The organism is Thioalkalivibrio sp. AKL12 (assembly GCF_000377925.1).
Classification (GTDB): Bacteria; Pseudomonadota; Gammaproteobacteria; order Ectothiorhodospirales; family Ectothiorhodospiraceae; genus Thioalkalivibrio; species Thioalkalivibrio versutus.
Genome location: NZ_KB898896.1, coordinates 132,982 through 175,505 on the forward strand (window position 1 = coordinate 132,982; position 42,524 = coordinate 175,505).

General features: G+C 62.8%; 37 protein-coding genes, 2 pseudogenes and 1 riboswitch (1 of these 40 running past the window's edge). Of the genes and pseudogenes, 13 read left to right on the plus strand and 26 right to left on the minus strand.

Going from position 1 to position 42,524, the window contains the following annotated elements; genetic code table 11:
• The 7 genes from atzF to D579_RS0108300 all read right to left on the minus strand — a co-directional run.
• Nucleotides 1–409, minus strand: partial view of an allophanate hydrolase gene (gene atzF / locus D579_RS0108270; protein ID WP_018951680.1) — the beginning only. It extends 1,391 nt beyond the left edge of the window; 409 of the gene's 1,800 nt are visible here — the first part of the coding sequence; its start codon is at nt 407–409; its stop codon lies off the left edge, out of view.
• A gap of 95 nt (nt 410–504) precedes the next feature.
• Nucleotides 505–4,095, minus strand: a complete 3,591-nt coding sequence (uca, locus tag D579_RS0108275; protein WP_018951681.1) for an urea carboxylase — start codon at nt 4,093–4,095, stop codon at nt 505–507.
• Nucleotides 4,096–4,233: 138 nt separating this feature from the next.
• On the minus strand, nt 4,234–4,884 hold the full coding sequence (locus D579_RS0108280) for an urea amidolyase associated protein UAAP2 (protein ID WP_018951682.1): 651 nt from the start codon (nt 4,882–4,884) through the stop codon (nt 4,234–4,236).
• Nucleotides 4,881–5,627, minus strand: coding sequence for an urea amidolyase associated protein UAAP1 (locus D579_RS0108285; protein WP_018951683.1), 747 nt, complete (start codon nt 5,625–5,627; stop codon nt 4,881–4,883). Before D579_RS0108285 ends, D579_RS0108280 begins: the two co-directional genes overlap by 4 nt.
• 13 nt (nt 5,628–5,640) lie before the next feature.
• Complete coding sequence (locus D579_RS0108290) at nt 5,641–6,441, minus strand: ABC transporter ATP-binding protein (protein WP_018951684.1); 801 nt, start codon at nt 6,439–6,441, stop codon at nt 5,641–5,643.
• The gene (locus tag D579_RS0108295) at nt 6,438–7,226 is read right to left on the minus strand and encodes an ABC transporter permease (RefSeq protein ID WP_231376850.1); all 789 of its coding nucleotides are present in this window, start codon (nt 7,224–7,226) and stop codon (nt 6,438–6,440) included. Before D579_RS0108295 ends, D579_RS0108290 begins: the two co-directional genes overlap by 4 nt.
• 99 nt (nt 7,227–7,325) lie before the next feature.
• Entirely contained in the window at nt 7,326–8,417 is a 1,092-nt protein-coding gene (locus D579_RS0108300; RefSeq protein WP_018951686.1) for a putative urea ABC transporter substrate-binding protein, read from the minus strand.
• A 52-nt stretch (nt 8,418–8,469) separates the two neighbouring features.
• Nucleotides 8,470–8,573: riboswitch (guanidine-I (ykkC/yxkD leader) on the minus strand.
• Between the two features lie 510 nt (nt 8,574–9,083).
• On the opposite strand from D579_RS0108300, the gene amt reads away from it, so the two are divergent.
• Nucleotides 9,084–12,485 (plus strand): ammonium transporter, encoded by a 3,402-nt coding sequence (gene amt, locus D579_RS0108305; protein WP_018951687.1) that lies wholly within the window; start codon nt 9,084–9,086, stop codon nt 12,483–12,485.
• A 66-nt stretch (nt 12,486–12,551) separates the two neighbouring features.
• On the opposite strand, the gene yjjJ is transcribed toward amt, so the two are convergent.
• On the minus strand, nt 12,552–13,946 hold the full coding sequence (gene yjjJ, locus D579_RS14215; protein WP_018951688.1) for a type II toxin-antitoxin system HipA family toxin YjjJ: 1,395 nt from the start codon (nt 13,944–13,946) through the stop codon (nt 12,552–12,554).
• Nucleotides 13,947–14,168: 222 nt separating this feature from the next.
• On the opposite strand from yjjJ, the gene D579_RS0108315 reads away from it, so the two are divergent.
• Nucleotides 14,169–14,930, plus strand: a complete 762-nt coding sequence (locus tag D579_RS0108315) for a SprT-like domain-containing protein (RefSeq protein WP_018951689.1) — start codon at nt 14,169–14,171, stop codon at nt 14,928–14,930.
• A gap of 16 nt (nt 14,931–14,946) precedes the next feature.
• Here the strand turns inward: D579_RS0108315 and D579_RS0108320 are convergent, their stop codons facing one another.
• Together D579_RS0108320 and D579_RS0108325 are read right to left on the minus strand one after the other, a co-directional pair.
• Nucleotides 14,947–18,213: a helicase-related protein gene (locus D579_RS0108320; RefSeq protein ID WP_026289474.1), complete on the minus strand. Its 3,267-nt coding sequence runs from the start codon at nt 18,211–18,213 to the stop codon at nt 14,947–14,949.
• A 275-nt stretch (nt 18,214–18,488) separates the two neighbouring features.
• Nucleotides 18,489–19,649, minus strand: coding sequence for a Fic family protein (locus D579_RS0108325; RefSeq protein ID WP_018951691.1), 1,161 nt, complete (start codon nt 19,647–19,649; stop codon nt 18,489–18,491).
• Between the two features lie 138 nt (nt 19,650–19,787).
• On the opposite strand from D579_RS0108325, the pseudogene D579_RS15315 reads away from it, so the two are divergent.
• A pseudogene (locus D579_RS15315) lies at nt 19,788–20,288 on the plus strand (sprT domain-containing protein); the annotation flags it as partial.
• A 59-nt stretch (nt 20,289–20,347) separates the two neighbouring features.
• On the opposite strand, the gene D579_RS15320 reads toward D579_RS15315, so the two are convergent.
• The 8 genes and pseudogenes from D579_RS15320 to D579_RS0108360 form a co-directional block, all read right to left on the minus strand.
• Nucleotides 20,348–20,704 carry a hypothetical protein gene (locus D579_RS15320; protein ID WP_018951692.1) on the minus strand — a complete coding sequence of 119 codons (357 nt, stop codon included), beginning with the start codon at nt 20,702–20,704 and terminating at the stop codon, nt 20,348–20,350.
• A 150-nt stretch (nt 20,705–20,854) separates the two neighbouring features.
• Nucleotides 20,855–21,010, minus strand: a pseudogene (locus tag D579_RS15455) (DUF4124 domain-containing protein); the annotation flags it as partial.
• Between the two features lie 185 nt (nt 21,011–21,195).
• Entirely contained in the window at nt 21,196–21,897 is a 702-nt protein-coding gene (locus tag D579_RS0108335; protein WP_018951693.1) for a YajG family lipoprotein, read from the minus strand.
• A gap of 61 nt (nt 21,898–21,958) precedes the next feature.
• Nucleotides 21,959–22,525 carry a hypothetical protein gene (locus tag D579_RS15460; protein WP_026289475.1) on the minus strand — a complete coding sequence of 189 codons (567 nt, stop codon included), beginning with the start codon at nt 22,523–22,525 and terminating at the stop codon, nt 21,959–21,961.
• A complete protein-coding gene (locus D579_RS0108345) occupies nt 22,522–23,553 on the minus strand; it encodes a YafY family protein (RefSeq protein ID WP_018951695.1) in 1,032 nt (343 codons plus the stop codon). Before D579_RS0108345 ends, D579_RS15460 begins: the two co-directional genes overlap by 4 nt.
• A 163-nt stretch (nt 23,554–23,716) precedes the next feature.
• Nucleotides 23,717–24,343, minus strand: coding sequence for an outer membrane protein (locus D579_RS0108350; protein WP_018951696.1), 627 nt, complete (start codon nt 24,341–24,343; stop codon nt 23,717–23,719).
• Nucleotides 24,344–24,473: 130 nt separating this feature from the next.
• Nucleotides 24,474–25,100, minus strand: a complete 627-nt coding sequence (locus D579_RS0108355) for a hypothetical protein (RefSeq protein ID WP_018951697.1) — start codon at nt 25,098–25,100, stop codon at nt 24,474–24,476.
• Nucleotides 25,101–25,251: 151 nt separating this feature from the next.
• Entirely contained in the window at nt 25,252–25,530 is a 279-nt protein-coding gene (locus D579_RS0108360; protein ID WP_026289476.1) for a hypothetical protein, read from the minus strand.
• Nucleotides 25,531–25,798: 268 nt separating this feature from the next.
• On the opposite strand from D579_RS0108360, the gene D579_RS0108365 reads away from it, so the two are divergent.
• Nucleotides 25,799–26,764: a sensor domain-containing diguanylate cyclase gene (locus tag D579_RS0108365; protein ID WP_018951699.1), complete on the plus strand. Its 966-nt coding sequence runs from the start codon at nt 25,799–25,801 to the stop codon at nt 26,762–26,764.
• 400 nt (nt 26,765–27,164) lie between these two features.
• On the opposite strand, the gene D579_RS15325 is transcribed toward D579_RS0108365, so the two are convergent.
• Nucleotides 27,165–27,410 (minus strand): hypothetical protein, encoded by a 246-nt coding sequence (locus tag D579_RS15325; protein ID WP_369791811.1) that lies wholly within the window; start codon nt 27,408–27,410, stop codon nt 27,165–27,167.
• A 238-nt stretch (nt 27,411–27,648) separates the two neighbouring features.
• Between D579_RS15325 and D579_RS0108370 the strand changes: the two genes are divergently transcribed.
• Entirely contained in the window at nt 27,649–27,885 is a 237-nt protein-coding gene (locus D579_RS0108370) for a type II toxin-antitoxin system HicB family antitoxin (RefSeq protein WP_018951700.1), read from the plus strand.
• Nucleotides 27,886–27,900: 15 nt separating this feature from the next.
• On the opposite strand, the gene D579_RS0108375 is transcribed toward D579_RS0108370, so the two are convergent.
• The 3 genes from D579_RS0108375 to D579_RS0108385 are packed head-to-tail and all read right to left on the minus strand — an operon-like array spanning nt 27,901 to nt 29,861.
• The gene (locus D579_RS0108375; protein WP_018951701.1) at nt 27,901–28,296 is read right to left on the minus strand and encodes a hypothetical protein; all 396 of its coding nucleotides are present in this window, start codon (nt 28,294–28,296) and stop codon (nt 27,901–27,903) included.
• Complete coding sequence (locus D579_RS0108380) at nt 28,293–28,889, minus strand: cyclin-dependent kinase inhibitor 3 family protein (RefSeq protein WP_018951702.1); 597 nt, start codon at nt 28,887–28,889, stop codon at nt 28,293–28,295. Before D579_RS0108380 ends, D579_RS0108375 begins: the two co-directional genes overlap by 4 nt.
• On the minus strand, nt 28,890–29,861 hold the full coding sequence (locus D579_RS0108385; protein ID WP_018951703.1) for an ADP-ribosylglycohydrolase family protein: 972 nt from the start codon (nt 29,859–29,861) through the stop codon (nt 28,890–28,892).
• Nucleotides 29,862–30,180: 319 nt separating this feature from the next.
• Between D579_RS0108385 and D579_RS15230 the strand changes: the two genes are divergently transcribed.
• The 3 genes from D579_RS15230 (at nt 30,181) to D579_RS0108400 (ending at nt 32,134) form a co-directional block, all read left to right on the plus strand.
• Complete coding sequence (locus tag D579_RS15230; protein WP_196800939.1) at nt 30,181–30,336, plus strand: hypothetical protein; 156 nt, start codon at nt 30,181–30,183, stop codon at nt 30,334–30,336.
• A 77-nt stretch (nt 30,337–30,413) separates the two neighbouring features.
• A complete protein-coding gene (locus D579_RS0108395) occupies nt 30,414–31,409 on the plus strand; it encodes a hypothetical protein (RefSeq protein ID WP_018951705.1) in 996 nt (331 codons plus the stop codon).
• Nucleotides 31,406–32,134 carry a DUF3320 domain-containing protein gene (locus D579_RS0108400; RefSeq protein ID WP_018951706.1) on the plus strand — a complete coding sequence of 243 codons (729 nt, stop codon included), beginning with the start codon at nt 31,406–31,408 and terminating at the stop codon, nt 32,132–32,134. The genes D579_RS0108395 and D579_RS0108400 overlap by 4 nt, the downstream gene beginning before the upstream one ends.
• 266 nt (nt 32,135–32,400) lie before the next feature.
• Here the strand turns inward: D579_RS0108400 and D579_RS0108405 are convergent, their stop codons facing one another.
• Both D579_RS0108405 and D579_RS0108410 read right to left on the minus strand, forming a co-directional pair.
• Complete coding sequence (locus D579_RS0108405; RefSeq protein WP_018158495.1) at nt 32,401–32,655, minus strand: type II toxin-antitoxin system RelE/ParE family toxin; 255 nt, start codon at nt 32,653–32,655, stop codon at nt 32,401–32,403.
• A 26-nt stretch (nt 32,656–32,681) separates the two neighbouring features.
• Complete coding sequence (locus tag D579_RS0108410; protein WP_019564015.1) at nt 32,682–32,954, minus strand: CopG family ribbon-helix-helix protein; 273 nt, start codon at nt 32,952–32,954, stop codon at nt 32,682–32,684.
• Between the two features lie 182 nt (nt 32,955–33,136).
• On the opposite strand from D579_RS0108410, the gene D579_RS0108415 reads away from it, so the two are divergent.
• Nucleotides 33,137–33,451, plus strand: a complete 315-nt coding sequence (locus D579_RS0108415; RefSeq protein ID WP_018951707.1) for a helix-turn-helix transcriptional regulator — start codon at nt 33,137–33,139, stop codon at nt 33,449–33,451.
• A gap of 109 nt (nt 33,452–33,560) precedes the next feature.
• On the plus strand, nt 33,561–34,577 hold the full coding sequence (locus D579_RS0108420) for an IS3 family transposase (protein ID WP_026289477.1): 1,017 nt from the start codon (nt 33,561–33,563) through the stop codon (nt 34,575–34,577).
• A gap of 18 nt (nt 34,578–34,595) precedes the next feature.
• Here D579_RS0108420 and D579_RS0108425 read toward each other — a convergent pair whose 3' ends face one another.
• Entirely contained in the window at nt 34,596–35,123 is a 528-nt protein-coding gene (locus D579_RS0108425) for a transposase (RefSeq protein ID WP_018951709.1), read from the minus strand.
• A gap of 907 nt (nt 35,124–36,030) precedes the next feature.
• Between D579_RS0108425 and D579_RS0108435 the strand changes: the two genes are divergently transcribed.
• The 3 genes from D579_RS0108435 to D579_RS0108445 all read left to right on the plus strand — a co-directional run bounded on the left by D579_RS0108435 (nt 36,031) and on the right by D579_RS0108445 (nt 42,301).
• Nucleotides 36,031–38,520, plus strand: coding sequence for a site-specific integrase (locus D579_RS0108435; RefSeq protein WP_231376851.1), 2,490 nt, complete (start codon nt 36,031–36,033; stop codon nt 38,518–38,520).
• Nucleotides 38,517–41,771 carry a hypothetical protein gene (locus D579_RS0108440; protein ID WP_018951712.1) on the plus strand — a complete coding sequence of 1,085 codons (3,255 nt, stop codon included), beginning with the start codon at nt 38,517–38,519 and terminating at the stop codon, nt 41,769–41,771. The genes D579_RS0108435 and D579_RS0108440 overlap by 4 nt, the downstream gene beginning before the upstream one ends.
• A 110-nt stretch (nt 41,772–41,881) precedes the next feature.
• Entirely contained in the window at nt 41,882–42,301 is a 420-nt protein-coding gene (locus D579_RS0108445) for a hypothetical protein (protein WP_018951713.1), read from the plus strand.
• On the opposite strand, the gene D579_RS14760 is transcribed toward D579_RS0108445, so the two are convergent.
• Nucleotides 42,250–42,524: IS3 family transposase (locus tag D579_RS14760; protein WP_018952287.1), on the minus strand; the 275-nt coding region annotated here is incomplete at its 5' end. The genes D579_RS0108445 and D579_RS14760 overlap by 52 nt on opposite strands.

A 42,524-nucleotide genomic window follows, 5' to 3' on the forward strand; every position in this document is an offset into this window, starting at 1 on the left:
AAGCGTTTCCGCAAGCGCCGTGGGGCGAACGAGTGCCAACCAGCCCGGTCGCAAACTGATCCAGATTGGTCTTACCCACCGGAACCGCTCCGGCATCAATCAGACATTGCACGACAAAAGCCGATTCTTCCGGTACATAACTGTAATCGGGACAGCCAGCGGTCGTAGGGATGCCGGCCAAGTCGATGTTGTCCTTGATCGCAAACGGAACCCCGTACAAGGGGCGACTCCCCGGGTCCACGCCGTCCAGGCGCGCCAAATAGGGCTCGACTTGTTCATCGTCGAGCACCGTAATCCAAATGTTGCGGTCGTCCCCGCTACGGACCGCGGCCATGGTGTCCGCAATATGTCTGCGCAGACTCCGGCGACCGCCCCGGTAGTCGTCCAGAAGCTCTGTGAGAGTTGGCATTTTGATACCTCTTGGTCGTTACCTTTCGAGATGGAGTTGATTGGGCTGGAAGACGGAGGGCTCGGCAAAGGAGCGCTCCTGCTGGAGGGTCGCCATCACCCGTCCGGCGCAAGCACCACCAAGAGCTGCCCCGGGCGGACCTGTTCGCTTTCCTGGCACAACACTTGGCGAATGGTCCCGGCCACCTCGGCCACCATGGGGATTTCCATCTTCATAGACTCGAGCACCAGGAGCGTCTGCCCCTCTTCCACCCAATCACCGACCTTCACATCCAGCGCCCAGACGCTGCCGTGGATATGACTTTCGACCGCGTGCTCGCCCTCTTCCAGTTCCACCACATTCGATTCGGCGACCGGCTCGGCGTCGGCCTCGTAGTGGGCTTGCCCGGTCTCGATCCAGCGTTGACGCTCGGCCTCGAATGCGGCCTGCTGGCGGGTCTTGAACGTGTCGATGCTTTCGCGGTTTGACGCAATGAAATCGTTGTACCGGCTGAGGGAAAACGTGGTTTCCTCAATGTCGATGCGAAGGCCGCCTTTCGGGAAAGCGTCGCGCATGGCCAGCAGTTCCTGCTCGCTGACCTCGTAGAAGCGAATCTGATCGAAAAAGCGCAGCAACCAGGGCTGCTGGAATTCCGGCGTAACCTTGTAGCGGTTCCAGATCTGTAACGTGCGCCCCACGAACTGGTAGCCACCCGGGCCTTCCATACCGTAGATGCACATATAGGAACCGCCGATGCCCACCGCGTTCTCCGGCGTCCAGGTCCGTGCGGGGTTATACTTGGTCGTCACCAGCCGGTGGCGTGGGTCCACCGGAGTCGCCAGTGGTGCCGACAGATAGACGTCCCCCAGCCCCATTACCAGATACGAGGCGTCGTACACGATCCGTTTGACCTCGGCTTCGCTTGCAAGGCCATTGATCCGACGAATGAACTCGATATTTCGCGGGCACCATGGCGCATCGCTCCGAACCGACTGCATGTACTTGCGCGTCGCCAACTGCGTCTGGCTGTCATCCCAGGCCAACGGCAGGTGCACGATTCGGGACGGCAACTCAGCCTCGGACAGGTCCTTGAGTTCGCGCTCGGCCTGCTCCAGCAGCTGCATAAGGCGATCCAGCGGCAACTGCGAGGGCTCATAGTGGATCTGCAGGCTGCGCACGCCCGGCGTCATTTCGGTGATGCCCGTGATCGACTGCTCGGTCAGCCATTCCAGCAAAGCCTGGACACGGAAACGAAGGTTGAGATCCAGCTCGATCGGACCGTATTCCACCAGCAGGTACTTGTCCCCGGCAGGGCGGTAGGTCACCCCCAACGGGTGGCCGCCACCGCTTTCCTCCTTGAGGATCGGCGTCGTGATGTGGCCCACTGGTTCGATACGGCTCTCTACGGGCCGCAAAGTCCGTATGACGGCCTCCTGGTTGGACTCGAGACGATTCGCATCGGCCAGCGAGACGGGAACAAAACGCACCGTATCGCCAGGCCGGACCTGACCGATCTTCCAAAGGTCAGCAGCGACGATCGTTGCGGGACACACAAATCCGCCCAGGCTCGGGCCATCCGGGCCAAGGATTACCGGCATATCGCCGGTAAAGTCGATGGTGCCGATCGCGTATGCATTGTCGTGGATGTTGGAGGGATGGAGACCCGCTTCTCCACCGTCCTCCCGAGCCCACTGAGGTTTGGGCCCCACCAGACGCACGCCGGTTCGACTGGAGTTGTAGTGGATCTCCCAGTCGGTACCGAAAAAAGCCTCGATATCCTCCGGGGTGAAGAAGTCCGGGGCGCCATGGGGGCCGTAAATCGTCCGGATCACCCAGTGGTGCCCATATTCGGGAATGATTTCCGCCCCAAGCGTAGAGGGCCTCTCGCCCCCAGTCCGTCCGATGTGCAGTACATCGCCAGCCTGCAAAGCACGCGCGCCGTGTCCGCCCATCTGCCCCAGCGTGAACGTCGCGCGGCTTCCCATATGCAACGGGACATCAATACCGCCGGCAACGAGCAAATAGGCCCGAGTCCCCGCCTGCTGTACCGAGCCGAGCTTAAGGGTCTGCCCCGCCCTGACCGCGATGGGCTTCCAGAACACGGCTTGCTCACCATCGATGCGAGCCTGCATGGCGGCACCGGTCAGGGCAATAACAGCGTCGGTGTTGAAACGCAGGGTCGGACCGGTCACGGTCAACTCCAGGCCGGCGACCTCCTCATTGTTACCGACGATCCGGTTACCGAGACGGAAGGCAAGGCTATCCATCGGCCCCGAGGGCGGGACACCAATATCCCAGTAGCCAACCCGACCGGGCCAGTCCTGAACTGTAGTCTGGGTACCCGCTCCCAATACATCGATGGTGGGCGCGTCATAGGCGAAACCATTGAGATATTGCGTCGTCACTTCGCCGCGCACGAAAGCTTTGTCCGCCACGATCTGACGCAGGTAATGCAGATTGGTCTCCAGCCCGTGCAATTCGGTAGCGGCGAGGGCCACCCGCATGGCATCCATCGCGGTCGGCCGATCCTCCGCGTAAACGATCAGCTTCGCAATCATCGGGTCGTACCAGGGCGAGATCTCGCTGCCCGGCTCGACCCACGTTTCGACCCGCACGCTGTCCGGGAAACGCGCCTCGGTGAGCAGGCCTGTGGCAGGTTGGAAGTTCTTGCCAGGATCCTCCGCGTAGATTCGGACTTGGATCGAATGACCGCTTGGCCCATCCGGCCGAAGGGCCTCGATCGATGGCAGATCCCCGGCGGCGCTACGCACCATCCACTCCACCAGGTCGATCCCGGTTACCTCTTCCGTGACACCGTGCTCGACCTGGAGGCGCGTATTCACCTCGAGGAAATAGAACGCACCGGTGTCCGCATCGAGGATGTACTCCACCGTTCCCGCCGAGCGATAGTTCACGCCGCGACCCAGCGTTTCGGCTGCCTCCAGCAATGCCGCGCGGACCTCTTGGTCAATATTCGGCGCGGGGGTCTCTTCGACAACCTTCTGGTTACGGCGCTGCAGGGAGCAATCACGTTCGCCAAGAGCGATCACCGCCCCTTTTCCGTCACCGAAGAGCTGGACTTCGATGTGACGCGCATGCTGCACAAACTTCTCCAGAAAGATCCCGCTGTTGGAAAAGTTGTTCTGCGAAAGGCGTCGGACCGAGTCATAAACCTGCCGGAGTGCCACTTCATCCGTACATAACTGCATACCGATGCCGCCGCCGCCGGCAGTGCTTTTGAGCATGACGGGGTAGCCAATGCGCCGCGCCTCGTCCACGGCCTCTTCCTCGGTCTCCAGCAGGCCCGTTCCGGGGAGCATCGGCACACCGTTCTCCTCCGCCAGGCGACGCGCCGTGTGCTTGAGACCGAAGTCGCGCATTTGCTGCCCGGTGGGACCGATAAAGGCAATTCCCTGCGCCTCGCACGCCTCGGCAAAGTCCGCATTCTCGGAGAGAAAGCCGTAGCCGGGGTGGATGGCCTCGGCCCCGGTCTGCCTTGCGGCCTCCAGGATCCGTTCGGCATCAAGGTACGAAGCGCTGGCGGCGGCCGCGCCGATGTGAACGGCCTCGTCGGCATGACGCACATGCAAAGAATGACGGTCGGCGTCACTGTAGACCGCGACGGAGCGCACGCCGAGCCGTTTCAACGTGCGGATGATGCGGCAGGCAATCGCGCCGCGATTGGCGATCAGGACCTTACTGAACATGGCGTTCCGGTTCCCTGTCGGGCGGGTCGTCCCGCAGTCACTTCGCCGATGGCCAGGGTCGTCCCCGGCGGCGGATCTCTTGGTCAGACTTTTGGCATCAGTCGGGCCGGACGCCATTACGCGCGGCCTCGGCTCTGCTCACTCCCAGATCAGCATCTCGATCGGAGTCGGGTTGTAGGCATTGCAGGGATTGTTGAGCTGGGGGCAGTTGGATACCAGGACAATCACATCCATCTCGGCACGCATCTCCACATATTTGCCTGGCGACGAGATCCCGTCCTCGAAACTCAATCCACCCTCGGGGGTCAGCGGCACATTCATGAAGAAATTGATGTTGTGGACAATGTCGCGCTTGGTGAGTCCGTATCGACTGTCCTGGATCGCTCGGAGGAAACTGTCACGACAGGAATGCATGGGCTTTTTGTCCAGTGCATAGCGCATCTGGTTGGATTCCGCCGAGCAGGCGCCGCCGAGCGTATCGTGGCGTCCACACGTGTCGGCGGTAATGGTGAGCATCACGTTGCCCTCGTTGGAGCGCAGCTCCGACCCGGTCGTCAGATAGACATTGCTCTGATTACGCACGGTCTCGATTGCGCTGTATTTCTCGGCCTGCGGATTCGCGAGACTGTAGAAGATCGTGTCTGCGGCCTGATTTCCCTCCAGGTCCAGGATGCGCAGGGTCTGCCCCTTCTTCAGCTCGCCCAGCCACGGCTCGCCCGCCGGCACCACCTGACGCAATACCGCGTCGTCCGGGTTGAAGTGACTCTCAACCAGATTCTTGCCACTCATGTCGAATACTCCTGGCAGTTAGCGATGAGCGTGTTGGCGTAGGCACGGGCATTCTCCGGCCGGTAATGGATGCAGTAATCGTCGTCGCGCACCGGTTCGCTCCGGTAGACAAGGAGATCCACGGTACCTGGCGCATAGTGATCGCCCGGCGCCATCGGGTGCGGGGCGGTATTAAAAACCACGAGCGTATCCATCTCGGCGCGCAGATCGACGGCATCGCCCGCCTGGCTATGGTCGGGCACATACGTCATGCGGCCATCCGTGTCGGCGTAAACCTTGCTGAAGAAGTTGACATTGGGCACCAGATCCCGCTTGCCGAGCCCCCACTTGCCAAGCTCGATCAGAAACAGCTCGCGACCGTCGCGAAAAAACGCGTTGTGGTGTTCCTGATAGGACGCCTCACCGTACTGGCGCCGAATCATCTCGGCATCGGTCACACCACCAATCGTGTCGTGCCACCCCACGGTATCGCCGACGATCGAAAGCATTACCCGACCCATGTCGGAATAGAGCATGTTGCCGCGCGTCAAACGCGACGTGTGCTGCCCCTTGAGAGTATCCGCCATGTTGTACCGCTCGAGCGGATTGGCCGGGTTGAACAAAAGCATGGATACATTGGCACCTCCGTCACGATCGATCATGCGCAAGGTGAAACCGCGCTTCAGGACCATGGACCAGTACCGCCCACCGGGAACGGTGTCCCGAAGGACGACCCGCTGCTCGGCTACGGGTGTCGCAATCATGTCAATTCCTCCTTCATTCAAGTGGGGCCTCGATTTCCACCGCCGCATCTCCCGGCCCGACGGACTCGCGGATTTCCCGCCAGGTCTCTTCGTTGGTGTGTCCAAGCGGAATGTCGTAAGTAATCCTGGCGCCGTAGGCGTGCGGCGCCTGAGGGTCGTAGCGCACCTTGTCGAACACCAGAAGCCGGGTACCAAGATCAAAGCCTTCCTTGAGGTCATGGGTGGTCATGAAGATCGTGATACCCGTGCGGCGCCAGAGATCCAGGATCAGGGCGTGCATATCCTTGCGGATACCCGGATCCAGCGCGCCAAAGGGTTCGTCCAGCAATAGGACTCGCGGGTCCTTCATCAATGCCTGGGCGATCGCGAGGCGCTGCTGCATACCTCCCGAGAGTTCGCTTGGGTACTTGTCCGCGGCATGCCCCAAGCCGACGCTTTCTAGCATGCCCATGGCCCGTTCACGCGCCGTTCGACGTTTCCTGCCGAAGAGATGCCCGATCCACGGGGACCGCTCGAATGCCTCCCCGAGCATGACGTTGCCCAGCGCCGACAAATGCGGGAAAACCGAGTACTTCTGAAACACGACGCCACGGTCGGGCCCAGGCTCGTCGGGCATGGGCCTGCCATCCAGCAGCAGTTCTCCGCGCGTGGGCCGCACTTCGCCCAGCAGCATCCGCAGGAAAGTCGTCTTGCCACACCCCGAAGACCCCACGATGGTCACGAACTCGCCGGTCTGCACCTGCAGGTCCACGTTCTCGAGCACCACGTCCTGGCCGTACTCTTTCCAGACCTTCTTCGCCTCAACCGCCGTCATTTGGTGCTCCGGTTCCCGTACCAGGGGAAGAAAAAGGCGTTGGCCTTGCGCAGGGCGAAATCGAACAGGAACGCCAGTAGCGTGATCCAGACCACATACGGGAGGATGGTGGCCATGTCGAGATAACGCCGGACGAGAAAGATCCGGTAGCCGAGCCCTTCCGTGGCCGCGATGGCCTCGGATGCAATCAGGAACAGCCAGGCCGCCCCCAGCGCCAGCCGAGTTGCGTCGAGCAACCGGGGCATAACCTGCGGCAAGACCACTCGCAGCAGGATCTGCCAGGTGGATGCCCCCAGTGTTTGGGCCTTCACCAGCTGTTCTGGGGGCAGCTCTTCAACACGTTGCTGAATATCCCGGGCGATAAACGGAGCAATGCCAAAAATAATCAGCATCACCTTGGCCAGTTCTCCCACACCAAAGGCGATAAACAGGATGGGGAGCACCGCCAGCGGCGGAACCATGGAGAGCGCCGCAACAAAGCCGGCCAGTGTTCGGTTTACGTAGGGGATCAGCCCGGTAACCGTACCGATCACCAGCCCAAGCGATGCGCTGATCAGCACACCAAGGCCCAATCGGGTCAGGCTCGCCGCGGTGTCGGCCCAGAACACGAATTCCCCGGTTCGCCGACTCGGCTCCATGGCAAGGCGCTGTAGGGTCTCGGCCATGGATACGAGCGACGGAAGGATGGGATCGTTTGGATTGTCCGCCAGACGCGACGCGGAGGCGATCACATAGACCACAAGCGCCACCGCGAACGGGAGTAGCGCAAGGCCGGCGGCAAGCAACCGCCCGGGGCGCCGATTCAGGACACGGGGCATGCAGGGACTCCGGATGGCTTGGCGGAAAGGGGCGCCCGCCCGAGACGGGCGCCACGTGCAACCCGGTTACAGTTCGCCGTCCGCAGCCATTTGCATGTACTCGGCCGTGAAGCGGAACTTCACGTTGTCCTCGCTACCGAGCACGAAACCATCCGGGAACTCGATACCGATGAAGTCCGGGCTCGGGGCCGACTCGCCCAGCAGTCCGTGCTCAAAGGCGAACTCGCGCACGCTGTTCATGGTGTCGCGAGGCTGATCGCTTTCGACAAACGTCACAGCCTCGGCCGGGTCGACGAAGAAGCGAGTGAGCTCGAGTTGCGCCTCGTATCCTTCAAGGTCCGTACCCGCCGCATCGGCCATATCGGCCCGCGCCTGCATGGCCATGTCGTCACCGCCGAACATGGTCTCGAGGATCTCGTACCAGGCGCCGGTCAAGGCTTTTCCGAGCGCAGGATTCGCCTCGAGCACCTCCGTCTTGACCACCATCAGGTCCATGATTTCGCCGGGAATCCCGGACGAGTCAAATACCACATGAGCATTGGCCATGCCCCGCAGTTCGTTGAGCTGCGGGTTCCACGTCGTAACCGCCTGCACGTCATCGCTGGCAAACGCCGCCACAATATCTGCGTCCGAGGTGTTGACGACCTGGATGTCACGCTCAGTCATTTCGACTGACTCCAGCGCGCGCGCCAGAAGGTAATGGGAGACGGACAACTCGACCAGATGCACGCGCTGACCCCGAATGTCCCTGAGGTCATCCGTACCCTTGAGCACGACACCGTCGTTGCCATCGGAAAAATCTCCGATCACCAGCGCAGTGGTATCAACCCCGCCCGCGGCCGGGATGGCGAGGGCGTCCATGTTGGTAATGGTGACGCCATCAAAACCGCCACCCGTATAGAGATTAATCGATTCGATGTAGTCGTTGATCTGCACGACATCGATCTCGATATCGTACTTGTCCGCCCATTTGTCGATGATGCCTTCGGCCTCGCCCCATCCCCAGGGCATCCACCCCACGTAAATGCTCCAGGCGATACGGAAGCTGTCGCGCTCCTGCGCGGCAACCTGGCCGGGGACAAACAGGGAGACGGATAGGACGGTCGCGCACAAAAGCGCGAGGACCTTGTTCGAGGTGCGGGTTTGACGCTGACTCATGACTCTCTCCTATGAGGCTACCGATGGACACAGGCACAGGAGTTCGCAAACAACCTCCCGGGCTTTTGTCCCGCCGTGTAACCCCCCTTCAGGAGAGGTCGGTTGCTCTCGGACCAGACGTTCGCACCGCGAACCGGAACCCTAGCAACCCATTGAAACCAGATTTTTCAGACGCTGCTCGGCCTCAAACTTCTACACGTTGAACGACCCGAAGCTCCCGCCTGTGCCCCCACACTCTTGCAAGCCGCATACCAACCACCGGGTAGCCCCGCATGGAGCCCCGGGAAGTAAAGTACCGACCAAATCCAAATGTGGCGCGCCGCACACTTGCGGTGCATAGCGCCCAAGAACGGCCCGATAGTGGTGCGCGCCGCACCACTGGGGAGCAGCGTCTTGAGCGTCCAGCCCATAAGCCGGAGCCGCCCGTGTTGCGCGCAGCCGAGGGAAGCCCGCGAGGCATCCAGTCACTAGAGCGCACGCACCCAACAGGTCCAGGAACTCAAGGGCCTTTTCAGGCGAAACGTTTCAGTTGGTGTCGAACTTGCTCGCAATTGGTCAAGCCGCCGTCCATCAAAGGGCGCGCGTCCGTAAAGCCCATCGCATCCTCGGCATGGTAATTGCCCCCAATGGATTACGCCGAAACGGGACGGAACAAGGACGCACTGCATGCAATTGACGGACGTCGACGTGGTCTGGGTACTGGTCAGTGCCACGCTCGTACTGCTGATGCAGGCCGCGTTTCTGTCGCTGGAAACCGGTCTTACTCGACACAAGAACGCCATCAACGTCGCGATGAAGAACGCGGCAGACCTCATGATCACCTTGTTGGCGTTCTGGGCGGTTGGGTTCGGACTGATGTTCGGACCAAGCTTTATGGGACTCGTCGGTACCGGACCCTGGCTACCGGATCTGGCCGATCTTGCCGCAGAGGACACGGCTTTCTTTGTCTTCCAGGCAATGTTCGCTGCCACCGCTGCGACCATCGTGTCCGGGGCGGTTTCCGAACGCATGTCGTATGTCAGCTATGGCCTGGTCACACTGGCTGTAGTCGTGGTGATCTATCCCCTGACCGGCCATTGGGCCTGGGGCGGGGTGCTCGCATCCGGTGATGGCTGGCTGGCCGCACTGGGCTTCGTCGACTTCGCCGGCGCGACGGTCGTGCACAGCGTGGGAGGCTGGGTCGCGCTCGCGGCGATTCTGGTGGTCGGGCCACGCATCGGCCGGTTCACCGAAGACGGGGTACAGCGGATCCCCGCCAGCAATCTGCCGCTAGCGGTCCTGGGTGGGCTGTTCTTCCTGATCGGCTGGGTTGGCTTTAATGGGGGCAGCGAGCTCGGCCTCACCGAGCGGGTGCCCGCGATTATTGGAAATACCTTCCTGGCTGCCGCAGCGGGGGCCGTGACGGCCTACCTGCTGGGCCGGCGAATCCGGGGTGGCCATGTCGACAACCTCCTGCTGCCGCTGAACGGTCTGATTGCCGGACTGGTGGCCATCACCGCCGGGGCGCATGCGGTTTCCACCGGTATCGCGGTATTAATCGGCGCCATCGGTGCGGCGGTCATGCTGATCGTTGACTTGTGGATGATCCGGCGCCGGTTGGACGACAGTGTCGGCGCCGTACCGGTCCATCTGGCCGCCGGCATCTGGGGCACGCTCGCGACCGGCATGTTCGGGCAGTTGGATCAGCTGGGCACGGGCCTGGGGCGACTCGAACAGGTCGGTGTGCAAGCACTCGGGATCGTCGTCATCGGCGCGACGGCTTTCATCCTCGCCTGGCTGATGCTTCGCGGAATCGACCGTTGGCACCCGCTACGCGTAAGCGCGGAAGACGAGACAGCGGGACTCAACGTGAGTGAGCACGGTGCCCGCACAGATCTGCTCGACCTCCTCACCGCGATGGAGCGACAGGCCAGCGACACGGATCTCTCCCGACGGGTACCGGTCGAACCGTTTACCGAAGTCGGTCAGATCGCGCGTCGTTACAACGAGGTCATGGCGGCGCTGGAGCGCGCGGTGAACCGGACCCGGACCATGTTCCGGGACATGACCGAGGGCATCGTTACGTTCGACACAGCCGGCCAAGTGATCAGCTTGAACCCTGGAGCGGAAAAACTGCTCGCCACCGACGAGAAGGGCGTGAGTGGCCGGCCGCTGAACGAGTTGTTTCAACCGCTTCTTGGCGACCATACCGCTCGCGGCATCGCGAAACGGTTGCAGTCGGGCGCAATACAGGAAGTGGTTGGAGAGATCGGAGGACAGAAGCGACACCTGGAACTGCACGCTTCACAGAGCGACAGCCATGACCAGACCTTCTTTACCGCCGTGGTGCGGGACATCACGGAACGCCGTCAGGTACAGGATCAACTCGATCGCGAACGGGAACTGGCGCAGGTGACGCTGGAGTCGATTGTGGACGCCGTTATTGCCACCGACGCAGCGGGCCGGGTGCGTTTCATCAATTCCAGTGCCTCTCATCTGAGTCGCCAGCCAGCGATCGAAGCAGAGGGTCTCGCGCTGTGTGACCTGTTTCGGTTTGAGGACGTCTCCAGCAAGCAGGACTGTGGTGCAATGATCCGGTCGCTCTTGAGCGAAGGGCACGTACTCAACAGCACGACCACCTGGAGCCTAACCACGGCATCCGGTGAAACAAGGATCGTGGAATACACCGCGGCACCAATCTTCGACCGGGATCGCGAGATGGTCGGCAGCATTCTGGTATTGCACGACGTCACCGAAGCCCGCGCCATGCAACGCCAGCTTTCCCATCAGGCCACCCATGATGCCCTCACCGGGCTGTTCAACCGAAGGGAATTCGAAACACGACTGGCGGAGACGCTCACCGGCTCACGTGATCAGAATCGACGGCATGTGCTTTTCTATATCGACCTGGATCAATTCAAGGTCGTCAACGATACCTGCGGGCACCTTGCGGGCGACGAACTGTTGCGTCAAATCAGCCAGGTCATCGGGAATTGTCTGCGTGAGTCCGATATCTTTGCGCGACTCGGCGGTGACGAGTTCGGCGTGATCCTGCTTGACTGCCCGGTGAGCGCGGGTCAGGACGTGGCCGAAAAGATTCGCGAACAGGTTTATCGCTTTCGTTTCCCCTGGAAGGGGCGCCATTTTGCCCTGGGCAGCAGCATCGGCATGGTACCTCTCGAAGCGGGATGTAGCGATTTGGCCGGGGTATTGGGACAGGCGGATGCGGCCTGCTACGTCGCCAAGGAGCACGGGCGCAACCGAGTACACCTGTTCGAGCCGGACGACCAGGAACTGGCCGAACGTCAGGGGCAGATGCAGTGGGCATCACGCATCCGCAGTGCGCTGGACCGCGACCGGCTGAGACTCTATTACCAACCCATCGTACCTGCCACGCAGCCCGATACGCCTGCCGGCCATCATGAGATCCTCGTGCGTCTCCTCGACGACGAGGACAACCTTGTCCCACCCAGCGCATTCATCCCGGCCGCAGAGCGCTACGGGCTGATGCTGGAAGTCGACCGGTGGGTGGTGCGCAATACGCTTGCCTGGATGGGCGACATGGAGCGTGCGGATCCCGACCACGCCACGGTCTGCGCGATCAACCTCTCGGGCGCCAGTCTTGGCGACGCCGCCCTGCTAGCCGAGATTCAAGCACTGCTGGATCAGCATCAGGTGCCCGGCAAATCGGTCTGCTTCGAGATTACCGAGACCAGCGCGATCAGCAACTTTGATGTAGCCCTGCACTTCATCGAGACGCTCTCCACCACCGGCTGTCGCTTTTCGCTGGACGACTTCGGCTCGGGGCTGTCGTCGTTTGGCTACCTGCGCAACCTGCCGGTGCAGTTCGTCAAGATCGACGGGGCGTTCATACGCGAGATTGCGAACAACCCGACCGACGAGGCTATGGTTCGGTCCATTCACTCCATCGCTCACACCATGGGCCTTCAGACCATCGCTGAATTCGTCGAGGATGCCAGTTCCATCGAACGGCTTGCCGCGATCGGAATCGACTTTGTGCAGGGCTACTACATCGCTCGCCCGCGCCCACTGGAACAATTTGGCGGCGTGAAGTGCATGCCTCGGTGATGACGAGCTCGGCATACGCACGACGGTTCAGAAACCAACGCGCAATTGGCGCTGCACGACGGGCGATCAGGGTGCGACGAGCGCCAGGCGTCTCTGAAGCTCGGTAGCGTTATCGGATGCAATCCTGCGAAACGTGGAACTGATGCGGGTGTCATCCGCCACGGTTTGCCAGTAAGCGATGGCGGTGTGGCAAGCGGTGACCCACACGCCTTGTTCACGGGGCAATGGCATGGCTGGATCGAATGTCACTCGTGGGAGTTCGCCACCCGGGAGCGGCGCGTACGCCATCGGGAGCATGTCGTAGACCGGGCACAGGAGGTGCCGGCCTTCCTCCGGGCGAAAGGCGAGATTGCCCAGATGCATGTCGCTATTGGAGATCAGGCGGCCGAACCAGGTGATGTAACGGATAGCCGGGACGGCCTCGGGTGCCAGCAGGCGCTTGTTGGCGAGTCCTTCGGCTAGGGTGTCCCATGCCGTGGGTGTATGGCCGAGCAAGGCCGCGTTCACGGTCTCCAGCGTCACCACCGGGCTGCGGCCGAACATGCCGTGGCGATCGAAGCGCTCGACTTCCAGAAATGTTCGGCCCTGATGCTGAAGGATGCGGCCCGGAGGGGTTTGCACGCCGGGGAGCGCGGAGGCCGCGTGGAGTGCCAAGCACTCCGCCACCAGCAGATCGGACCAGCGCTGCACGGTCGCGGAATCATCGGCCCCCGAGAACTTGACGATGACATGCGGCGTGCTGCTGTCCCGCAGATCCCGTAGGGCGGTGAACTTCGGGAATTCACCCGCAGCGCTAGAGCCCGCGAGCCCCAGCGAGATGGCCTCTTCCGCCGCCTTCACGTACATACGTTCGACATCGTCCGCCTTGAGGATCGCAGGGGGATCCACGCGGGCCTTTTGCCAGCCCTGGAATGCGGCATCGCCGACGATCAGGTTGCCCGGGAGATCCGACCCCACGCGACTCAGAACCCACAGGATATCGTCGTCACTCCAGGTATCGGGATGGGGCGACACCGCAAGGGTGTCCCGGAAGCGATATGCCAGCTGGCGTCCGAGATAGCCCTGGGGGCGCATGTCGTACAGAGGGTATGGCAGCCCGTCCCACCACCCATCGGGGATCTGGTCGTCATCCTCCAGAGGCCAACCCGAACCACCGAAGTCGGCATGGCAGCCCTGCGGCTGGATGGGCGAGAGCTCCGTGAGTTCGTGCGGCTGGCCGGTCTCGTCAATCGCACGGATGGGGAGGGGCGAGAAATCGCCTCGCAGGGCTCGGCGCAGAGCGTAGCGAGTGCGCCGAGCCCTGCCGGCCGCAAGGACGGGCTCAGTCGTCTCCTGCAGCAGGCGGTGCAGGGTGGGAACCGACAGGCCCAATTCGCGGGCAAGATCAGCCGCGCGCGCCGGGGCGAATTTCGCAAGCGCCAAGCCGAGCTGCTGGTGCGCCGCTTGTCGCTTGCTCCTCATCCGAACCCGCCCAATTGAAATGATTATTGAGAAGATATTAACCCATTAAGGGTTTGATATATATAGCTTCAAATGCCCGCCGAAGCATGTACTGAAACAATCCCATGGCCGAAGCGAGCCCTGGCCAGGAGGGGTCCCGACCTGCCGCGTTTGTGACAGGATTTGTGACAAAGGCGGGGCGATACAATCCCGGGGCTCCAGACTCGACCTCGGAAACACACCATGACCGACTGCCCCACCCTGTCGATGTACTCCGCCCTGCAGCAGGCCTTCGATCACTTCAACGAACGGCTGTTCGACAACGAACTGCCGCCCTGCCTGATCACGCTACGAAGCTCCCGCCGGCAACGGGGCTACCACCACGCCGAGCGCTTCATCTCCGGCGACGGCACGATCATCCACGAGCTGGGTGTTCATCCGGGGTACTTCACCCTGAATCCACTGGAAGTTGCGCTCTCCACCCTGGTACACGAGATGGTGCACCACTGGCAGGAATGCTTTGGCCGACCGAGCCGCTCGAACCACCACAACCGGGAGTGGGTCGGCAAGATGGAAGCGATCGGTCTGGTGCCGAGCGATACCGGCCTGCCGGATGGCAAACAGACCGGACGCCGGGTCACGCACTACATACAGCCGGACGGGCCCTTCGCCCGAGCCTGCTCGGACCTGCTGGCCACCGGGTTCGAACTGCCCTGGTTCGACCGGCATGCCCCCACCGATCCGGAATCGGTTGCCCGAGTGCAGGAGACCCTAGCCGAACAGGGCCTGGCTGTGGCCAGCGCCCCCGTGCCGGCCGAAACGATCCCCCTGCCCGACAATGCCGAAAAACCCGCGGTGTTCGCGCCACCCGCGCCGCGCCCGGATCCCCGTGTCCGCATGAACTGCCCGAGCTGCGACGCGCGGGTCTGGGCGCGACCGGAAACCGAGGTCGTCTGTGGCTCCTGCATGGAGCCCATGAGCCATGCCTCCGAAGACGCAGGGTGACCCTGCCAACATCAGATCAACGATCGGGCATACCGAGAATGGCCGCGACCACCCGCTCCTCCGCAGAGCTTTGAAGCGGGAGGCTGGCAAACGCCTCCAGTACCTCGGGGCCAAGCTCCGACTCCGCCTCAATGAGTTCCTTGCGCAGATCCCGCAGGCGAAGGAACCCCCGGCGCTGCTGGGTCAGGCGGCGATACCAGTAAGGACGGATGAGCTCCAGCCAGCGATTGGCAAGCACCTCCCAATCAGGTTCTCCGCCCGTCAGCGTTTCCGGCTTGCGCTCCAGTAGATTGCGCAGAGCGAGATAGGCGTCAAGGCGCGCTTGCTCCCTCTGGCGGGCCGCCTCCTCGCAAAATCCATTGAGGACCTTGGTCATCTCTCGCAGGGCGCGTTGTTTGCGCAGTGGTAACTGCGCCCGTTCGGCCTCCGGGAGGCGCTCGGAAAAATGCGCCAGCCATCTTGCGGCTGGCTCGTCCATTTCACCATTGGGCGGATCCGGCGCCAGTCGCTCGCGCAGCGCCGCGGCCACCTTGTCCAATGAGGTCGCTGCCTCGGCATCCAGGCCCGAGAAGAAAAACCAGCGCGGCGCCCGGTCCGCACTGCCGGCCAGACAGAAGAAGGCCCAGACGGCGTCGCTGGCCACCACGCTGACCCTTGAGAGCACCCGCACGGACCGCTCCCGGTAATACTCGTAAATATCCGGTTCGACCAGGGCACCCGAACCTTCCACCAGCCCGCGCACCGCGGCAAACGCATCATGCGGTTCCGCTTCCTCGATCGAACGCGCCGTACGCTCGTATTCGCGGATCAGGGTGTCGGCATCAACGCTTTCCCGGGACTGCTGCTGCAGGTCTTCCGGCAAGGGGAGATTGGTCCCGAGGAGTTCGGTCACCGCGCCGACTCGATCCAGGAATCGAGCATCGGCATTGAGGGCGAACTCCTCGGCATCCCGGGGCCACCAGACTTCGACCTCGGCATGGGGGCTGTCGAGACGATCGACGCGTCCAGTTCGCTGTTCGGCCACGCGTATCACCGAGGGCATGTCGAGATGAACCAGCGCTGAGGCCGCCTGCAGGTTCACCCCTTCGGACAGGCTGTCCGAACACAGCGCCACACCGGTCTGTTCGTCGCCACCCGGCCGAAACGCACGGAGTACCGCCTGGCGGCTTCGCTCATCGCTGCCCGTAGCCTGCCAGATCTCGACGCCCGGCAGCCGCTCTTCGAGCTGGACGCTCAAGGCCGCAATGGTGATCAGACGGCTGTCGAAGGCCAGTACACGCTCGTGGCTCGCCGCCAGTTGCGCCAGATGGGCCACCTTGGCACGTTCTCGCGCCGGGCTCATGGCCCGCACTCCTTCCAGCACCTGCGAGAGGATCCGGTGGTCGTGCGCGTGAGCCGATTCCCAGGCATCGACATCGGTGAGCCACGCGGGCAAGGGCACGCCCAGCCGATTCTCGGGAACACGGCCGGGCTGATTCAGCTTGCCCAGCACATCTCCTGTATCGGCGGACTTGGCGTAATGCTCCAACCCGAACTCGGCCCGCGCCACCGCCGTTCCGCACAGGTGCTCGACCAATGCCGCACGCGAAGATCGCAGGGCCGCCATGACCCGGTAGCGGACCAGCTTGTGAGCCCCGAGCAGCAGGTTGTCGCGATACTGGTCCTCGGTGAGTCCCTGCTGCCTTTGTACAGCGCTCAGTTCCAGGACCGCCGGAACCTGGACCACGCCGAAGAGCTGATCGAGAAGCTCCCGGATCCGACCGGCGCGTTCACGGTCGGCAGCCGGTTCGTTCAGCGAATAGCTGTACGAGCGGTGCTCCGGATAGCGGCAGGGCCGGCCCGTGTGATCCCGATAGGCCCCGGGCGCGCGATCAATCAGCGCATTGAACATGCGCTTGGTACGGCGAATGGTGAATGTACGGATCTCATCGCGCAGCTGGGCGGCCTCGTCCTCGCCCAGACCGTGCCAGCGACCGGGACGATTGACCCGTTCCAGGGCCTTCAGCGTGCTCGGCTGCAGGTTGTCGGCACCGAGCAGATCCGCGATCCGGACGAGGTCATCGACATTCCGATTGATCGGTGTGGCGGTGAAGAGCAGAACGTCATCGGCAAGGTGATTGGTAAACAGCCGCCGTGTCCTGCGCGAGCGGCGATTGTGGAAATTGTGGCACTCGTCCACGGCCAGCAGTCGCGCCCGCCTCAGAGCATCATCCAGCTGCCACGCCTTGCGGCTCCCGTGACTGAGCAGGCCAACCGAAAAGACATCCAGCGCGGTGTCGGCCCGGGATGCCTCCCGCTCCCACTCCTCCACGACGGTCGAGGGTGCAATCATGACCGAGCGGGGCATCCCGCCCGCCCCCTGGATTCGCGCCTGCTGCGCCCGCAGAAGATGCGCACCCATACGCGTCTTGCCCGACCCCGTCGCATCCGCAATCAGCACCGCCCCCTGACGGTCCAGCAGATAGAGCGCCTGTGCGATCCCCTGACGCTGGGCCGGCCACAACGCGCGAAAGGCCTCCCGGTCGACCTGCTGCAGAAAGCCCTTCGCCCAGTCACCTTCCAGGAGCTCCCCGCAAGCGCGGGCCAGCGCATCGCGCCACCCGACGACATGCAGCAGACGCTCGAGCAACGCCAGCAACGCATCGGTGTAGTCCTCTCCAAGCGACCAGAACTGTTCGGCCAGCGCCGCGGCCTCGCGGTAACGCCTCGGTTCACCCGTTGCAGTGAACCGCGCGTTCGCCTCGTGCTGACGTTCCAGCCCGTTCCGGCTGAAGTTGCTCGAGCCCAGCGTTACCGCCCCCGCCCCGAGATAGATCTTGGCGTGCAGCGGCCGCTGCGTGTCGGGCCAGTACCGCGCCTCGACGGCGCCCTCGCGGAGTCGCTCCCGAAAATGGATCAGCCGGGCCGACAGGCGCAGGGCGATTCCTCGATCCAGCCAGTACTGCTCGACTTCCTCGGGGAAACTCGGCGCCTTCAGACTGCGGGGACCGCCCTCCCCCACATTCGGCTCGTTACCAAAGAGAATGCGAAGGGGCCGAACCTCCCCCAGATCACTCTCCAGACGAACGAGCTCTTCAAGCGCCCCGTAGCCCGTCACCACCAACGGCGAGTCCGCAGATACAAGGTCCGCAATCACCCGCTCGCGCACCGTCCGCCCGTCGACGTTCAGCGGGAAACGATCCGGCGGTGGCCAAACACCCTGCCCCTCGCGCGACTCTTCAGGAAAGTCGCTAAAGAGATCAGCGGTGCGCGCCGTATCTGGGAGGGGATCTTCTTGACTCATGAGGCCACCCGTCGACCCAAAACAGGAATTCGACCGACACAGTGCCGGATCCGCGGATGGGAAGGCCACACGCAATGCTTCCCTCCCGCCCATTCGGTCAATGTAGACGCCCACCGAATTCGGGAAGCACACAGATCACTGTGAGGAATCGAATGCCGGTCCAAGATTGGGCGCTACACCCGGAAACCTCCAGTGATGCGTGGACCTAATCCGGGGAAATGGACAGTCGGTAACGTTTCTTAATGAGGCAACACGGCCGGCCAGAGTACTTGTCGTTAGATATCGGTTCCTTGCCGCAGGTGAGCAAGGTAGTCCTCGAACAGGACGGTCCTGTTTTTCTTGCGCTCGTCGAGCGCGTGTACGATTTCCGCCGCCTCAAGGACACGCATGGCCTTGGCCGCCGCAGGCCGCGAGCAGTCGAGGAGCTCCATGGCCCGGTTCACCGTGAGAATGGGGTGGTCTGGAAGAAGTTCGAACAGACGGAGGCTCAACACGGTCGCGTCGTCGCGGGCGAGGAGCCGATTTCGGTTCTCGCCAATGATGACGTGAAGCCGGCGCGCGGTGGCGACGGCCTCGTCAGCGACCTCCGCCACGCCCTCCAAGAAGAACGACAGCCATCCCTCCCAGTCGCCCTCGTCACGTATCGCTCTGAGCCGCCGGTAGTATTCCTGACGCTGCCTTTTGAGGAATAGGCTCAGATAGAGAAGAGGCCGGGTAAGTAGATCCCAGTGCCGCAGTAGTAGCGTGATGAGCAGGCGTCCGATGCGGCCGTTGCCGTCGAGGTACGGATGCAGCGTCTCGAGCTGCGCATGGAGGAGTCCTACCCGGATGAGTGGCGGAAGCTCACTCTCGTCGTGGATTGCCCGTTCGAACTCGCTGAGGAGCGCGCCGAGTCGATGCGGGGGTGGAGGCACGAACGCAGCGTTGCCCGGGCGTGTCCCGCCGATCCAGTTCTGCGAGCGCCGTACTTCGCCCGGCTGTTTCTGCGCGCCGCGCGCACCACTAAGGAGCCGTGCGTGCGCCTGCGATAGGAGGCGCATCGAGAGGGGCAGGCCGTCTGCTCGCCCGACCTCGTCCCAGGTGAAGTTGAGCGCACCGACGTAACCGCAGACCTCCTCAACGTCTGCGTCGGCCGGCGCCTCCCCGGAGGCCTCGACCTCGAGCAGATCCATCAGCGTTGCCTGCGTCCCTTCGATCTGCGCCGAGAGCACCGCTTCCTTACGAACGAACGCGTATACGAACCACTCGACCGACGGGATCAGGTCGCCCGCCAATTCGAGCAACCGCAGACTCTCGTTCGCCCGGCCGAGCAGCGAACTGAGCTCGCCGCCGAGGTCAAGTGGGGGATCCTTGGGCGGCAGCGGATGGGGAATGAAGGCCTCGACTGACTCCCCGGCCACGGTGCTGCGCTCAAAGGTGCCGGTTACGCGTTTCATGGGCCCTCAAAAATAAGCGATCGCTTCCTCTGAAAGGGACACGCTAAACGATCGATTATTTTTGGTCAACGCGATGTCGACTTCCCCGGATTAGGTGTGGGGTAACGGATGATTCTATACCGCACGAGAAGGCGACAGCATCACTGGCAGGAGTGCTTCGGCCGACCGAGCCGCTCGAACCACCACAATCGGGAGTGGGTCGGCAGGATAGAAGCGATCGGTCTGGTGCCGAGCGATACCGGCCTGCCGGATGGCAAGCAGACTGGACGCCGGGTCACGCACTACATCCAGCCCGATGGTCCGTTCGCTCGAGCCTGTTCGGACCTGTTGGCCACCGGGTTCGGACTCCCCTGGTTCGACCGGCATGCCCCCACCGATCCGGAATCGCTTTCCCAAGTGCAGGAGACGCTGGCCCACCAGGGTCTGGCCGTCGCCAGCGCCCCCGCGCCGGCCGAGACGATCGCGATCCCCGGCGATGCCGAAAAACCGACGGTGTTCGCGCCGCCCGCGCCACGCCCGGATCCCCGCGTACGCCTGAACTGCCCGACCTGCGAGGCGCGGGTCTGGGCACGACCGGAAACCGAGGTCGTCTGTGGGTCCTGCATGGAGCCCATGAGCCATCTCTCCGAATGCACAGGGTGCCCCCGCCGACGCCGGATCAACCGCCGGGCATGCCTAGAATCGCCACGGCGACACGATCACTCACACTCGAGATCCACAATTTCGAAATCACTCTGGCCGAAACAGACGCTGCCCGATTGGATCTCACCAAAATGGATGCGACCCGGCGTAGTTACTCGAGCGCGCTCCCCCTCTCGCCTCGCACCATTCGAAAAAACCGCGACGAAATTCGACGCCAACTCGCGCATGTATCGGCTGTTATTGATCCGGCCACCGTGACCTTTTATGAGAAACTGAACGTTCACACATCGATTTTTTCTCACCTGACCTCCGCTCACGGTTCCGGAAACGAAACCGCCGGGATCCACGGTGCCATCCACGAATCCGCCGACTACCGTCTCCCGCTCAAACGTCGAATAATGATGGATCTCCATTGATGAGCACTCGTGCTCCATCGTGGGTCCCGTTGGGACGCGCTGAGTCACCGCCTGGCGCTTCCGCTCTTCCAGCCTTTGGCGCGACTCTCGCTCAGCCCGAAAGCGTCGATCACCGGATCCGTCGAGCACATTTGCGTCTGGATTCAGCCGGAGCGTCCCGCTAGGCGTCCCTGCGCAAGGCCTATCGGACAACGTTGTACCGCCATCTGGATCGGTGCAACGGTAAACATCGCGCGCTTCGGCCGTAGATACGATCATCAACAACAAGATGACCGCGGGAACGAGCTTCGAAATTCCGTTCATATCACCACCTTGATCCGCTCAGCACGCCACAGGACCAGAAACATTTGGCTAGAGGCCGAAGCCGCGCGAGCTCCCCGCCCACCCCATCCATTACCCCCCCCCGATGAAATGCAGACTCGATACTCTCGAAGAGGAACGAGAAAATCGGGCAGGTCCGAGAAACCGACCCGATTTGCAACCGCCCATTAGTCCACCAGATGCAGTACGCGCTCGCGGTACTCGTCTTCCGTCATCACACCGCGGTCTCGAAGTCGTCGGAGGGCTTCGATATCCGCTTCCAACTCGCTGGATGGTTGAGCTTCGGCGGGGCCGTGGGCGATGGCCTGGTGCAGACGCTCGTCGTCCAGGGCCTCGTCGATCGTCTCCCACAGGGTCCGCGTCAGGATCTCTTCCAGCTTCTCGATGGATGCGAAGACACCGCCCCCGGCACCGCCCTCGACGTTGCTCGAGCGAACCGAATTCTCGTAGGCGATCGCGCGCGAGCCCGGTTCGATCAGGGCAACATCCAGTCTCGAATGCGCCTCGCGCCGCATCACCTGGTTCGAATCCAGTTGCTCGATATCAACCTCGAGAATGAAATCCCCCTCGCCTTCCTGCGCCAGCATGCCGCGCTGTTCCAGCCCCGTGATGAACTGTTCGCGGACCACCTCGGATACCGGCTCCTCGGTTTCGAGCGTCTGCAAGGGATTCCCGAAACCGCCCCGAATGGCCCCCAGCCAGTTCGACCCGTGCTGGCGACTGTCGGTCACAGCCCCCATCTCCACATTTGCCTCGCCGGCCACGGCCGCCTCGCGGCTCGAGGCCGGATCCAGCGTGACCGGTGTGGTCGTACACCCGGCCAGAAACAGCCCGCCCAACACAAACCCTGCCAGTCGTCCGATGATCACCCTGTCTCCTTTTCAAATTGCGCGGGCCACGCCCGCGGGTCGGCGGATGCATCGCGCCGGATCAAAGAGGCGCGCTGGCTCCACGATGGATTTCGATCGCCGCGTCTTCGCGGAAAAGATCATGGCCGCGTTCGCAACAAGCGCGTGTGGTCGAGAGGGTGAAAGCGCCATCCTGGGTTCTCCCCTCTTCCTCCACCCACGGGGACGCCACGAACGCCTGGCACTGCACACAACGAAGGTCTCCCGCGATCGCTGCCAGGATCTCCCTGTAGCGGCCCTGCACCTCGGCTCGAAACACCTCCGGAAGATCCGTGGTGGCATCGCCCTGATCATCCGCGGCCTGGAGCCACAGGTGGAAAGCCCGGCGGACCCCGTCCGGCCTTGCGGCGACCACGGGCTTTGTACGTGACTGAATCCAGTCCGCCAGGTCACGCGCAGGCACGATCCATTCACAGCCTGTGGTCGTCCGGTCGTGCTGCGGCCACAGGAGCCGTACGCGAGGGCCACAGCGCGGAAGCTCCAGCAGGAGCTTGCCGACGGTCCATGCTTGGACGTCCGCTTGCGAGGCGAGGCGGCGGCGACCGGAGAGTCCCAACCATCCATCCCGCAAAGCACGAAGGCCCTTCACGCACGCGCCTCCGATCGGTAGGCGACCCGGGCCGATTCCAGCTCCTGGGCAATCGCATCGCGTAGCGCCTTGGGCCCAATCACCTCTACGCCTGCACCCAACCCCAGCAGCCACCACTTGAGGCGAGCGGTATCCCGCACGGTCGCGGTTACTCTGGATGTGCCATCGACCTGCGCCTCGATCGTCTGATCGTCCGACAAACGCGCCTCGTGGAGGTGGTAGGCCAAGTCGCCATTCACTCGAATGTCGAGCTGAATGCGCTCGCCCTCGGGGTAATCGAAGGCGCCATCCCGGATGAGCTGGTCCAGGTCGAACCCATCGACGGGATCGCCGGCGTGGCGGTCCGTCAGCGTAGCCGCCTCGATGCGGTGGGCTGCCAAGTGAAGGACATCCTGATGGGGTTCGATGGTCGCGAGCAGGTAGGTGACCGGCTCGCGGAACACGAGGGCCAGCGGGTGGATCCGGTGATCCTTTACGCGGCCACGCGAGCGGGAGCGGTAGGTAATATCCAGGCAGCGGCGCTCCAGCAGTCCCTGCTGAAGGACCGAGAAAACGCCCTTGGGCATTTCGGGAGGATCCAGCGGCGGACCGTTCGAGAGGATACGGATCCGCTCGGGCCACAGGCTTAGACCGGAGTCCTGCCCGGCGGCATCCAGCACGTCGCGCGCTCGCGCGATCTGCGGCTTCAGGCGCTCGCGTGCCGATGGCGGCAGCAGCCGCGCGGCATGGGCATCCAGGATTTGCAGCGTCAGGGCCGTCTCCGGGTCGAGCGCGGGGACATCCTGGAGCGGCGCCTCGGACAGCCAGTACCACCCGTACGGGCGATCACGTTCATCGCGGCCCAGCGGAAGGAAGCCGGACAACGCCTCCAGGTCCCGCTCGATAGTGCGCAGCGTGGTGGAGAGTCCGCGGGCCTGCAGGTGTTCGACCAAAGCCGGCGCACTCACCCGGCGGGGCTGCCTCGGGATCATTCCCAGCAGCAGCATCCGACGCTGCAGCGTGGCACGCATTCCGTTGCCCTGACTCATCTCCGGCTCCCTGTTCATCCGGCGTAGGCTCCAGCCCCCCTGTTCAGACTGACAGGCGGCCTGCCCCAACGCAAAACCGGGAGATGACGACGACGCCACCTCCCGGGATCGGATACCGCTCGGCACGGTCATCCCACAAGCGCACGAGACGCGATTCGATCCGTCAGAACCGGTAGCCAAGCCCGAACTGCACTCGGGTCGCACCGGGGTCGATCTCCAGGTCGCCATACGACTCGCTGCTGTAGGCGGTGTAGGACACCTCGCCCCGCATGAACCATCCGGTATCGCGCTGCACTTCCACGCCCGCCCCAATCCTCGGACCGTTGATGCGGTCGGTATCAGAGCCGTTCACGAAACCCGGACCGCGCACGCTGCTGCGGACTTCCGTTTGCTGGTAGCCCAAAAGCCCGTAGACGAGCACGTTGTCGCTCACCAGCCCGCCGATACGTCCGGTGACTCCGTAGCTGTGACGGGCCTCGACACCCGCAGTGCCTTCGCCGTCGATCGACACCGTAGCATCCGCATCCTCGATCTGGGCGTCGATCTCCACGCCACCGTAAACACCGCCGCTGGAGACGCCACCGTACCCCGCAAACAGGCCCCCAACGGCCCCGGTTCCGCTGAGACCGGACAGGCTGCCCAGCCCGCTCACCGAGGCATCGATGTCGTAGGACGCCCCGCCCACCTGACCGCCAATGTAGCCACCGTCAAAACCGGAGGCCTGAGCGGCCGTGGCGCCGAGGCCCAGAATGGCGATGAGGCCGCCGGTCGTGATGATCCGTTTCTGCATGTCGATCTCCTTAGTCTGGATGAATCACCCGTATGCGGGCGGGATTCAGAGACTGAAGGAGAAAGGCGACCATCCCTGACGCCTGGAAATAAAGCCCTGACATCGGACTACGAACCGCACGCGAATGCCGCTATTCCCCAAAGAGGCAAATCTTCATCGGTTCTCCATCTGTTATCGACAGCGGTGCGGCCAGAACGAGGTCGGATCCTTCGGAAAGGTTTCGGGTTACGGATTGCGCAACCCTATCCACCGTTGCCGGTGTCATGGTGGCATCGACCGGAAGCACCACCAGAGCCGCAGACACCGAACCATGCCGGCTCACATCTATCGCCAAATTACCTCCTACGGCATCCATGTCGCTCTGCGCTCTGGGTGGCGGATACTCGGCCAGCACACCCAACCCGCCACGCGCCGGAAGCACCGCGCACAGATCGGCAGCGTCGATACCCATCATCCCCGGAGTGAGCGCACGCTGAAGAAGTTCGGCTACCGCTGAGGAGTACGCGCGCGGAAACCGTATGCGCTTGGCACTCTGCTCATGCCCGTCCACTAGGATCTCGGCGACTGAGCCATCCTTGTCGTCTTCCATGTGGAGGCTCAATGCGGCACTCGTTTCACGTCCCATCACGCCCAGCCCGTCTGGCAGGTTGCCGGGATAGCCCTCGAGGATCGCGAATGGCCCGCCTCCCGGTTGCCGGACCCATAGCGTCCAACCACCATCGCCGTGCTCCACAACCCGGCTCTCGAAATCTTTCATGCAACTCCCCTCGCGGCCATTGATGCCAACCGCCCAAAATCCCTATGAGGACGAACTTCGCGGTGGACAGACAGCCGCTCGCGCAGGAGACCACCCCCATCCGCAATGAGGGCCCTGCGTAGTTGAAGGAATGATCTGCAGGACGTCCCATTCAGTCGATCTGCCGCAGGATCCGGCGGTCCGTATCCCGTATACGCGTGGGCGCCAAACCCGGTCCCTCTTCAACAATGGCCCGGATGCGGCCGTCCGGGGCCCGGATGTAGGTGGGTCCGAATCGCTTCTCATCGATGTATCCGGTGATGCGCCCGTCGGCGTCGCGGATCATGGGCTTTCCAACATGACGAGCGTCGCCCCCAGACGGCGGCACCGTGGCGCAGCCAACAAGCGTGATCGCTATCAGGACAACCAGGCTCGTTCGAATGGTGTTCATGGCAAAACGCTCCGGCATCGAGGTCCACGTATCGCCACATTCTCATGCCGAGGCGTCGATTGGTGTCGCTTAACCGGGGCGGAGTGAAGATCGACGGAACAGAGACTGTCCACATTGAATCGTGTCTGCCTGGGCTCGGGGTCTTAGCGGGGAGTTTTCGCGCCTCAAACGTCGGTTCCTGTCGCCCCGGTGCCGTACCCTAATCGCATACAATATTAGTTTCTGCTAATGTTTCCGGTTTTTGGACTTTCCGCGGAGCCCCATCGCCATGGAACGCACCCCCTCGACCGTCCCGCGAGCGGACTATGACGCCGTATGTGCAGAGCGGGACCAGCTCCTTACGCTGCTGCATGCGCTGCCGGATATCTCGTTCGTGCTGGACGAGCACGGCCTCTACGTCCAGGTGATCGGCGGGGCCAACGAGGCACTGTACGTCAGAGGGCAGAGCCTCATTGGGCACACCCTGCATGACGCCCTCCCGGAGCCACTGGCGGACCAATGCCTGAAGTTGGTGCGCACCGCGATCGAGTCCGGTGAACTGCAGACGATCGAATATTGCCTACGAGCGGCGGATGTCTCACTACTGCCTGAAGACGCCCGGCGCGGGGAGGATGCGTTTGCGGAACAGTGGTTCGAGGGTCGAATCCTCTCGTTACGCAGCTATGAGCATTCCGCCCGCGTCGCACTGTGGGTCGCCGTCAACATCACCCCCCGTAAACAGCTTGAGCACTACTGGCAGGAGGTGGCCCACACCGATTCCCTGACCGGGGTGTCCAACCGGCAGCGGCTGTTCGAACGGGCGCACACGGAGGTCGAGCGCGCGCATCGTCATCGGCACCCGCTGTCCCTGCTGGAGTTGGATTTCGACCATTTCAAGCGACTCAACGACCGCCATGGCCATGCAGCGGGCGACGAGGCTCTCCGCCGCATCACCCAGGCCTGTCGAGAAATCCTGCGCGACTCTGACCTGATGGCACGCATTGGGGGCGAGGAGTTCGCGATCCTGTTGCCGGAGACGGATGCCCATGGGGCCGTCGACCTGGCCACGCGAATCCTCAATACAGTGCGGGAGGTGCGACTGCCCGATTTCGCGCCCGAGGTCCGTCCGACCGTCTCGATCGGCTGCGCGACCCTGCGTGACGACGATTCCTTCGATCAACTGATGCGACGGGCGGACGAGGCCCTGTACAAGGCCAAGGCTAATGGCCGCGATCAGGCCTGTCCGTACCCGTAATCGGGAACCGCGACACGACGAACCGGAAAAGCCCGCGGTATTCGTCCCGCCCGAGCCACGGCTCGACCCCGGGTCCGCCTAACATGCCCGAGCCGCGGCGCCCGGGTATGGACGCGGCCCGCCACCGACGGGCTCGCCGGCGTCAATCCGCCGGGCAGTGCGTTCAGAAATGCCGGCCTTGGCGGCCGCCGCCGTCTGCGTTGTGCCTTTGGATCGCTGTGTCATGAAGACTCTGACCTGTTGCTCGGTGACCGCCATCCCCGCCCCTTGTGGGTCGCTTGGAAGAGCAGTCCAGCTTAGTGGCAACCGGCCAAAGTAGTTGTCGTCGACCGGCCAGAGTAATTGTCGTTAGATAGACCGTCGTTCGTGGGTTCAGGCATTTGCCACCTGCCCACCCTAATCAGTCGATCTGGCGCAGGATTCGACTATCCGTTCCGCCAATATACGTAGGTGCCGAGCCCGGTCCCTCTTCGACCGCCCCCAGGAACCGCCTGTCGGGGGCACGAATGCACGTCGGCCCGAACCGCTTCCGGTCGACGTATCCCGTAATCCGGCCATCCGGTTCACGGATCAGGGGCTGGCCCACGCGGTGGCTATTGCCCGTGGGGAGCGTCGGAGTCGTGCAGCCTGCAAGCAAGGCCAGCACAAGCTGGGGCAATAGCCCAGGCTAGGCGCTTCATCTTCATTGGCGTCGTGCTCCGACTGAATGCGTTCCCAGCATCTCACCCCAGTGCGTCGTTTTCTGTCGCCCAGGTTTTGTATCGTGTCGTATCGGGTGGAACGGAATTCTCCCCCCGGGCCCGCGACCGCCCTTCAAAATCGGCCTCGTGGGTCACTGGAAAGACCGCCTTATCGACGGTTGACGCAAGACCAGGAGCATCGCCATGAACGCACAGCATTACCCCGTCCGCATCGAGCGCGACGCCGCTGGACGGTACCTCGCCACCTGCCGTGACGTACCGGAGGCGCTCACCGACGGCGCTGAACGTGATGAAGCCAAGACCGAGATGGCCGATGCGCTGATGGTTGCGCTGGAAGGCTACCGGCTCGATGGCCGCCCGCTGCCCCCGGCTTCGCGCCCGGAACCGGGCGAAGTGCTGATCCGCGTGAGGGCGGATTGATTGCCCGCGCCCGGCCTAGTCGCGGATGGCCGTGATGATACCGTCCTCGACCCATACGAACGCCGCGCCGTGTCCCTGCCGATACTCCCATCGCTCTTCGGCACCGCGAACGGTCGTTAGCCGCCGCACCCTTCGTGGCGTACCACAAAGTTCGGCGAGATCCGACGCCTTGTTCCCAGGCTCAAAGGTTCGGGAGGGACGAAAGCAGGCGGCAAAGCGCTGCTGCTCGGCGCGCCGTTGTTCTCGCTCGTCCTGGTTCGGAAAGTCGCGGCGCTTGGCGTCACCGGTACAGGGGGCATCGGCGTACTCGACCCCCTGCGAGGTTTCGCACTTGAAGTAGCCGTCGGCGGGCGCGGGTGAGCCGGCCACCCACAGTGCACACCCGAGACAAACCACCCACGCACGGCTCATCCACCAAGCTCCCCTGGGAGTGTCTCGTTGAACCCGCTCGCGCACTGCCCCACCGCTACCCGTTCAAGATAGCGCTCCTGCGCATGGGACTCGATGGCACCCGGTCGCGCCTGGCGGACCTGTTCGATGGCAGCCACGGGCGGTATGCCCCGATCAATCAGGAGCCGGGCCGCCACGGTGCCGGCCCGGCCCAGACCGCCTTTGCAATGCACCACCACGCGCCCTCCCACATACAGCGAGCGGTGGATTTCCAGCGCCAGGGCCTGCCACCGATCATCCCACCCCGCATCGGGAGCAGCCATGTCGGGGATGGGAAGGTGGTACCAGGTCAGCCCGGCGTCGCTGACACAATCGCCCAATCCCGGAACACTCAACTCGACCAATTCGTCGATTGTGGTGAGGGTCACCACGGCAGCCGCACCCCAGGTCTTTATCCGCGTCACATCGGCCTGAAGATCCCGGGCCCAGGGGCCGGTCATCGCCTGCATTTGTTGCTTGCCGGGGCAGAAGGTGACGCCGATGACGCCACCCTCCGTGAGCGGGATCTCGGCTATTTGCAGCGGATGGCTAGCACTGGTCCGTTGGGTGGTCATTCAGAGGCGCTCCGTAGATCGGGCATCGCTCACCCCCGCAGGGGCCACATCCGCGAGCTGTAACAATGCATCTCCGAGTTCGGCCAGACGATCGTGCTGGCTGAGCCGCGCGCGCCATTCCTCGGGGATGCCCGCCTCCCCGTAGAAGACCCCGGCCAATTGCCCAAAGATCGCCGCAGTGGTGTCGGCGTCTTCACCCAGGTTGGCGGCCATCAGAGCCCCTTCCCGAAAATCATGGCTTCGTTCAAAGGCCCATAGTGCGGCCTCAAGGCTGTCGGCCACGTAGCCCGTGCCGCGGATGCGGGGTGGATCGTTCTGCCGGAATGCCCCCTGCGCAATCGCCTCGATCCGAGGCGCCAGCGCATCCTGCGCTTCGAACCCGGGCAGCTCACACCAGGGACGTTCCAGGATCTCTTTTCGGCTCGCTCCATCGAGAGCAGCCAGCGTATAGGCCGTCCACAAACGACAGGCATCCAGGCACTCACGTGCACCATGCGTCGTTCTCGAACTCGCCTGCGCCGCAACGTGTGCCTGAACCGGTGTGTGCCGATACGCCAGGGGGATCGGAACCAGCCGCATCAGGGATCCATTGCCGGCTGATTGCGGATCGTCTGACCCACTCATCGGATCACCGGAATCCTCATAGCGATGGAGTGCCGCGCGCACCGTGTTCCCGATATCGAAACACCGCCCCGTACTGCTCGCGTACCCCTCCCGCCACCACCGCACGTACCGATCCATCTGGTCGTGTGCATCGAACCCGTGGCAGTGGACCAGGCTCTCGGCCAGGCAGACCGCCATCGAGGTATCGTCCGTCCATTGCCCCGGCTGCAGACCAAACGGTCCACCTCCGACCATATCGGTAATGGGTGTGAAACGGCCGGGACGCTGGAACTCCAGGGTGGTTCCCAATGCGTCGCCGCATGCCAGTCCCAGCATGGCGCCCCGGTAGCGGTCTTCGAGTGTTGGCATGCCCCGCCTTCTTTTTGTTGGCCTGATGAAACCCGGACGATACGCTCACGTGATTGCGGCCGGTCAACGGCGTCTTCGCTTCGTTGATAGCACACGCAGGCGTCATCCCCTGACGCGTCACCGTGCACTCGACCATGTCAGGATCGTGGTCCGGCCACCGGTCATCACTGCGGCGCAATCTGGCGTCCCATGACCCTCAAGGTCAAAGGCGCCCCCAATCGCCACATCCAACGACCGGCCGTTAGCATGCATGCCATGGGGTGAAGAACGCCCCCAAATACGAAACGCCACCGCCACGAATCAAAGCATGGAGCACAACATGGACGATGAAGAGCAGGAGCGGGACAAGGAGCTGGAAGAGCAGGAACGCCAACAGCGCCTGGAGAATATGCAGCGGCGCAGCGACGGCCAGATGGGCGTCGGGTTCGATGTGCTGTATGAACCGAACGAAGGCGAAAAGAAGGACGGCGAGTGAAATCCGAATGCAGGGCTGAGCGCTTGAGGCATGCAAGCCTGCATGGTTTCCAGGCCCCGAGCTGACGGGAGCCGACCATGACGATGCTCAAGGTTGGCGAAAAGGACCGCGATGGCCGGCAGAAGCGCATCGAGCACACCGGGCGCTATCTGCGGGCCAGTCGTACCGGCGGGCTGTCGCTTCGCGCGCAGACGCGGGCCGCCGGCATCAACCTGACCGGCAACACCAACCACGGCGTACGGGTGTCCACCCGCCTGGCGAAAAACACCCAGGTCGCTTTCCAGAACGGTCGCTTCATCCTGCGCGGACGCTATGGCTCGGATGCGGCCAAGTTCAACCTGTCGAAATCGGGTGTCACCGTGTCCACCAAAACCCCGATCGGCTCGTTCAACTGGATCCGACCCGGGCGCTCGTCAGCCAAGATCGCGGGGGTTCAACTGCGGGGGCACAACGCAGCCGCCATCCAGGGGATCTTCGCGCTCTTCGCCAGCGTTTACTGGCTCTTCGGTGGGGTACTGCGACTCTTCGCGGGGCTTATCGGCGGGATCGGGCGGCTCGCCACCGCGGCCCAGGCCCGACGTCAGCTTGCAGAGGAGGAAGCGGCACGCCCTCAGTTTCAGTTGGACACGGTCCGGACACTGGGCGAGCAGGCTCTGACCGAGCACGGGGTCGACCCTTCGACCTGGTCCGGCCGGGATCAGCTCGCGGCCCTCGCCTTTGCGTTCCTGGCCCTAGGCCGCGGGGCGGCAACGTTGCCACAGCGCTCTACCAAAAATAGCTCGACTCCAGCGGCTGAGGCGGCCTTGTTCGAGGACATGCATACCGTCGCCGAGCACTGGCGCATCTGGGTGGGGACCCTGCCGTCGGAAGACATCGAACCGGCCATGGGGATCGTGACGATCCTGGCCCGGAGCCTCGGGCAGACGGCCGATTCGGAGTGGCGCGGCGAGGTCCTGCTGGCCCTGGATGACGCCTGCCTGCGCGATGGGCCCAAGACTCTGCTGCAGGAAGCAATGATCGACCTCACCGCCGAGGCCATGGGCGTGGAGCTTGTCCTGGAGGGCGAGCGATGAGCGAAACAGACCATGGTGCCCTGGATGCCCTGGCCCGGGTGCACCAGCATTTCATCCAGACCCCAGGCCCGAATGAGACCTGCGCGGCGTGGCGTTCGTATTGTCGCGACCATGGTTGCGAATGGGTGACGACGTGGGACACGCAGCCCTACCGGGAAACCGAGACGAATGATCTTGCTCTATCGGAGCACGACCGGTTCGACGACATCCCCCAGGAGGCACTCGATCGGGCTCTATTGCAGATCGTCGACACCGAAGGGCCGGTTCACCTCGTCATCCTCACCCGGCGACTGCTGGAGGCGGCAGGGTTTTCCCGGGCCGGCTCGCGAATCCAGGCGCGCATCCATGAGCGTCGCGCGGCCCTGGGTGCGCAGGGCTTGATCCGCCTGAAGGGTGAATTCTCCGGCCGTGACGAACAATTCGCGGTGCCCTGCCTGCGGGACTGGAGCAATCTCCCGGATGCGCTGCGCCAGCTCGACCACGTCCCCGATACCGAACTGAAGCTATCGCTGGTTCGCACGGTGGCCGAAGCCGGCACACTCGACCGCGATACGGCCATGAACGACGCCCTCCACCGGATGGGGTTCATCCGCCTGACGGACAACGCGCGGGAACGGCTTCAGGCACCGCTGGAACGGGCACTTCAGGAAGGATTGCTGGTTCAGGGAAAAGAGGGGTTGGAGCCCGGCCGAAAAGCCTTTGAGAGGCCTCGACCAACTCCCTGATCAAGGTGCTGTGCGGGGCAGAGGAAGAGGTTCGTAACGATGGGTTGCCACCGCGCTCCGGCCGGGTGCTGGAGGCGGTGCTGTACCGCGGCGCGCTACCACGCGGGGATGTGGCTGGATTGCTGGATCTCAGCGAGCGCCAGGCGCGTCGCATCACGTCGGCTCTGCTGTCGCAGGGGGTGGTGGAATCTCCCAGCTCCCGAGCGCGTTCGCAGGCCGCCCCGTACACGCCGCGCGGCGCAAGCTGTTAAAGTTCAGGGTCCACATCAGTAGCCCGCCTCTTTCTGGTGTCGGAAGGCCAGGACATACACCACGTCGTCGGCCGGGTCGTGACGGTAGAGGGCTACAAATCCGGAGTCGCCGAAGGCAATCAACAGCTCGCGCAGGTCGGGTATTTCAGGGTCCGGCCGGCCAATATCGGGTGCCGTTTCCAGCAGCAGGAATTGCCGCTCGATCGCCTGGCCCGCGCGCCTGGCGGCATCCGGGGCTTTGGTGGCAAGAAAGCCCCGGCATCGTTCCAATCCTTCTGCTGCGCCTGCGGTGACGATTACTCGTGGCACTCGGGCACGGCCTTTTCATCATCAGTGCCCCAGGTGTTCAACCAGGCGCGCGCTTCCTGTCCGGTCAGGTGCTGGCCGGTTTCCCGATAGGCCGACCAGGACGCCAGGGCTTCCTGCCTGAAGCTCTCGCGGGCTTCCTCGCGCTCGACGTATTGCCGGATGGCTTCGAGCATGATCCAGTGAGGCGTGCGTCGGCGTTGACCGGCAAGGTGCTGGACGCGACCTTTCAACGTGTCATCAATCTTCAGTGACGTTGCCATAGCGGGCCTCTTATTACTAAGTAATACCTTGTAATATTCTATCCCTTCTTCCCCTCTGCATCCACCCCCGATCGTTCGAGCCCGCCAAAGATATCCAGAGACGCCCGAGGCTATAATGCGTATTAACTTTTACCTAATTTCCATTTAATGCGCCTTATTCTCCCCATTACCGGAATGCACACATGAAGTTTCGCCCCCTCCCGCCCCTCGAGAACGCAATGAAGAGAGCGGGCGAAAACATCGAAATTGGCCGCAAGCGGCGCCAATGGACCGAAGCGATGATGGCAGAGCGTATTGGTGTCAGCCGGCAGACGTATTCGAAGATTGAGGCGGGTGACCCGACGGTGAGCTGGGGCGCCGTGGCAACCGCTCTGTTTGTGCTGGGAATGACCGATCAGATCGAAAACCTTGGTGCGCCCGAGAAAGATCCCACCGGACTCCGGCTCAGCGAAGATCATCTCCCTAAACGGGTCCGCAGGCCACGCAGGCGAGATTGAGTCATGACGGAACATGCGCGCGGAATCGAAGTCTGGGTCAATCGCATGGGTACAGACACCCGCGCTGGCACACTGCGGACTGACCCGCCTCCCAGATCGCCAGCATACCGTGGCGCTGGTCGACGATGCCCAACGCGAAGGGGCCCGGCTGGCCAAGGCCTGCGAGGTACTCGGCGTGAGCGTGCGCACCTACCATCGCTGGAAGGCATCCGGAAGCGTGCGTGCCGACCAGCGGCCCGACGCCGTGCGGCCGACGCCTCGCAACAAGCTCTCGGAACAGGAGCGTACCGACATCGTGAACCTGTGCAATCAGTCGTCCTATCGCAGCCGCCCGCCGGCGTACATCGTGGCCGATCAGGCCGATCAGGGGCGCTATCTGGCTTCGGAGTCGACGTTCTACCGCGTGCTGCGAGACCACGGCCAGCTCCATCATCGTGGGCGCCAGAAGGCCCCGGAGAGTCCGCGGCCGCCGACGACCCACGCCGCCGATGCGCCGAACCGGCTGTGGAGCTGGGACATCTCGTGGCTGCCCGGTCCAGCCTGCGGGACCTGGTGGTATCTCTACCTCATCGTCGATGTGTTCAGCCGCAAGATCGTAGGCCACGAGGTCTACGAGGCCGAGACCGGCGCGCTCGCCTGTGAGCTCATCGAGAAGGCCTACTGGCGCGAGCACCTGGCGAGCAAGGACAAGCCGCTGATCCTGCACTCTGACAACGGGAGCCCCATGAAGGCCGCGACGTTCCTGCAGAAGCTCTATGACCTCGGGATCACGCCGTCCCGCAGCCGCCCCAGGGTGAGCAACGACAACGCCTACTCCGAGTCGCTGTTCCGGACCCTGAAATACCGCCCGGGCTTCCCGGTCAACGGCTTCGCGACCCTTGAAGATGCCCGCGAGTGGATGCACCGGTTCGTGGGCTGGTACAACCACGAACACCGCCACAGCGCGCTCCACTACGTGACACCGGCCCAGCGACACTCGGGCGAAGCGACCCACGTCCTCGCCCGCAGGCGAGCCACCTATGAGCGCGCCCGCCAGGCACGCCCCGAACGCTGGGCCGGTAACGTCCGGCACTTCGGGCTGCCCGAGCAGGTCCATCTGAACCCCGAACACGCCGCGAGCGGTTAACCAACCCCTGCATCCCGTTCAGGTGACATCTACCTTGACAGATACCGAGTCGTCCTCGTCGTTGTGGCCCCAGATCGCCTCGGCTTTTTTTGACAGCGTCAGCAAGGCCGCCGTCTCCGCCAGAGCCTTGTCCTTGCGCTGGAGCTCGCGTTCGAGCTTCTTGATCCGCTTGCGCTCGGCCTTGCGCGCCTGGCGGGTGCGCTGCTCCTCCTCGCTCGTCCGGGCGTTGGCGTTCATGCAGCTCGAACGCCAGGCCTCGACCTGCTCGGGATAGAGACCGCGTTCCCGGCAATAGGCGCTCAACTCCGCCTCGTTCATCGGCGCGGTCTCCACAACCACCCGGAACTTGTCCTTGCTGCTCCACTGCTCTGGAGCCGATCCACGTGATGGCAAAACCTCACCTCGCTCGCGAGCCTGTTTCCGCCAATTGTACAAACTCGCCGTGGAGATCCCTTCGGCCTCCGCCACCTCGGGCACCGTCAGGTTCATCGGCGGGGCCAGCTTGCGCAGCACCGCCTCCTTGCGCTCCTCGGAATACTGCTTCATACGTCGTCACCTCTGGGCTTGGATCAGGTGACAACTACGTTGACCGATAGGGCCTCGCTCGCCCCCTCAATTTACACCCGTGACCCGTCAATGGGCCTGCCGTGAAAACTCAATATCACATTCGAAAAAAAGAGCCCACTAACCCTACAAACAAGACCCAACAATACCCCCAAAAGGCCCTCTATGAAATTAAAATATCACTTAAAGAATTGCTTATTTATCAGTTACTTAAATTAACTTAATTGCCCAGTTTTTGCCGATCTAAAATTAAAACAAAGAAAGCCTTGACGACCCGTGCAAATCGTGATCAGGTTGAAGACAAGAGGGGAAATAAACAGGAAAATTTTTTCAATGGAAAGAGCGCCCTGGAAAGGACTCAAGGTAAGGTCCGCGATATTGAGAGACATCATCCCGTTATCTTACTCATGCCACGATAAGCCGCATGCAATCCCCGGTGACGCATTCACCGATACCGCAATTCGCGCACTAATCCATCTAAATCCTGTCCCCGTGATCCAACATGACGGGGAAACCTGCGCGCTGGCTGGGGGCCGATTACTCATTGAGGCGCAGACGCGGCTCGCCCCCACCACGCGTATACCCGTCATCGACTACACCAGTTGTGGGCAAAATGTCGCGGAAGAGGCCCGTTGGGTCCACGCGGCGCTGGCCTCCCTGCTGACTTCGCCTCACCCCGATATCCAGCCGACGCAAATCGAGTCCCTCCGTGCCGCGATCCCGCAAGACCTGGCAGAGAGATGGATACCGCGCATGCGATCAGCGCGAGCCCTCTCACGTCTGACGGGCATCCGCCGGAGCAGGCTGCAGGTCCTAAAAGAAACCGAGCAGTCACTCCCCGTGCAGTCGGAGACCCCTCTGGATCGTATCCGTCTCAGGGCGCTGGGACATGAGTGATCAGCCGGTGCCCGAACGACCCGGGGATGAGGTCGACCCGCAGATGGATCAACGATTCCAAGATCGCCTCGGCTGTATCCTTCGCCGCCCCCGATCGACCGCAGGGTCGTTCCCATATGTGGTCCGCGAGTGGGTCGCATGCGCGGAATGGCTGACCGGATGCACAGGGCCGCATTCCCAGACGGCCAAAATGCTCCGCGCGGCGGGTGATCAGATGGCGCGGGAAGTGGGTCGGGTCGACTCATTGCCTCCCATCTCAGAGCGGGAAGCAAAGCGGCAGATCCATGGCGAAATGGGCGAAACCCCCATCTACGGCATGCTGCTGCACCTCGCAGTTGCGGATCCGAGGCAGGCCGATCAGATCCGCCCGCTCGCATCACAGATCCTCCTCGCATATGCCACGCTTATCTACCACGATGGCGGACAACGCATCGCCCTCTGCACGGAACATCGAACGGGCAAGCCACCAGTCCCCAGCGCACCGGAGGCCTGCCGACTGGTGCGGCAACTCGCAGTCGGCAAACACCCCGAGATACTCGCCCACCTACCCCGCAAGCAGGCCCACCTCTCCTACGCCTTCGCCCACCTTGAGGCTGTACTGCCGGAGGGGATTGATGAGCCAAGATACGTGTCGCAGGCGAGCGCCATACGCGTCATGATCCGCGACGCCAAGAACCGCAGTAGCCGGCGGAACCGGCGGAGCTCCCAGCGCCGGGCGCCCAACCCTACGCCCCCGACAGAAAAGCCGGACGCGGAAGACGCGGGAGAGACGGAGCTGCAGGAACACCAACGGCGACAACAGGCCGTCGAAGGCACCCAAGTCCTCTCGATTGGCCCACTCTCTCGCGACCAGTCACATGAGTACCAGCGCATCGGCTTCGCCCCCACCGAGGTCCGCCCCGAAAGGGTAACCATGCGCTCCAGCATCATGCGCGGCGAACACCCGGGCGACAGCCTGTCGATGCGGGTCCGCCGCCAGCAGGGCATGGTGCGGGACCGGGCGCGCGGCAACCAGAGACTGCCGATCCACCGTGACCTGCCGCGCCGCGACGAAGTCCGGACGCTGCTCACGGATCTACGCCCCTGGATGCAGGGCACCGCAACCGCGAGCAACGCGATTGATGCCGAAGCGGTCGGCCTGCTGGTGCTAATTCTTGCCACCGGAGGGACAGCGGAGGATCTCCACGGGCTTCCAGTACTAAAGGATGAATCTGCAATACCCGATGACCAGTGCCGAGCAATCCTGACCCGCTGCGGCGTGCACCTCTGGGTGCGAGTCCCGGCGCCCGAAATGGATCCCGCTCTGTACAGCGAGGTATCGGATCTCTTGCAGCCGACTGAAACGGGACTCCTGCTCACGCTCCCGAAACCGATTCTGACACTGCTACAGTGTGTCCGGCGGGCAGCCGGGACCACGCAGACGTCAAGTATGTTCGCCTCGGACTTCGACGACCTGAAGCAGGCGGCAACAACGCGCTTGAAAAAGATCAACGAGCGCCGCCACAGCCGACTGCGCCTGACTCGCCTCCCAGCCGTACTGCCTCAGGTAATCGCGGATCAGTGCAGCAACTGGTCCTACGCCTGGATCCTGTCGGGCGACGGAGACCCACATGCGCATACCCCACTGGTCTACCAGACCACGGCAAAATCGCATTTGGTCGCAGCCTATCGTGTGGCGATTGAACACATCTTCGGCCCGTCCTTCGATCGCGAAGCGGACCATTCACCCGCTCCCCCTGACGAGTGCTATTACGGCAGTGCGCTGCGGCCCCTGGCCGGGGTATTGGAAGGCTTCGCCCTGGAACTCCGGCAGGGGATTCCCGAGACACCATCCGCACTCGCCGGCATCGAAGAGCATGTCAGCCACCACAATGCGTACGCCCTGTACACCGCGATGATGGCCCTGATCGGCACGGGACTGCGGGCCGTCCGCGATCCCATTGAGAGTACGCTCGACATCGATTGGGATAGTGGACTGCTGTATGTCGTCGACAAGGAAGCACGGGCGAGCGGCAACGAACGGACCATCCCTCTCCCCCCGACCGTGCTCCAACAACTCGAGGTCTATCGGCGGCACCTCCTGGCTCTTGGCTCTCGGTGGAGTCAGCGCCAGCCTCAAGTAGCCGCCCAGCTACGTGCCGCCGCATCCAGTGACGAGTCCACCCCCTTCCTGGTCTTCCTATCGGAGGAGATGCCTCCGAGCATCACATCCATCCGGCCGGCAACGCTGTCACCCCGACTCGCAGACCTGTTTCCGGCACCGGTGAATTTCGGACGACATCACATCCGAACCTATCTGACCGAAATGGGGTGTCCGGGAGAGTGGATTGATGCACTGCTCGGACACGAGCCGATCGGCTTGGAGGCGTACGGTGCCCACTCGGCACTCGCCATCGAGGACCTGCGCGACATGGTGAGCGAATGGATCGAGCCGATGCTGCAGAGGCATGGCTGGAAGGTGCTGGAAGGAGTGGCCAGATGACTCTGCACGCCATATGGGTGCGCTCGGCATCGTCCAGCCGCCATCAAAAGATCGGGCGCAAGGTACGGGCACACGACCGCGAACGGGAGACCGACCGATCACATGCTCAAGTGCAGTCCCTGGTGCAGAAAGAATCGCCTGAACTTGCGGCTGGATCGCCGCCACCCGATGGCCAGGCCATCGTCGACCGCATCGTCCAGCATATTCAGGACACGTCCTTATCGGCGAGCGACTGGCGAATCCAGCACAATTTTTTCTCGCTGACGATCGACCGTGGGAACCGCCAGGGTCTTTGGACACTTACCGCACCCAACCTCTTTCTGAGCCTACACCGGGACCCCCTCCTGCGCGACGAGGACTTCTTCCGCCGGGGTAGCCACTTCGTCGCAATCCGGAAAGAGTTCGCAAAAGCTCTCGGCGATCTCCACCACCACGAACATCGCTGGCAGCAAAAGGGCGCCACCACCCTTGCCAGTCGACGCGGGGAACTGGTTCTGGCCAGTGCATTGCTATTCGGCGGCTTCTGCGACGCGCAGGTACTCGGGTTCCTGCCACATGCCCTGCAGTCCACCCACCCGGTCCAACAATGTGGTGAGCAGATGTGGGTCGACATCCGCATCCCGAAAGCAAGCGCGCGGCGTCTGAACGTTGTGGGAGAGAACGAAGCCCTTCACCGATGGTGCATCGACGACCTGACAGCCGCACTGCTCGCGAATTTTCTGCGTCACCACAAGGCCAGCCAATTTCCGGTGCCATCCGGAAAGAACGCGGAAAAACGATCAAAGGACGTCGCAAGCACCATCTTCGGGCTAATGATCGACCTAGGGATATCGACCCCATCAGGACTGACACCCGGCCAGTGGTGCCAGGGTGCATGGGCCGCCCTCGAACGAATGCCTGGCGCAGCCGTCCCAGCCTATCTCGCCGAATATGCGCTGGGCCGCATACCAAGCTGTTCCTTACCTCCAAACCGTTGGGTGGCGCTGCTGAATCAGCGAGTCACCGGCAGCGTGAAAAAGGCGGCCCAACCGGCGGTGCAGACCCCACCCCATGCGCCCTCGGCTGCACATATCACGATGGGAACCGGAACACCCGACAAGGATTCCCGGGCAGTCGCCCGGCGCCTACTCGACGCACTCCGGGACGGCCGGTCGAGGAAACTCACTCGGGCTGATTGCATCCGCCGACTCGAGGACCTGATCCGCAATCGGTCCCTCGGTCACCATGTCGTTGCCAATCTGCTAGCTCACTGGGCGATCCAACTGCTGTCGTATGGATCCTCGTGGCGTCGGAAAGCACTTGCGCCAGCCACGGTCTATAGCAACTACCTGGCTCCGCTCGCGCGCCCCCTGATCAGCCTGCTGCACAGTGCGGCAATCAGCGACATGCGGGACATGGACACCGACGAAATCGAAGAGCTGTATTCCGATGTCCTGTATCAAACGCGCTGGAGGGACAAAAGCCTCCCGACTATCGCCCTGCAGGAATTTCACTCGTACCTCGTTTTGGAGCATGGGGCTTCCCCACTGGAAACCACACTGGCCGGCTCCGGAAGAAGCGTTCCCCGCGTGCGGGCGCTGATTGTTACGGAGGCGGAATACCACGCCACCCGGAAGGTGATACAGGAACAACAGAAAGGAAATCCGATCCGGAAGGAGATCCTCGAAATGGCTCTTTTTCTCGGATTTCGAGCCGGGCTTCGACCCGCCGAGGCCTCAAAGTTGCGCCTGAGTGAGATCTTCGTGGGCGAAACCGACACCGTTATCTCCGTACGCAGCAATCGCTACGGCACCAACAAGAATCGGCCCTCCTTGCGCAGAATCGACGTGGCTGCGCTCTGCCCCAAGGCCGAATACCAATGGTTTTCCGGCCGGGTCGCGCAACTACAGGCCTGGTTCGAGAAGGCAGACCAGACACTCCTACTCAGTGAGAGCCCTGACAGGAACACCCACGTCGGCAGCGATCTCATGCGAGAGCACCTGCAAACAATGCTTCGACACGTTACGGGCAACCCCCACATCGTGTTGTACTCACTCCGCCACAGCGCACTAACCCGACTACACCTCTGCGTGGAAATACCCGAGCGGGACAAGGCCATCCATGACCCAGCAGCCAGCCACACTCTGGACAGATCTCTTGTTGCCCGCCTGACCGGCGGGCAACCAAATTCGATGAAAAGGCTGCACGCGGTCACATCCATAGCAGGCCACGCATCGCCTGAGATGACGCTCACCACCTACCTGCATGGCATGGATTTAGTCCTCCAGGAAAAAGTCGGCCAGACGCTTCCACGCCTTGACGCCACCATCTATGCCCAACTGCTCGGCCAATCGCCTAAATCGACAAAACGATTCTTGAAAGACCGCCGCGAGCCCGATCTGGTCGCTGCGACCAGCTTACGCCCGAGAATACTCAGAGCACTGCCAACCAATACGTACCCGCCGCCTTCCACACAGCGGGCGAATGTGTCCCACGCCGACATCGTGGCGGCCCCATCGCCTTCCCCGCGACCGGTTACCGCCAATGACGTCATTCGCATCCTGACCGATCACGACAACGGGCACCCACCACATCTCATCGCTAAACGCTCCGAACTCGACAACGCACGCTGCAAAGCCGTCATTGATGCAGCCGAGAAAATCGCCTCCATCCGGTCAAAGAAGGGGCAGCCCCGTTTCGTTAGCAAGGCTCGACGAGAAGGATTCAACGGCGACGGGATACCGCTCACTCCGTCCCCGCCGCAAAGCGAAGAAGACATCCACCTCGCCAATCGCATGATCGAACGCATGCGGCCCCTGATTCGCAGGTCTGGTCCACTCGGCGATATCGGGCCGGTGATCCAGTACATCCTTGCGCACACAGAAGCCAACAACGCGGGAATCCCATTCTACTGTGTGGATACAGCCAAACCGTTCGTCGAGCTCCTTAGTTCATTGGCTGATGACCGCAGCATGCTTTTCGCGACACACGTTCCCTCCCAAACGAGCCCTAGCGATGCCCAGGCGCAGCGACAATACTGGAGCGAAAAACTGAAAATTTCCATCAATCGCGCTCGCAAACGCCCCCTCATGCGCGATGGAGGGAATCACGGAAAGCTGACCATTTCCTTGGGCCTGAAAAGGCAAAGCGGGCGCCGTGTCTCAGCGCGCGCCTACAGGTACGCTCTGCATCTCGCAGCTATCGCACTGCTTAGCGCCAATCGGATCCAGCCCACTCGAGGAAAGATTAAAAGCTCAGATGGGATTAAATGAGTGGGGGGCGCAGGGCGCAGAAGTAAAACGGCCCAGGGTGGCTCACAATGTGAGCCACCCCTATTGCTACCATCGCCTGCAAACGTACCAATCATGGAAAGGAATCCCGTATGCAAGTGAACAAGGGACACATCACACTCAACGCCACGGACTTGGTCGCACATGCCGCGTGTGATCATCTGACAGTGCTGGACTGGCAGCAGCAAACCGGGCAGCGCGCCAAGCCGGACTACTACGACCCGCTGACGGAGATCCTTCGCGAGCGCGGCTTTCGGCATGAGGCCGCGTTTATCCAAGCACTCGAGGACCAAGGTCTATCGGTCTCCCACATTGACGGGGTGGGCGTCGATGACGGCGCGATGCGAGCCACGCGCGAAGCGATGGAGGCCGGCGCCGACGTAATCGTTCAGGCCGCGCTTCGCCACGGAACCTGGAGCGGTCGAGCCGACGTTCTGCAGCGCGTCGAGACGCCCGGGTTCTACCCCGTTTCGGCGGACGGTTTGGAAAGGGCTGAAAACTTCAGATCCTGAATGGCGATGCGGCGCCGCATCCTTGGATTGTGGAACCGCTCAATGTAGCCAAACAGATCGGCCCGTGCTTCGTCTCGTGTCCGGTAGCGCCGATGGTGTACGCGTTCGCGCTTGAGGACGCCGAAGAAGCCCTCGCAAGCCGCATTGTCACCGCAGTGGCCAACGCTGCTCATGCTGCACAGCAGCGTATTCCGCCTCAGGAAGCGCTGATAGTCACCGCTCG

Coding starts and splice junctions, on each gene's coding strand:
- amt (WP_018951687.1), top strand. CDS start 9,084: ATGCAATTGACGGACGTCGACGTGGTCTGGGTACTGGTCAGTGCCACG.
- D579_RS0108350 (WP_018951696.1), bottom strand. CDS start 24,343: ATGCAGAAACGGATCATCACGACCGGCGGCCTCATCGCCATTCTGGGC.
- D579_RS0108440 (WP_018951712.1), top strand. CDS start 38,517: ATGACTCTGCACGCCATATGGGTGCGCTCGGCATCGTCCAGCCGCCAT.
- D579_RS0108385 (WP_018951703.1), bottom strand. CDS start 29,861: ATGCCAACACTCGAAGACCGCTACCGGGGCGCCATGCTGGGACTGGCA.
- D579_RS0108355 (WP_018951697.1), bottom strand. CDS start 25,100: ATGAAAGATTTCGAGAGCCGGGTTGTGGAGCACGGCGATGGTGGTTGG.
- D579_RS0108285 (WP_018951683.1), bottom strand. CDS start 5,627: ATGATTGCGACACCCGTAGCCGAGCAGCGGGTCGTCCTTCGGGACACC.
- D579_RS0108325 (WP_018951691.1), bottom strand. CDS start 19,649: ATGAAACGCGTAACCGGCACCTTTGAGCGCAGCACCGTGGCCGGGGAG.
- D579_RS15230 (WP_196800939.1), top strand. CDS start 30,181: ATGGACGATGAAGAGCAGGAGCGGGACAAGGAGCTGGAAGAGCAGGAA.
- D579_RS0108320 (WP_026289474.1), bottom strand. CDS start 18,213: ATGAGTCAAGAAGATCCCCTCCCAGATACGGCGCGCACCGCTGATCTC.
- D579_RS0108280 (WP_018951682.1), bottom strand. CDS start 4,884: ATGAGTGGCAAGAATCTGGTTGAGAGTCACTTCAACCCGGACGACGCG.
- yjjJ (WP_018951688.1), bottom strand. CDS start 13,946: ATGAGGAGCAAGCGACAAGCGGCGCACCAGCAGCTCGGCTTGGCGCTT.
- D579_RS15320 (WP_018951692.1), bottom strand. CDS start 20,704: ATGGAGATCCATCATTATTCGACGTTTGAGCGGGAGACGGTAGTCGGC.
- D579_RS0108380 (WP_018951702.1), bottom strand. CDS start 28,889: ATGACCACCCAACGGACCAGTGCTAGCCATCCGCTGCAAATAGCCGAG.
- D579_RS0108345 (WP_018951695.1), bottom strand. CDS start 23,553: ATGAGTCAGGGCAACGGAATGCGTGCCACGCTGCAGCGTCGGATGCTG.
- D579_RS0108365 (WP_018951699.1), top strand. CDS start 25,799: ATGGAACGCACCCCCTCGACCGTCCCGCGAGCGGACTATGACGCCGTA.
- uca (WP_018951681.1), bottom strand. CDS start 4,095: ATGTTCAGTAAGGTCCTGATCGCCAATCGCGGCGCGATTGCCTGCCGC.
- D579_RS0108360 (WP_026289476.1), bottom strand. CDS start 25,530: ATGAACACCATTCGAACGAGCCTGGTTGTCCTGATAGCGATCACGCTT.
- D579_RS0108290 (WP_018951684.1), bottom strand. CDS start 6,441: ATGACGGCGGTTGAGGCGAAGAAGGTCTGGAAAGAGTACGGCCAGGAC.
- D579_RS0108410 (WP_019564015.1), bottom strand. CDS start 32,954: ATGGCAACGTCACTGAAGATTGATGACACGTTGAAAGGTCGCGTCCAG.
- D579_RS0108370 (WP_018951700.1), top strand. CDS start 27,649: ATGAACGCACAGCATTACCCCGTCCGCATCGAGCGCGACGCCGCTGGA.
- D579_RS0108415 (WP_018951707.1), top strand. CDS start 33,137: ATGAAGTTTCGCCCCCTCCCGCCCCTCGAGAACGCAATGAAGAGAGCG.
- D579_RS0108375 (WP_018951701.1), bottom strand. CDS start 28,296: ATGAGCCGTGCGTGGGTGGTTTGTCTCGGGTGTGCACTGTGGGTGGCC.
- D579_RS0108300 (WP_018951686.1), bottom strand. CDS start 8,417: ATGAGTCAGCGTCAAACCCGCACCTCGAACAAGGTCCTCGCGCTTTTG.
- D579_RS0108435 (WP_231376851.1), top strand. CDS start 36,031: ATGAGTGATCAGCCGGTGCCCGAACGACCCGGGGATGAGGTCGACCCG.
- D579_RS0108425 (WP_018951709.1), bottom strand. CDS start 35,123: ATGAAGCAGTATTCCGAGGAGCGCAAGGAGGCGGTGCTGCGCAAGCTG.
- D579_RS0108315 (WP_018951689.1), top strand. CDS start 14,169: ATGACCGACTGCCCCACCCTGTCGATGTACTCCGCCCTGCAGCAGGCC.
- D579_RS0108445 (WP_018951713.1), top strand. CDS start 41,882: ATGCAAGTGAACAAGGGACACATCACACTCAACGCCACGGACTTGGTC.
- D579_RS0108395 (WP_018951705.1), top strand. CDS start 30,414: ATGACGATGCTCAAGGTTGGCGAAAAGGACCGCGATGGCCGGCAGAAG.
- D579_RS0108400 (WP_018951706.1), top strand. CDS start 31,406: ATGAGCGAAACAGACCATGGTGCCCTGGATGCCCTGGCCCGGGTGCAC.